This window comes from Hydrogenobaculum sp. Y04AAS1, assembly GCF_000020785.1.
GTDB lineage: Bacteria > Aquificota > Aquificia > Aquificales > Aquificaceae > Hydrogenobaculum.
Genome location: NC_011126.1, coordinates 392,674 through 449,438, shown reverse-complemented (window position 1 = coordinate 449,438; position 56,765 = coordinate 392,674). Strand labels below are relative to the sequence as shown.

Annotated in this window: 60 protein-coding genes, 1 tRNA gene, 1 other RNA gene and 2 pseudogenes (2 of these 64 only partly in view); 36 read left to right on the top strand and 28 right to left on the bottom strand. The window is 34.2% G+C overall.

The features are described 5' to 3' along the window. The 3 genes in view from fabF to fabG are tightly spaced (at most 30 nt apart) and all read right to left on the bottom strand, a layout consistent with a single transcriptional unit that may run on beyond the window. Positions 1-777 carry the 5' portion of a beta-ketoacyl-ACP synthase II gene (gene fabF / locus HY04AAS1_RS02585; RefSeq protein ID WP_012513554.1) on the bottom strand. The gene continues 465 nt to the left of window position 1, outside the view, so only the first 777 of its 1,242 coding nucleotides appear in the window; it begins with the start codon at positions 775-777; the stop codon falls past the left edge of the window. Continuing rightward, entirely contained in the window at positions 774-1,007 is a 234-nt protein-coding gene (acpP, locus tag HY04AAS1_RS02580) for an acyl carrier protein (RefSeq protein WP_012513553.1), read from the bottom strand. Before acpP ends, fabF begins: the two co-directional genes overlap by 4 nt. Before the next feature lie 30 nt (positions 1,008-1,037). Beyond that, the gene (gene fabG, locus HY04AAS1_RS02575) at positions 1,038-1,775 is read right to left on the bottom strand and encodes a 3-oxoacyl-[acyl-carrier-protein] reductase (protein ID WP_012513552.1); all 738 of its coding nucleotides are present in this window, start codon (positions 1,773-1,775) and stop codon (positions 1,038-1,040) included. A 70-nt stretch (positions 1,776-1,845) separates the two neighbouring features. Here fabG and thyX point away from each other — a divergent pair, with 70 nt between their 5' ends. Together thyX and HY04AAS1_RS02565 are read left to right on the top strand one after the other, a co-directional pair. Next, positions 1,846-2,715, top strand: a complete 870-nt coding sequence (thyX, locus tag HY04AAS1_RS02570; protein ID WP_012513551.1) for an FAD-dependent thymidylate synthase — start codon at positions 1,846-1,848, stop codon at positions 2,713-2,715. A gap of 65 nt (positions 2,716-2,780) precedes the next feature. Continuing rightward, positions 2,781-3,407 carry a prepilin-type N-terminal cleavage/methylation domain-containing protein gene (locus HY04AAS1_RS02565; RefSeq protein WP_012513550.1) on the top strand — a complete coding sequence of 209 codons (627 nt, stop codon included), beginning with the start codon at positions 2,781-2,783 and terminating at the stop codon, positions 3,405-3,407. 53 nt (positions 3,408-3,460) lie between these two features. On the opposite strand, the gene queA is transcribed toward HY04AAS1_RS02565, so the two are convergent. From queA to HY04AAS1_RS02550, 3 genes are read right to left on the bottom strand one after another with little or no spacing between them, the layout of a single operon-like run. Beyond that, entirely contained in the window at positions 3,461-4,492 is a 1,032-nt protein-coding gene (gene queA / locus HY04AAS1_RS02560) for a tRNA preQ1(34) S-adenosylmethionine ribosyltransferase-isomerase QueA (RefSeq protein ID WP_012513549.1), read from the bottom strand. Beyond that, the gene (gene ribD / locus HY04AAS1_RS02555; RefSeq protein WP_012513548.1) at positions 4,473-5,546 is read right to left on the bottom strand and encodes a bifunctional diaminohydroxyphosphoribosylaminopyrimidine deaminase/5-amino-6-(5-phosphoribosylamino)uracil reductase RibD; all 1,074 of its coding nucleotides are present in this window, start codon (positions 5,544-5,546) and stop codon (positions 4,473-4,475) included. Before ribD ends, queA begins: the two co-directional genes overlap by 20 nt. Next, complete coding sequence (locus HY04AAS1_RS02550; RefSeq protein WP_012513547.1) at positions 5,543-5,977, bottom strand: hypothetical protein; 435 nt, start codon at positions 5,975-5,977, stop codon at positions 5,543-5,545. The genes ribD and HY04AAS1_RS02550 overlap by 4 nt, the downstream gene beginning before the upstream one ends. Positions 5,978-6,017: 40 nt before the next feature. Here HY04AAS1_RS02550 and ffs point away from each other — a divergent pair. From ffs to HY04AAS1_RS02520, 7 genes are all read left to right on the top strand, one after another. Further along, positions 6,018-6,114, top strand: an RNA gene (ffs, locus tag HY04AAS1_RS08285) — signal recognition particle sRNA small type. Continuing rightward, positions 6,108-6,698: a 7-cyano-7-deazaguanine synthase gene (locus HY04AAS1_RS02545; RefSeq protein ID WP_012513546.1), complete on the top strand. Its 591-nt coding sequence runs from the start codon at positions 6,108-6,110 to the stop codon at positions 6,696-6,698. The genes ffs and HY04AAS1_RS02545 overlap by 7 nt, the downstream gene beginning before the upstream one ends. A 46-nt stretch (positions 6,699-6,744) precedes the next feature. Beyond that, positions 6,745-7,329: a DeoR family transcriptional regulator gene (locus tag HY04AAS1_RS02540; RefSeq protein ID WP_012513545.1), complete on the top strand. Its 585-nt coding sequence runs from the start codon at positions 6,745-6,747 to the stop codon at positions 7,327-7,329. 11 nt (positions 7,330-7,340) lie between these two features. Then, entirely contained in the window at positions 7,341-8,090 is a 750-nt protein-coding gene (locus tag HY04AAS1_RS02535; RefSeq protein ID WP_012513544.1) for a YebC/PmpR family DNA-binding transcriptional regulator, read from the top strand. 15 nt (positions 8,091-8,105) lie between these two features. After that, positions 8,106-9,428: a UDP-glucose/GDP-mannose dehydrogenase family protein gene (locus HY04AAS1_RS02530; RefSeq protein WP_012513543.1), complete on the top strand. Its 1,323-nt coding sequence runs from the start codon at positions 8,106-8,108 to the stop codon at positions 9,426-9,428. 11 nt (positions 9,429-9,439) lie between these two features. Next, the gene (gene glyA / locus HY04AAS1_RS02525; RefSeq protein ID WP_012513542.1) at positions 9,440-10,693 is read left to right on the top strand and encodes a serine hydroxymethyltransferase; all 1,254 of its coding nucleotides are present in this window, start codon (positions 9,440-9,442) and stop codon (positions 10,691-10,693) included. Continuing rightward, the gene (locus HY04AAS1_RS02520) at positions 10,677-11,027 is read left to right on the top strand and encodes a DUF2250 domain-containing protein (RefSeq protein ID WP_012513541.1); all 351 of its coding nucleotides are present in this window, start codon (positions 10,677-10,679) and stop codon (positions 11,025-11,027) included. The genes glyA and HY04AAS1_RS02520 overlap by 17 nt, the downstream gene beginning before the upstream one ends. On the opposite strand, the gene HY04AAS1_RS02515 is transcribed toward HY04AAS1_RS02520, so the two are convergent. Genes HY04AAS1_RS02515 through fumC form a run of 4 tightly spaced genes read right to left on the bottom strand, consistent with a single transcriptional unit; the run spans position 11,015 to position 14,691 of the window. Further along, positions 11,015-11,581 carry a DUF996 domain-containing protein gene (locus tag HY04AAS1_RS02515; protein WP_012513540.1) on the bottom strand — a complete coding sequence of 189 codons (567 nt, stop codon included), beginning with the start codon at positions 11,579-11,581 and terminating at the stop codon, positions 11,015-11,017. The genes HY04AAS1_RS02520 and HY04AAS1_RS02515 overlap by 13 nt on opposite strands. After that, a complete protein-coding gene (locus HY04AAS1_RS02510; RefSeq protein WP_012513539.1) occupies positions 11,578-11,976 on the bottom strand; it encodes an EVE domain-containing protein in 399 nt (132 codons plus the stop codon). Before HY04AAS1_RS02510 ends, HY04AAS1_RS02515 begins: the two co-directional genes overlap by 4 nt. After that, entirely contained in the window at positions 11,973-13,307 is a 1,335-nt protein-coding gene (gene bioA, locus HY04AAS1_RS02505) for an adenosylmethionine--8-amino-7-oxononanoate transaminase (RefSeq protein WP_012513538.1), read from the bottom strand. The genes HY04AAS1_RS02510 and bioA overlap by 4 nt, the downstream gene beginning before the upstream one ends. After that, a complete protein-coding gene (gene fumC / locus HY04AAS1_RS02500) occupies positions 13,297-14,691 on the bottom strand; it encodes a class II fumarate hydratase (RefSeq protein WP_012513537.1) in 1,395 nt (464 codons plus the stop codon). Before fumC ends, bioA begins: the two co-directional genes overlap by 11 nt. 123 nt (positions 14,692-14,814) lie before the next feature. Between fumC and HY04AAS1_RS02495 the strand changes: the two genes are divergently transcribed. From HY04AAS1_RS02495 to def, 3 genes are all read left to right on the top strand, one after another. Further along, positions 14,815-14,889: transfer RNA gene (locus HY04AAS1_RS02495), tRNA-Gly, on the top strand. A gap of 6 nt (positions 14,890-14,895) precedes the next feature. Further along, positions 14,896-15,393: an ACT domain-containing protein gene (locus HY04AAS1_RS02490; RefSeq protein ID WP_012513536.1), complete on the top strand. Its 498-nt coding sequence runs from the start codon at positions 14,896-14,898 to the stop codon at positions 15,391-15,393. Further along, positions 15,390-15,884, top strand: a complete 495-nt coding sequence (gene def / locus HY04AAS1_RS02485) for a peptide deformylase (protein WP_012513535.1) — start codon at positions 15,390-15,392, stop codon at positions 15,882-15,884. The genes HY04AAS1_RS02490 and def overlap by 4 nt, the downstream gene beginning before the upstream one ends. Here def and argJ read toward each other — a convergent pair. The 7 genes from argJ to HY04AAS1_RS02455 all read right to left on the bottom strand — a co-directional run bounded on the left by argJ (position 15,881) and on the right by HY04AAS1_RS02455 (position 22,537). Continuing rightward, the gene (gene argJ, locus HY04AAS1_RS02480; protein WP_012513534.1) at positions 15,881-17,011 is read right to left on the bottom strand and encodes a bifunctional glutamate N-acetyltransferase/amino-acid acetyltransferase ArgJ; all 1,131 of its coding nucleotides are present in this window, start codon (positions 17,009-17,011) and stop codon (positions 15,881-15,883) included. The two genes, def and argJ, sit on opposite strands and share 4 nt — an antisense overlap. Before the next feature lie 3 nt (positions 17,012-17,014). Continuing rightward, a complete protein-coding gene (der, locus tag HY04AAS1_RS02475) occupies positions 17,015-18,304 on the bottom strand; it encodes a ribosome biogenesis GTPase Der (RefSeq protein ID WP_012513533.1) in 1,290 nt (429 codons plus the stop codon). A 12-nt stretch (positions 18,305-18,316) separates the two neighbouring features. After that, a complete protein-coding gene (locus tag HY04AAS1_RS02470; RefSeq protein ID WP_012513532.1) occupies positions 18,317-19,594 on the bottom strand; it encodes an FAD-binding oxidoreductase in 1,278 nt (425 codons plus the stop codon). Beyond that, entirely contained in the window at positions 19,572-19,757 is a 186-nt protein-coding gene (locus HY04AAS1_RS02465; RefSeq protein ID WP_012513531.1) for a Trm112 family protein, read from the bottom strand. The genes HY04AAS1_RS02470 and HY04AAS1_RS02465 overlap by 23 nt, the downstream gene beginning before the upstream one ends. Further along, the gene (locus HY04AAS1_RS02460; protein ID WP_012513530.1) at positions 19,754-20,917 is read right to left on the bottom strand and encodes an LL-diaminopimelate aminotransferase; all 1,164 of its coding nucleotides are present in this window, start codon (positions 20,915-20,917) and stop codon (positions 19,754-19,756) included. Before HY04AAS1_RS02460 ends, HY04AAS1_RS02465 begins: the two co-directional genes overlap by 4 nt. Positions 20,918-21,000: 83 nt before the next feature. Then, complete coding sequence (locus tag HY04AAS1_RS08525) at positions 21,001-21,279, bottom strand: PD-(D/E)XK nuclease domain-containing protein (RefSeq protein ID WP_337954100.1); 279 nt, start codon at positions 21,277-21,279, stop codon at positions 21,001-21,003. A gap of 112 nt (positions 21,280-21,391) precedes the next feature. Then, positions 21,392-22,537, bottom strand: coding sequence for an AAA family ATPase (locus HY04AAS1_RS02455; RefSeq protein ID WP_337954084.1), 1,146 nt, complete (start codon positions 22,535-22,537; stop codon positions 21,392-21,394). Positions 22,538-22,694: 157 nt separating this feature from the next. On the opposite strand from HY04AAS1_RS02455, the gene HY04AAS1_RS02450 reads away from it, so the two are divergent. The 10 genes from HY04AAS1_RS02450 to HY04AAS1_RS02405 are packed head-to-tail and all read left to right on the top strand — an operon-like array spanning position 22,695 to position 32,897. Next, complete coding sequence (locus HY04AAS1_RS02450; protein ID WP_012513529.1) at positions 22,695-23,903, top strand: argininosuccinate synthase; 1,209 nt, start codon at positions 22,695-22,697, stop codon at positions 23,901-23,903. 1 nt (position 23,904) lies between these two features. Further along, positions 23,905-27,351, top strand: coding sequence for a chromosome segregation protein SMC (smc, locus tag HY04AAS1_RS02445; RefSeq protein ID WP_012513528.1), 3,447 nt, complete (start codon positions 23,905-23,907; stop codon positions 27,349-27,351). Positions 27,352-27,374: 23 nt separating this feature from the next. Next, positions 27,375-28,055: a fumarylacetoacetate hydrolase family protein gene (locus HY04AAS1_RS02440; protein WP_012513527.1), complete on the top strand. Its 681-nt coding sequence runs from the start codon at positions 27,375-27,377 to the stop codon at positions 28,053-28,055. Next, positions 28,042-28,995, top strand: coding sequence for an ABC transporter permease (locus HY04AAS1_RS02435; RefSeq protein ID WP_012513526.1), 954 nt, complete (start codon positions 28,042-28,044; stop codon positions 28,993-28,995). The genes HY04AAS1_RS02440 and HY04AAS1_RS02435 overlap by 14 nt, the downstream gene beginning before the upstream one ends. Next, the gene (locus HY04AAS1_RS02430) at positions 28,992-29,891 is read left to right on the top strand and encodes a DUF58 domain-containing protein (protein WP_012513525.1); all 900 of its coding nucleotides are present in this window, start codon (positions 28,992-28,994) and stop codon (positions 29,889-29,891) included. Before HY04AAS1_RS02435 ends, HY04AAS1_RS02430 begins: the two co-directional genes overlap by 4 nt. A gap of 30 nt (positions 29,892-29,921) precedes the next feature. Next, positions 29,922-30,161 carry a hypothetical protein gene (locus HY04AAS1_RS02425; protein ID WP_012513524.1) on the top strand — a complete coding sequence of 80 codons (240 nt, stop codon included), beginning with the start codon at positions 29,922-29,924 and terminating at the stop codon, positions 30,159-30,161. Beyond that, positions 30,118-30,756: an MBL fold metallo-hydrolase gene (locus HY04AAS1_RS02420; protein WP_012513523.1), complete on the top strand. Its 639-nt coding sequence runs from the start codon at positions 30,118-30,120 to the stop codon at positions 30,754-30,756. The genes HY04AAS1_RS02425 and HY04AAS1_RS02420 overlap by 44 nt, the downstream gene beginning before the upstream one ends. After that, positions 30,750-31,139: a hypothetical protein gene (locus tag HY04AAS1_RS02415; RefSeq protein ID WP_012513522.1), complete on the top strand. Its 390-nt coding sequence runs from the start codon at positions 30,750-30,752 to the stop codon at positions 31,137-31,139. The genes HY04AAS1_RS02420 and HY04AAS1_RS02415 overlap by 7 nt, the downstream gene beginning before the upstream one ends. Continuing rightward, positions 31,136-32,056, top strand: coding sequence for a thiamine-phosphate kinase (thiL, locus tag HY04AAS1_RS02410; protein WP_012513521.1), 921 nt, complete (start codon positions 31,136-31,138; stop codon positions 32,054-32,056). The genes HY04AAS1_RS02415 and thiL overlap by 4 nt, the downstream gene beginning before the upstream one ends. Continuing rightward, positions 32,007-32,897, top strand: a complete 891-nt coding sequence (locus HY04AAS1_RS02405; RefSeq protein ID WP_012513520.1) for an MnmC family methyltransferase — start codon at positions 32,007-32,009, stop codon at positions 32,895-32,897. Before thiL ends, HY04AAS1_RS02405 begins: the two co-directional genes overlap by 50 nt. On the opposite strand, the gene HY04AAS1_RS02400 is transcribed toward HY04AAS1_RS02405, so the two are convergent. The 3 genes and pseudogenes from HY04AAS1_RS02400 to HY04AAS1_RS02390 all read right to left on the bottom strand — a co-directional run bounded on the left by HY04AAS1_RS02400 (position 32,876) and on the right by HY04AAS1_RS02390 (position 35,985). Next, the gene (locus HY04AAS1_RS02400; RefSeq protein ID WP_012513519.1) at positions 32,876-33,172 is read right to left on the bottom strand and encodes a hypothetical protein; all 297 of its coding nucleotides are present in this window, start codon (positions 33,170-33,172) and stop codon (positions 32,876-32,878) included. The two genes, HY04AAS1_RS02405 and HY04AAS1_RS02400, sit on opposite strands and share 22 nt — an antisense overlap. Before the next feature lie 253 nt (positions 33,173-33,425). Further along, positions 33,426-34,372 (bottom strand): annotated as a pseudogene (locus HY04AAS1_RS02395) (Rpn family recombination-promoting nuclease/putative transposase). 76 nt (positions 34,373-34,448) lie between these two features. After that, positions 34,449-35,985, bottom strand: a pseudogene (locus tag HY04AAS1_RS02390) (AAA family ATPase). Positions 35,986-36,456: 471 nt separating this feature from the next. Between HY04AAS1_RS02390 and HY04AAS1_RS02385 the strand changes: the two are divergent. Genes HY04AAS1_RS02385 through obgE form a run of 4 tightly spaced genes read left to right on the top strand, consistent with a single transcriptional unit; the run spans position 36,457 to position 39,514 of the window. After that, a complete protein-coding gene (locus tag HY04AAS1_RS02385) occupies positions 36,457-36,804 on the top strand; it encodes a histidine triad nucleotide-binding protein (RefSeq protein WP_198002734.1) in 348 nt (115 codons plus the stop codon). After that, complete coding sequence (locus tag HY04AAS1_RS02380) at positions 36,804-37,484, top strand: DUF554 domain-containing protein (protein ID WP_012513517.1); 681 nt, start codon at positions 36,804-36,806, stop codon at positions 37,482-37,484. Before HY04AAS1_RS02385 ends, HY04AAS1_RS02380 begins: the two co-directional genes overlap by 1 nt. Positions 37,485-37,518: 34 nt before the next feature. Then, positions 37,519-38,523, top strand: coding sequence for a type I glyceraldehyde-3-phosphate dehydrogenase (gap, locus tag HY04AAS1_RS02375; protein WP_012513516.1), 1,005 nt, complete (start codon positions 37,519-37,521; stop codon positions 38,521-38,523). A 7-nt stretch (positions 38,524-38,530) separates the two neighbouring features. Next, positions 38,531-39,514 (top strand): GTPase ObgE, encoded by a 984-nt coding sequence (gene obgE / locus HY04AAS1_RS02370; RefSeq protein WP_012513515.1) that lies wholly within the window; start codon positions 38,531-38,533, stop codon positions 39,512-39,514. 162 nt (positions 39,515-39,676) lie between these two features. On the opposite strand, the gene cydB is transcribed toward obgE, so the two are convergent. From cydB to HY04AAS1_RS02350, 4 genes are all read right to left on the bottom strand, one after another. Next, positions 39,677-40,717 (bottom strand): cytochrome d ubiquinol oxidase subunit II, encoded by a 1,041-nt coding sequence (gene cydB, locus HY04AAS1_RS02365; RefSeq protein ID WP_012513514.1) that lies wholly within the window; start codon positions 40,715-40,717, stop codon positions 39,677-39,679. A gap of 13 nt (positions 40,718-40,730) precedes the next feature. Beyond that, entirely contained in the window at positions 40,731-42,275 is a 1,545-nt protein-coding gene (locus HY04AAS1_RS02360; RefSeq protein WP_012513513.1) for a cytochrome ubiquinol oxidase subunit I, read from the bottom strand. 30 nt (positions 42,276-42,305) lie between these two features. Further along, the gene (gene petA, locus HY04AAS1_RS02355) at positions 42,306-42,857 is read right to left on the bottom strand and encodes a ubiquinol-cytochrome c reductase iron-sulfur subunit (protein WP_012513512.1); all 552 of its coding nucleotides are present in this window, start codon (positions 42,855-42,857) and stop codon (positions 42,306-42,308) included. 250 nt (positions 42,858-43,107) lie between these two features. Then, a complete protein-coding gene (locus HY04AAS1_RS02350) occupies positions 43,108-43,548 on the bottom strand; it encodes a hypothetical protein (protein WP_012513511.1) in 441 nt (146 codons plus the stop codon). Between the two features lie 66 nt (positions 43,549-43,614). On the opposite strand from HY04AAS1_RS02350, the gene aspS reads away from it, so the two are divergent. From aspS to HY04AAS1_RS02315, 7 genes are read left to right on the top strand one after another with little or no spacing between them, the layout of a single operon-like run. Continuing rightward, positions 43,615-45,399, top strand: a complete 1,785-nt coding sequence (aspS, locus tag HY04AAS1_RS02345) for an aspartate--tRNA ligase (protein WP_012513510.1) — start codon at positions 43,615-43,617, stop codon at positions 45,397-45,399. Then, a complete protein-coding gene (locus tag HY04AAS1_RS02340; RefSeq protein ID WP_012513509.1) occupies positions 45,399-47,591 on the top strand; it encodes an ATP-dependent DNA helicase in 2,193 nt (730 codons plus the stop codon). Before aspS ends, HY04AAS1_RS02340 begins: the two co-directional genes overlap by 1 nt. A gap of 29 nt (positions 47,592-47,620) precedes the next feature. Further along, positions 47,621-48,136 carry a translation initiation factor IF-3 gene (gene infC, locus HY04AAS1_RS02335; RefSeq protein WP_012513508.1) on the top strand — a complete coding sequence of 172 codons (516 nt, stop codon included), beginning with the start codon at positions 47,621-47,623 and terminating at the stop codon, positions 48,134-48,136. Positions 48,137-48,174: 38 nt separating this feature from the next. Beyond that, positions 48,175-48,378, top strand: coding sequence for a 50S ribosomal protein L35 (rpmI, locus tag HY04AAS1_RS02330; RefSeq protein ID WP_012513507.1), 204 nt, complete (start codon positions 48,175-48,177; stop codon positions 48,376-48,378). 8 nt (positions 48,379-48,386) lie between these two features. After that, positions 48,387-49,418 (top strand): glutamate 5-kinase, encoded by a 1,032-nt coding sequence (proB, locus tag HY04AAS1_RS02325; protein WP_012513506.1) that lies wholly within the window; start codon positions 48,387-48,389, stop codon positions 49,416-49,418. A gap of 46 nt (positions 49,419-49,464) precedes the next feature. Next, a complete protein-coding gene (locus HY04AAS1_RS02320) occupies positions 49,465-49,758 on the top strand; it encodes a hypothetical protein (RefSeq protein WP_012513505.1) in 294 nt (97 codons plus the stop codon). Then, a complete protein-coding gene (locus HY04AAS1_RS02315) occupies positions 49,759-51,060 on the top strand; it encodes an arsenic transporter (RefSeq protein ID WP_041307991.1) in 1,302 nt (433 codons plus the stop codon). It begins immediately after the preceding gene. A gap of 44 nt (positions 51,061-51,104) precedes the next feature. Here HY04AAS1_RS02315 and HY04AAS1_RS02310 read toward each other — a convergent pair whose 3' ends face one another. Further along, positions 51,105-51,485 (bottom strand): rhodanese-like domain-containing protein, encoded by a 381-nt coding sequence (locus HY04AAS1_RS02310; RefSeq protein WP_012513503.1) that lies wholly within the window; start codon positions 51,483-51,485, stop codon positions 51,105-51,107. Positions 51,486-51,689: 204 nt separating this feature from the next. Here HY04AAS1_RS02310 and HY04AAS1_RS02305 point away from each other — a divergent pair, with 204 nt between their 5' ends. Continuing rightward, positions 51,690-53,078: an outer membrane protein transport protein gene (locus HY04AAS1_RS02305; RefSeq protein ID WP_012513502.1), complete on the top strand. Its 1,389-nt coding sequence runs from the start codon at positions 51,690-51,692 to the stop codon at positions 53,076-53,078. A 34-nt stretch (positions 53,079-53,112) separates the two neighbouring features. Here the strand turns inward: HY04AAS1_RS02305 and HY04AAS1_RS02300 are convergent, their stop codons facing one another. From HY04AAS1_RS02300 to HY04AAS1_RS02290, 3 genes are all read right to left on the bottom strand, one after another. After that, a complete protein-coding gene (locus HY04AAS1_RS02300) occupies positions 53,113-53,745 on the bottom strand; it encodes an ABC transporter ATP-binding protein (protein ID WP_012513501.1) in 633 nt (210 codons plus the stop codon). Then, the gene (locus HY04AAS1_RS02295; RefSeq protein ID WP_012513500.1) at positions 53,738-54,940 is read right to left on the bottom strand and encodes an FtsX-like permease family protein; all 1,203 of its coding nucleotides are present in this window, start codon (positions 54,938-54,940) and stop codon (positions 53,738-53,740) included. Before HY04AAS1_RS02295 ends, HY04AAS1_RS02300 begins: the two co-directional genes overlap by 8 nt. Positions 54,941-55,020: 80 nt before the next feature. Further along, positions 55,021-55,431, bottom strand: coding sequence for a PIN domain-containing protein (locus HY04AAS1_RS02290; protein ID WP_012513499.1), 411 nt, complete (start codon positions 55,429-55,431; stop codon positions 55,021-55,023). Positions 55,432-55,984: 553 nt separating this feature from the next. Here HY04AAS1_RS02290 and rpsF point away from each other — a divergent pair. Both rpsF and ssb read left to right on the top strand, forming a co-directional pair. Further along, positions 55,985-56,323 (top strand): 30S ribosomal protein S6, encoded by a 339-nt coding sequence (gene rpsF, locus HY04AAS1_RS02280; protein WP_012513497.1) that lies wholly within the window; start codon positions 55,985-55,987, stop codon positions 56,321-56,323. A gap of 12 nt (positions 56,324-56,335) precedes the next feature. Beyond that, positions 56,336-56,765: the 5' portion of a single-stranded DNA-binding protein gene (ssb, locus tag HY04AAS1_RS02275; RefSeq protein ID WP_012513496.1), read on the top strand. 29 nt of this gene lie beyond the right edge of the window; only the first 430 of its 459 coding nucleotides appear in the window; it begins with the start codon at positions 56,336-56,338; its stop codon lies off the right edge, out of view.

The following is a 56,765-nucleotide window of genomic DNA, read 5'->3' as shown; positions in this document are numbered from 1 at the left end:
TTTTATCTCAGCATATATCTTTGCTCCTCTTTTCTTAGCGTGTTCGTACTCCTCTAATATCAATATCCCAGCTCCTTCTCCCATTACAAAGCCATCTCTTTGACTATCAAAAGGCCTTGAGGCTTTTTGAGGTTCATCGTTTCTAGTGGACAGGGCTTTTAGCGAAGCAAAACCAGCTATACCGAGTGGGGTTATGGCACTTTCTGTACCGCCAGCTATCATGATATCGGCATCACCTCTTTGTATAATCCTGAAAGCATCTCCTATAGAATGATTACCAGTGGCGCAAGCAGATACTACGCAATAGTTTGGTCCTCTAAATCCATATTTTATGGCTATGACCCCAGATGCCATATTTGCTATGCCGTAAGGTATGAAGAAGGGAGAAACCCTTCTTGCACCCTTTTCGTTTAAAGTCTCATTTTGTTCTTCTATATCTTTTAATCCACCTATACCTGTACCTACTATCACACCAACTCTATCTTTATCTATATTGGCATTTTCAAGACTGGCATCTTTCATAGCTTCCATTGCGGCTGCGTAAGCAAACTTTATAAAATCGGAAAGTTTTTGGGCATCTTTTTTATCAAAATAATCTTCTGGGTTGAAGTTTTTCACTTCGGCAGCTATTTTAACTGTCAAACCATATTTGTCTGGATCAAAAGAAGAGATGGTATCTATGCCGCTTTTCCCAGCCACAAGGTTTTGCCAAAAATCATTTACGTTGTTTCCTATAGGTGATACAACACCTATACCTGTTATAACCACTCTTCTCATTTTAACTTTTCATTTAGATAGTTTATAACATCACCGACAGTCTTTATCTTTTCAGCGTCTTCGTCTGGTATTTCTATGTTAAACTCTTCTTCAAAGCTCATAATAAGCTCTACAACGTCAAGGGAATCAGCACCCAAATCTTCTACAAATTTCGCGTCTGGAGTAAGTTTATCAACTTCTACTCCCAGCTGATCCGCTATTATTTCTTTGATTCTTTGCTCTCTGTCCATAAATGCCTCCTTTAGATAAAATATTTAATTTTACAACATACCACCGTTTACGTTGATTACTTCACCTGTTATGTAAGATGCTTTTTCAGAAGCTAAGAACAACACAGCATTTGCAACATCTTCTGGTGAGCCAAACCTTCCCAAAGGAATTTGCTTTTTATAAGCTTCTTTTATATCATCTGGCAAGCCTTGAGTCATAGGAGTATCTATAAAACCAGGAGCCACTGCATTTACCGTAACACCCCTAGAACCAATCTCTTTCGCTAAAGACTTTGTAAAACCTATGATAGCTGCTTTTGTGGCGGAATAGTTTGTCTGACCTGAGTTACCCATTATGCCCACCACTGATGATATGTTTATAACACGCCCCCAACGCTTTTTAATCATTTGCTTAACAATGGGTTGTGTTATATAAAATATAGATGTAAAGTTTACTTTTATCACATCTTCCCATTCTTCTTTTTTCATCCTTATAAAAAGATTGTCTTTAGTTATACCTGCATTGTTTACAAGTATATCCACTGTTGTTATTTTTTCTATTTCTTTTATAGTATCTTCTATAGAATTTATATCTAATAGATCTAACTCAAAAGCGTAAGTTCTGACGTTGTATCTTTCTTTTATCTCATTTGCCGCTAATTCTGCATCGCTTTTGATAGGGGCTGTTATTATAATGCCTGCTCCATTTTCTGCAAGCTTTTGAGCGATGGCTTTTCCAATACCTCTGTTAGAGCCTGTTATCAAAGCAGTTTTACCAGCCAATTCCATATCTTAATATTATATCAAAAATATAAAATTTTTTCATTAGTTGAAATATTACTAGTTTATAATAGATTTAATGAGGATTAAAGATATAGCATCGCCAGATGATTTTGCAAATATAGCTTGGTTGTGTGCTCTTGGTGCAAGGGTTTGTTATACAAAGAAAACTTTGGAAGAACTCCTTCAAGAGTCTAAAATAACACAGAAAAAAGAAACAAAAGAGTTTCTTTTAAGACTTTGTTCTTACAAGCACTTTTCTGTGTTTTCTCATGCTTTTACATATAAAAAGTTAGACAAAGAAAAGGCTATCTATCTGGCGGCAAAATATTTCAAAACCTACTGGAACGAAGCGACACCGGATATAATAGGTTTTAGTTTAAGGCACTATTTAGAAGATTTAACAGAAGAAGAAAGAGATAAAGCTATAGAAGAAATATTAACACTAAATAAAGACTCTACGATTTCCAATATAGTTGATAGAGATGTCAACGTAACTCTTGTTTATATATCAAGAGAATATTATGGATATGCGGTATTTTATCTTGAAAACATATCAAGGGTAATGACACACCAGCTAGTAAGACACACTTTTTTAAATTTCTCTCAGCGTTCTCAAAGATACGTTTTACAGTTTCCTAAGAAAAAAGAGTTACCTCGTCAAGATATGATGATAATCCCACCTACTATTAAAAATAACCAGCAAGCTTTGGATACTTTTCTAAAAGCCACAAAACAATCTGAAGATGTTTACATAGACCTTGTAAACATGGGAATACCAGCAGAGGATGCAAGATTTATCTTACCTCATGGTCAAAAGACAAATATAGTTGTATCTGGTCCTATACCTCATATCATGGATTTTATAAGTAAAAGGATAGAAAAAGGGGCTCAGTGGGAGATAAGAGATACAGCTATTAAGATGAAGAAGCTACTGGAGAGAAACTGATCATCATTGACAAATAAGATATTATTATAGTATAGTAAAATTAATCTTATTAGGAGGTGTGTTTTATGGAAAGCGTAAAAGGACCAGCATGGGGGTCCAAAAAAAGCAAGTCAAATAGGGGTTTCTCAATTATTGAGTTTCTTTTGGTTTTAACGGCCTTCGTAATTTTCTTAGGAGCCGCCTTTATAGGCTACAGGACGTTAAAAGCCAATGGCGAAGAAACTCAGATAGCCAACAGGTTTAAGCTTTTTGCCACAGGTCTCAATAACTATTCAAAAGATTTTTACAACTCTTATCCTTATGTATCATGTTCTACCGTAAGTAGTTGGATGAATGGCACAGCATCGTCCAACAACATTGCTTCATGCTCAGCTTTAGAGCAGTACATCGGCAGTTTTGTGACAGTAGGTCCAACCTCATCAAACATATGGACATACACTGGCTACACTGGGAATACTTTAGGCAGTGCACCTGCTACTAATAGCGTCGGTTCAAATGTATCAGCAACCCAAGGCTTTTACACATTTACAACTGCTCCTATAGACAATGCTTATGTTCAATCTATACTCAACCAAGCTAACGCTTACGGATTAAATTGTTCAACCTCATCTTACAACAGTGCCTCTAGTGCAATTAGCTGTACATCTCAACCTGTTTTGGTATCTGGTTCTAACACTGTAAATTATTTCTAATCAAAACTTATAGCCGGGAGGGTTTCCCGGCAGTTTACCATAAAATTAAGTTTCTAAAGTATAAGCATGCCATCTCCGTATGAGTAAAATCTATATTTGTGTTTTACAGCCTCTTTGTAGGATTTTAATATAAACTCTCTACCGTCTAAGTTTTCTTCATTACAAAAAGCGCTTACAAGTATAAGAAGTGATGATTTTGGAAGATGAAAGTTTGTAATAAACCCATCTAGGACTTTAAATTTAAATCCAGGTTTTATATAAAGATCTGTAAAACCAAAATATGGTTTATCGATAGCGGTTTCTAATGCCCTTGTAACTGTAGTGCCAACCGCTATTACCCTTTTACACATTTTTTTTGTTTTTTTAATATTTTTTATAAGGGATTCTGAGACTTCTATATACTCTTCATCTACTTTGTGCTCTTCTATGTTTTGCACAGTTACTGGTTTAAAAGTTCCGTATGATACGTGGAGTGTTACAAAATCTATATTTACTTTTTTCTTTAGTTTTTCCAAAAGCTCATTAGAAAAGTGAAGCGATGCCGTTGGGGCTGCCACAGAAAATTCTTTTTTTGCAAATACTGTTTGATAAAATTCTTTATCTATTGGCTCTTCATCTCTTCCTAAATATGGTGGTATTGGTATTTTGCCGTATTTGTTTATTGCCTCAATTTGATTTTGGTTTTTAGCTTTTAAAAGCACCAAAAACTTAGATTTTTCTATTTGAGACTCTACTATTGCTTCAAAATCATAAGATATTTCTATCACGAGCCCTGGTTTTATATTTTTACCCCCCACAAGAGCTTCCCATTTTTCATTTTCTAAGTGTCTTAAAAGAAGTATTTCTACATTTGAGTTTTCTATCCCCTTTTTCTTTCCTAAAAGTCTTGCCGGTAATACCTTGGTGTCGTTGAATATCAATAAATCCCCTTCTTCCAAAAACTCATCTATATGCCAAAACGTTGAGTGAGTTATATTGGAGCTTTTTCTATCTAAAACCATCAGCTTAGCGCTATGTCTTGGATTTACCGGGTATTTGGCAATGAGCTCTTCTGGTAAATCGTAATCAAACAGTGATATATCCATTGTAAATTTCCAACAAATCTGTGGTATCGTCGATAATTTGAAGACTTCCTTTGTATATCTTTGAAAAATCACTATAAAAATCAAGACCTATACCTTTTCCTATAAATTTATAACCTCTAAATATAAGCATCTTATCCCACATATTTTCTTCTAAAAATCTTGATATTGTATAAGCTCCTCCTTCTACAAAAATGTGCATTATATCTATCTCGTATAGAGCTTTTAATATAGATTTTATATCAAAACTTTCTAATTCTAAAAGCCTAACACCAAGGGATTTAAGGTATTCTTTCTTTTTATCATCGGTTTTTGTAGAAACTATAATAATGATGTTTTCATATCCTTTTTTAAATATGTTTGCATCGTAGGGAATGTCTAAGTTTGGGTCTATCACAACGCTGTAGGGCTGATATTCATTTCCTTCAAGCCTTACGGTAAGTTTTGGGTTATCTTTTAAGATGGTGTTTATGCCCACTAATATTGCGCTTGAGTACTTTCTATATATATGAGATATTTTCCTTGCTTTTTCTGAGCTAATCCATTTGCTATCTTTGTTTTCTTTAGCAAGTTTTCCGTCCAAAGACATAGCGCATTTTAGGGTTATAAAAGGTCTTTTTTGGGTTATATAAACAAAAAAATCCTCATTTAACTTATCACATTCTTCTTTTAATACACCTACTTCTACTTCAATACCAGCAGATTTTAGCCACTCTATGCCTTTTCCAGAGACTTTTGGATTTGGGTCCACTGAGCCTATAACAACTTTTTTTATACCGCTTGAGATTATAGCAGGACAGCATGGGGGTGTTTTACCATGAAATGAGCAAGGCTCTAAAGTTACATACATCGTAGCTCCTTTTACATCTTCTTGGGCATTTTTTAAAGCTACGATCTCAGCGTGATCAGTACCTGCTTTTTTATGGGCCCCTATTGATAAAATCTTGTCGTCTTTTACTATAAGTACTCCTACTGCAGGGTTTGGATGGGTTTGGCCCTTGTATTTGTATGCTTCTTCCAAAGCTAGTTTCATGTAATATTTATCTTTATTTATCATTTCAACAAGTCTTCAATTATCATATCCTTTATTCTATCCATAGCATCTTCCAAAGCTTGTCTTTTTGGTAAATCTCCTTCTCCACCGGTAGGTAAAGCGTAATAAGAGCTTTGAAAGTAAGTATATTTTTTGTTAGCTATATTAAGCTCTATGCTTAAGTTTAAAATATAGTTGTTTGCCCTTTGATATATAGAATATCCTATTGGCATATCAGATAAATTTGTGACTTTTAAGAACACAGTTTTATAGCTTTTAGAGTTACAATCTAAGGGTTTTTTTGCTTCTATAAAAGCCTCTTCCACAGACTTTATCACATACTCTTTTATATAAGGATCTTCTATAAAAGCTCCAGATTTTTCTTTTATACAAAAACTTTGAGCGTATGATAAAGCTACAAGAAAAAGATATAAAGGGATTATAAGTTTCTTCATACGAAATAATATGATATCATAAAAAATATTTATGCTATAATATTAATAACCTTGCAACGGGACAGGGTGAACCCCGCCAGGTCCGGAAGGAAGCAACGGTAAGCCTGCCGTCTCGGGTGCAAGGTTTTTTATGAAAGTAGTTAGTCTGGTAAGCTCTGGTTTTGATAGTATCTCGCTTTTAAACTATTATATAAATAAAAACTATGAAATATATCCAATATATGTAAAAAGCGGATTTAAATGGGAAGAGGAAGAGCTAAAACATCTAAAAGATATAATAGATCATATATCTAAAAGCTATAAACTCATAAAACCTTTAAAAGTAAGCCATGCTCCTAATGATTTTTTTGAGGACTTCAACGAAAGAGCATTTATAAATGATGAAGATGTAGAGATTCCTTTTAGAAACCTAGATCTTTTGATAAGTGCCTTAAAATATGCTTACGCTGTTGATGCAAACCTTATAGCCATAGGTATCATGGGTCTTGTGGCTTTTAAAGATAATTCTTATAATTTCATAAAAACCATAAACGATCTATTTTCTATGTATGGAGATTACAAGGTAGATACACCGTTTCTTGGTATGTCTAAAAAAGATGTATTCGATAGATACTTTATAAAAGAACTATTTGATAAAGCCTTTTGTTGCATGAACCCAACAGATGGTAAAGAATGTGGTGTTTGTTCAAAGTGCAAGGAAAAAGAAAGTTTGATTTTATAAATCTTATATCTTGCTTTTAAGACAAAAACAAATTATAATAATATAAGTGGATAGAAAAAGAGAAATTTTAAAGCTCATAAAAGAAGGCGAACAAAATACGAAAAAGTTGGCAGAGAGATTTGGCGTTTCTTTGATGAGTATATATAGAGATTTAAAGGAGCTTGAGAAAGAAGGCCTAATTGTAAGAAAGTATGGAAAGTTAGAAGTAGCAACTAGAAACATCAAAGAATCTCAAGAAAAGCAAAAAGATACATGTGCTTTTTGTAATAAAGAAAATGACGATAGATTGAGGTTTACATTCCATCTAGAAAACGGCAAACAGATACACACTTGCTGTCCTCACTGTGGGCTTCTTTTATACAAAAGCATATTAGATCCTATAGAAGCAATAACCACTAAAGATTTTATTACCTGCAACCTTTTAAGCGGTACTTCTGCTTACTATGTACTTGGTTCTGCGGCAGTGCCTTGTTGTTCTCCTTCTGCTTTGGCTTTTGCAAGAAAAGAAGATGCTATTATGTTTAAAACAGGATTTGGAGGGGAAGTTTTTGAATTTGAAGAAGCTACAAAGGTGATATGGGATCTTATGAAATACGGCAGTATTCTTAAAATCGGAAAACTTAATAAATAGGAGTTTAAAATATGGCAGGACACAGTCATTGGGCGCAAATCAAGCATAAAAAAGCTAAAGTTGATGCACAAAAAGGAAAACTTTTTGGTAAGCTTATAAGAGAAATAACAGTAGCTACAAAGTTAGGCGGGCCAGATCCAAACGCAAACCCAAGGCTTAGAATTGCTATAGAAGCAGCAAGAAAAGTAAGTATGCCCATGGATACCATAGAAAAAGCTATAAAAAGAGGGACTGGCAACGATAAAGAAGGAGCTTTGGAAGAAATAGTTTACGAAGGATACGGCCCTGGTGGTACAGCTATTATGGTAGTAGTAGCCACTGACAATAGGAATAAAGCTACATCGGAAGTAAGACACGCTTTTTCAAAACATGGCGGAAACCTAGGTTCTTCTGGATGCGTGTCTTATTTGTTTGAGCAAAAAGGTGTAATAGAGATTCCGAAAGAAGCTACAGACGAAGAAAAGCTTATGGAAGCTGCTTTAGAAGCAGGGGCTGACGATGTTGAATCCACTGAAGATATGTTTATCGTTTACACAAATCCTAAAGATGTATACACGATAAAAGATATTTTAGCCAGCAAGGGCTTTACAATAGAAAGTGCTAAGACAAGCCTTATTCCTACAACAACTGTAGAGATAAAAGATGTAGATACTGCTAAAAAGCTTCTAAACTTGCTAGAACACCTTGATGAGCTTGATGAAGTCCAAGAAGTTATATCAAACTTTGAAATAGACAAAGATATATTAGCAGCTTTAGGTTAATGATATAATAAAAGCATGAAACTATCGATAGTAGGCACTGGATACGTAGGACTAGTTACAGGTACTTGCTTTGCCGAAATGGGCAATGAAGTTTATTGTGTTGATATAGACAAAGAGAAAATAGAAAAGTTAAAACAAGGCATCATACCCATTTATGAACCAGGCTTAGAAGAACTTGTAAAAAGAAACACATCTCAAGGAAGGCTATTTTTTACCACAGACATAAAATACGCTGTTGAAAATACAGATATTATCTTTATAGCTGTGGGTACACCTATGGGAGAAGATGGTAGTGCAGATTTAAAACATGTGTTAAGTGTGGCAAGAGACATAGGAAAATACATGAATAGACATAAGTATGTTATAAACAAGTCCACGGTACCCGTTGGCACAGCTATAAAAGTTAGAGAAGTTATCCAAGAAGAGTTAGACAAGCGTGGTGTAAATATAAGCTTTGACGTTATATCAAACCCAGAGTTTTTAAAAGAAGGTGCAGCTGTGGAAGATTTTATGAAACCAGATAGAGTAATAGTGGGGGCCGATTCAAAAGAGGCGATGGAGCTAATGAAAGAACTTTATGCTCCTTTTACCAGAAACCATGAAAGATTTATAGCTATGGATGTAAAATCTGCAGAAATGACAAAATACGCTGCCAATGCTATGCTTGCCACCAAGATAAGCTTTATGAACGAAATAGCAAACATATGCGAAAGAGTGGGAGCAGATGTAAATAAAGTTAGGGTAGGTATAGGTTCTGATCCAAGAATAGGATATCATTTTATATATCCAGGGTGTGGGTATGGGGGAAGCTGTTTCCCTAAGGATGTAAACGCCCTTATAAAAATAGCCCAAAATGTGGATTATGAGCCAAAGATTTTAAAAGCTGTGGAAGATGTAAACGCAAAACAAAAAAAAGTACTAGTAGAAAAAGCAGTAAAACGTTTTGGAGAAGATTTAAAAGATAAAACCTTTGCGGTATGGGGACTTAGTTTTAAACCAGAAACCGACGATATGAGGGAAGCAAGTTCTTTGGTTATAATAGATGAGCTGACAAAAAGAGGTGCCAAGGTCAAAGCTTACGACCCGGTAGCGATGGAGCAAGCAAAAAACTTTTATCTAAAAGACAACCCAAATGTATCTTATTTTAAGAGTAAGTACGATGCTCTTAACAACGCCGATGCTCTATTTCTTATAACAGAATGGAAAGAGTTTAGAAGTCCAGATTTTGAAGAGATGAAAAAAAGGCTTAAAAATCCAATAATATTTGATGGTAGAAACCAGTATAACAAAGAAAAGCTTGAAAGTTTAGGCTTTGAGTATTATCAAATAGGCGTTTAAGGAGGTTTTTTATGCTTTTAAAAGCCAAAGACAAAGAAGTATACGATGCTATAGCATCAGAGCTAAATAGACAAAATTCTTACCTTGAGATGATAGCATCGGAAAATTTTACATCTCTTGAAATTATGGAAGCCCAAGGTTCGGTGCTTACAAATAAGTACGCAGAAGGATTACCCCATAAACGTTATTATGGTGGTTGTGAGTACGTAGATATAGTAGAGGATCTTGCAATCCAAAGAGCTAAAGAGTTGTTTAAAGCAGAACACGCCAACGTTCAACCTCACTCTGGTTCTCAAGCTAACATGGCAGTTTATATGGCTGTGTTAAAGCCAGGTGATACAATACTCGGTATGAGCTTAGCCCATGGAGGACACCTAACACATGGTGCTACAGTAAATTTTTCTGGCAAGATATATAACGCAGTTTATTATGGTGTTAGGGAAAGCGATTATCTTATAGATTACGATCAAATGTATAAACTTGCCAAAGAGCATAAACCCAAAATGATAATAGGTGGAGCCTCCGCTTACCCAAGAGTGATAGACTGGGCTAAGATGAGAGAAATAGCTGATTCTGTAGGAGCATACTTGATGGTAGATATGGCTCATTATGCTGGTTTGATAGCTGGTGGGGTGTATCCTAGTCCAGTGGAAGTGTCTCATTTTGTAACTTCTACCACTCATAAAACCCTCAGAGGACCAAGGAGCGGATTTATTTTATCAAAACAAGAATTTGCAAAAGACATAGATAAAAGCGTATTTCCAGGCACCCAAGGTGGACCTTTGATGCATGTTATAGCGGCAAAAGCTGTTTGTTTCAAGGAGGCCATGAGCGACGAATTTAAACAATACGCTCAACAAGTGGTGGAAAATGCAAGAGTGCTGGCAGAAGAGCTTTTAAAAGAAGGAATAAACGTACTTACCGGCGGGACAGATTCCCACATGGTGCTTGTGGATCTTAGAAACATAGGTATCACCGGAAAAGAAGCGGAAAATAGACTTGGAGAAGCTGGTATTACAGTAAACAAAAACGCAGTGCCCTTCGATCCATTGCCACCTACGAAAACAAGCGGTATCAGAATAGGAACGCCTGCTCTTACCACCAGAGGCATGAAAGAAGATCAAATGAAGATTATAGCAAAGATAATAGCTAAGGTGCTAAAGAACTATTCCGAAGATACACTGCAAAAAGCAAGAGAGCAAGTAAAAGATCTTTGTGAAGCGTTTCCCCTTTACAAAGAATTAAAAGATGAAATTTGTGTTTGAAGGGCATGAGTACGAACTATCGGACTTAGAGCTAAAAATCCTAAAATACCACAAAACAATGGGACCAGATTACTCAAAGCTCATCTCCCATAGATTTCATATAAGCCTTCAAGAGGCTTTTGATATACATAAAAAACTTTTAGATATGGGGCTGCTCCAAAAAGTGACAGCCCCCATTATAAACTACCATTCAAAAGATAAAAGATTAAAATCTCTAAAACATAGAAACCATACATACTACGATTTATCAAGAACTGGCAAACTCTTACTAAGAGAGTATGAAAGACAAGTAAAAGAAATAGAATTAGAACTAGAGTTTCCTTACAAAAGATGATTGAGTTTGTTTGGTAGTTTTATAAAAGCTATCAAAAGCAATATATAAGAGATATAGACTATAAGTATACCCACAAAGAATATTACCAGCGTAGAACCAAAAAACATCAACTTTCCAACAGTTTCAAAAAGCTTGTGGTTTGTGGCTTTTGAAAGCTCATGAAAAGCCTTTTTATAATTGTAAGATATAAACATGCCAACCAGATAAACCCCTACAAAAATCATAAGACTAACCAAAAAGAAAAACGCCCCTTCGTTAAAACCTGTTTTATAAACTTTTGATAAAACAAATCCAAAACCAAACATAAGCTCAAAGATGAGCACCGCAAAACCAAGTATTATACTCGGCACAAAAGCTTGTAAGAATTTACTAAATAACTTATCGTTGTCAAAGACCTTACTAAATCTATTGAAAGCCATCAAAATCAAAGACATCCCAGCAAAAAAAGCAAACACACCCAAAAAAGGTATAAAAAAAAGACAAAGAAACAAACTGCCCATTATACCAAGCTTTTTAGCAGAGGAAATATCTATCTCTTTAGTCATAGTACTCATAACGATTGCTCTAAATTTTCAATAACTTTTACAAGATGCTCAGGCACTTCCATCACAGAAAGCCTTGGCATCTTAACCAAATAAAAATCTTTAAAAGCCTCTATGGATTTTATCTCTGAAAGGCTTATCTTTCTTTTTAATCTTCTTATGGGTACTATATCAAAAACAAACAAACCAGAAGAATCTTGATAGGGTGAAGATACTATCTTTGCCAAACCTACAATAGCCTTTTCATCACCTGTGTGATATATGTATGCCATATCTTCTGGTTTTGCGCTTTTAATAAACTTTTGAGCTAAGGGATTTTTAACCCCGTCCCAAACGGTTTTACCTTCTTTTTCAAGCATATCGTAAGAATAAGAGCTTGGTTCTGTTTTTAAAAGAAAATATTTCATAGGCTCTCCGTTACAACTTTTATGGACTCATGCAAAACATCTAAAACCTTATCCATCTCTTCAAAGCCTATAGAAAGGGGCATCACAAGTATCATGTTGTTTCCAAGAGGTCTTAAAAATACACCTTTTTTCTTAGCGTAATTTGCCACTTTAAAACCTATTCGTTCTTTTAGTTCATAGGGCTTTTTCTTGTCTTTGGCTAGTTCAATGGCAGCCATAAATCCAAGCTGTCTTGTCTCTTTAACGTGTTTTAAAGATTCAAACTCTTTTAGACGTTTTTCAAGATATTCTATTTTTTCTTTTAAAAGCCCCAATACGTTTTCTTCTTCAAAGATCTCTATATTCTTAAGAGCCACTGCGCATGCTAGATTGTTGCCAGTGTATGTATGGCCATGGAAAAAGTGTTTTAGTTCTTCATACTCACCTAAAAAAGCATCGTATATTTCTTTTGTGGTAAGTGTGGCTGCCAAAGGCATATAACCACCGGTTATACCTTTACCAAGAGCCATAAAATCTGGACATATATCCTCTTGTTCTACATAAAACATGCTACCGGTCCTACCAAAACCAGTGGCCACTTCATCGGCTATAAAAAGAACACCGTAATGCTTAGCCATTTCATAAACGCTTTTCATAAAACCCTTAGGATACACTAAGAATCCAGAAGCTGCTTGCATACCAGATTCCATAACTATAGCTGAGGTTTTATCATGTATATCCTTTAAAAGCTTTTCAAGCATATCAAGAAGCTCTTCAGTGCTACTAGTTTTTGTAAAATGATATGGAGATGGGAGTTTGTAGGTTTTAAAAAGTAAAGGCTTATAAGTATCGTGAAACAAAGAAACACTACCAACACTTACACTTCCTATGGTATCACCGTGATAAGCCCCTTCAAAACTTATAAAATAAGGTCTTTCTTGGTCTAAGTTTTTAAAGTAATGATAACTAAGCTTAATAGCTATTTCCATAGCCTCAGCGCCGTCTTCAGAGTAAAAAACCCTTTCAAGGCAAGAAGGTGTTATGTCCACAAGTTTTTTAGCCAACATAATAGCCGGTACGTTGGAGTTTCCAAGTGTTGTGGTATGAGCCACTTTGTTGAGCTGGTTTATAAGGGCTTGGTTTAGTTTTGGGTGATTGTGTCCGTGGATATTGCACCACAAAGAGGATATAGCATCTATATATTTGTTTCCATAAATATCGTATAGATAAACTCCTTCCCCTTTTTCAAATATAATGCCCCCTTCTTCTTCATAAACCTTCATTTGGGTAAATGGATGCCAAAAATATGTTCTGTCTGTTGATTCTAAAAACATCAAAGATTCAATCTTCATGGGGTTTTGCCATCTTCTCCGGTCTTACGTATTTATCAAACTCCTCTTCTGTAAGTATGCCAAGCTCTATTGCAGCTTGCTTTAAAGATATATCTTTTTCATAGGCAGTTTTGGCTATTTTTGCAGCGTTATCATAACCAATGTAAGGATTAAGTGCTGTCACAAGCATAAGAGACTCTTGCACATAAGAGTTTATTTTCTTTAGGTTTGGTTTTATACCCTTTACCATGTGATCGGCAAATGATCTCATAGCATCAGATAGAAGTTTTGCAGAGTTTAAAAAGTTAAATATAATCACTGGATTAAACACGTTTAGTTCAAAATTACCTTGGGAGTCGGCAAAGCCTATAACCGTATCGTTTCCCATCACCTGCACACAAACCATCGTCATAGCTTCTGATTGTGTGGGATTAACCTTCCCTGGCATTATTGAAGAACCAGGTTCATTGGCTGGGAGTATGAGTTCTCCTATGCCAGCTCTTGGACCAGAGCCAAGCCATCTTATATCGTTGGCTATCTTCATCAAAGCCGCCGCTAAAGATTTCATAGCACCGCTTGCCATCACAAAAGGATCGTGAGAACTTAAAAACGCAAACTTGTTTCTAGACAATTTAAAATCTATACCGGTAAGCTCTGATAAAACCTCTACCATCCTTTTATCAAAACCTTTTGTAGCGTTTAGACCTGTGCCTACTGCTGTTGCACCTATACCTATTTCTTTTAACTCCGGTAACACCAACTTTATACGCTCAAGGGCAGTGTCTAACTGATGCACATACCCACCAAATTCTTGTCCAAGGGTCATTGGTACAGCATCTTGAAGATGAGTCCTTCCTATTTTTACAATATCCTTAAATTCTTCGGCTTTTTCCTTTAAAGCATCTCTTAGATACTCTATAGATGGTATGAGCTTATCTTGAAGGATTTGTACTGCAGATATATGCATAGCAGTTGGGAATGTATCGTTGGAAGACTGAGACATGTTAACATGATCGTTTGGATGTATTGGGTCTTTAGAGCCTAAGGGTTTACCCGCTAGCTCAGCCGCTCTATTTGCTATTACCTCATTTACATTCATATTGCTTTGGGTTCCAGAACCAGTTTGCCATACTTTTAAAGGAAAATGTTCATCTAGTTTGCCTTCTAATATCTCATCTACTACTCTTACAATGAGATCTTTTCTATAATCATCTAGTTTTCCAAGTTCGTTGTTTACAATAGCTGCTGCTTTTTTGATGAGAGCCAAAGCCTTTATTGTTTCAATAGGCATTATATCGTTTGAAATGTTAAAATACATTAAAGATCTTTGAGTTTGAGCTCCCCAGTACTTATCGGCTGGGACTTTTACTTCGCCCATGGTATCTCTTTCAATCCTATACTCCATACTACACTCCTATAAAGCTTTTTAATATTATATATCAAAAGCCATATACAAAGTATCTTTCATATAAATTGATACATATCATGTTGCATAAACGATATAGATGTGATATAATGGAAATTCTAAGCGAGCGTAGCTCAATGGTAGAGCACCACGTTGCCAACGTGGTTGTTGCGGGTTCGAGTCCCGTCGCTCGCTCCATTTAATATGAAAAAATATATACTGACAGCTTTTGGAAAAGATAAACCTGGGATTGTAGCCTCTATTACAGAGATTTTGTACAAGATGGGTGCCAACATAGAAGACTCATCTATGAGCAGATTATCTGGTCAGTTTGTTATTATGCTTCTTTTTACTTCTAAAAACCCCATACAAAAAGAAGATTTTGACCTAGAGGATATAGAAGTAGACATAAAACCAGTAGAAGACAAAGAACCCCAAGAAGAGTCAAATTGCAACGCTATTATATCCATATATGGAGCGGATAAAGCCGGCATAGTTTACAGCGTTTCAAAGCTTTTAGCATCAAAAAATATAAACATAACCGATCTTAGGACTCACAAGGTGAAAAATATATATATAATGCTTATGGAAGTAGAGCTTAAAGACGTTAGTTTATCATCTTTAGAAAAAGCTTTAAAGGATTTGTCAAAAGAGCTAAACGTAGATATATCTTTGCAGGAGGTTTGCAAAGAGGTCCTTTGATATACGAAATCCTTGTTTATCCAAATCCTTTACTCAAAGAAAAATCAAAAGATGTTAATAAAATAGACGACAATATTATTAAACATATAGAAAACCTTAAAGAAACTATGTATTCAAAAGATTTTTGTACCGGTATAGCCTCTTCTCAAGTGGGTGTCTTACAAAATATAGTAGTAATGGACGCTTCCCGCTTTAGAAAACCGCCTAAAAACCACCATGGCCTTATCACACTTATCAACCCTGTCATAATAAAATCTGAAGACAGCATAATTTTTAGAGAAGGGTGTCTTAGCGTACCAGAATATACCGCCAACATCCAAAGGTATAAACACGTATCTGTAAAAGCCTTAGACGAAAAAGAAAATGAAATAATACTAGATTTAGAAGGTCCAGAAGCTGTTTTATTTCAACATGAGCTAGACCATTTAAACGGTATATTGTTCCTTGATAGACTCACATCTTTAGATAATCTTTTTAAAAGAAAAACCTAAGTAGTATATTCAGCGTTTATCTTAATATATTCGTATCCAAGATCAGAAAATCTATAGCTAAAATGTTCTTTACCCTCCTTCAAATCCAAAACAATCTCTACTTCTTGAGATTCTCTCATCTTTTGACTTAGTTTCTCTTCGTTAAAATGAAGAGGCTCTTTGTCGTATACTTTGGTACCCATTATAGATAAACTTATTTTCAGTGGATCTATAGGAAAGACAGTAGAACCAGCGGCAGCCAATATACGCCCCCAATTGGGGTCGGCTCCAAACATTGCAGTTTTTACAAGGTTAGAAGTGGCTACAGCGTTTGCTATAACTTTTGCTTTTGTTTTAATACTAGCGTGTTTAACTTCTATAGTTATTATCTTGGTAGCTCCTTCCCCGTCCTTTACTATCATATCAGACACTTCTTTGCAAACTTTGTATACACAGCTGTATACATCGTTAGAATAATCTAAGTCTCCGTAAGATATAACGCCAAAAGAATCGTTGGTACTTTGACACCCATCTACATCTATAGAGTTAAACGTTTTCTCTAAAATATCGTCAAAATGTTTTCTTGGCATAAGTTTTGAATTTGCAAAACAAAAAGCAAGCATGGTAGCCATATCAGGATGAATCATACCGGCTCCTTTACCAAAACAAAAAGCCTCATAGTCATCTTTTTTGCAAAAAGCGTACTTTGGAAATCTATCGGTGGTGGATATTGTCTTAGCAGCCATTTCAAGGTCTAAAACCTCTAAATGATTTACAGCATATTCTATACCTTCTAATACATTTATTATGGGAAGTGGTTTTCCTATAATACCTGTAGAAAAGACAAGTACCTCTTCTTTTGGTATATCAAAAAGCTCTGCTACTTTTTCTCCCATCATCTTTGCATGTTCATAACCCTCTATACCAGTACCGCAATTGGCATTTCCACTGTTTATAACCATAGCGCTCACCCTGTTACCAGAAGCCTCAAGCATGTTCTTAGAATATAGCACCGGTGCTGCTGCAAAATGATTTGTGGTAAATACAAAGTGAGATTCGCAGGCAAAGGGAAGCTTTATCACAAGCAAATCTTCTTTTCCAGATTCTTTTATACCAGCTTTTGCAATCCCCATTAAAACGTTGTTCATAATCTATACCTCTTTCTTTTGATGCTCTTTTAATATTATATTTAAAGGTGCATAGTTTATATTTAGTTTCTCTCTTAACTTTTTCTCAAAAAATCTAAGATAATCCTCTCTCCAAAAATCTTTGTTGTTGGTATGAAGCACAATGGTTGGAGGCTTTGGCGAAAATACTGTATAATAAACTTTTATAGATTTTGTTGAGTTTTGTGGATACTCTTCTAAAATTTTTTCTACAACTCTATTTACATAGGAAGTCTTAATAGGCTTTGAATATTCTTCGTAAATATCTATAGCTTTTTGCAGTATAGAAAAAACATTTATACCTTCTTTTGCGGATACGTAAACTCTTGGAGCAAAATAAACAAACTCTAACTTTTTATCTACGTGTTTTTTAAGAGCCTCGATGTCTTTTATCAAATCTATTTTGTTTAATACCACTATAAGCCCCTTACCTTTCCTATTCACAAGACTAGCAAGCCTCATGTCTTGCCTTGAAACTCCTTCTGTAGCATCTATCACAAGAGCACAAACATCTGATTTTTCTATAGCTTCTAAACTTCTATTTACCGCAAAAAACTCTACACCATAATCTATATTTGAAGGCCTTCTTATACCAGCAGTATCCACCAAGATAAAATCTTTACCTTCATAGCTAAACTCTACATCAACAGCGTCTCTTGTAGTGCCAGCTATGTTTGAAACTATCACTCTATCTTGCTTTAAAATAGAGTTTAGCAAAGAAGATTTACCACTATTTGGCTTTCCAACAAAGCTTAGTTTTATAAAATCAGCCTTTTCTTCTAGCTCTTCCATAGCTTTTAAATCTTTTGTTATCTCTTCTAAAAGCTCAAAAACACCGGTACCATGAGTGGCTGAAATCTCAAATACGTTATCAAACCCAAGCTCATAAAACTCTGAAGCACTGGCTTTTTTACTATCTGTTTTGTTTACCGCCACATAAACTTTTTCTTTATAAGGGTAAAGAAGCTTAGCAATATCTTTATCTTCTGGCATAAGCCCGGTCTTGCCATCCACTACAAATATTATCTTATAAGCTTCTTTGTAAAGTTTAAGCACTTTATCCCTTATAGCTTGAGATATCTCTTCTTTAGAATCTGTCAAACCACCGGTATCCACCAGCTTAAAAACCTTATCTTGAAAAACAGCTTTAGACTCTATCACATCTCTTGTGATCCCTGGTATATTTTCTACTATCGATATCCTTCTTTTGGAAATCTTGTTAAATAGTGTAGATTTACCAACGTTTGCTCTTCCGGTTATAACGATTTTCTCCATTTATTAATTATCTCACAAAAGCCGTTCTGACATCAAAGACTTTAGTATAAAATTCTCATCGTATTTGGCTTTTAAAGATAATAAAGCTTTTATTTGGTCTTTGTATATATGCTGAAACACGTCTTTAGGAAGCCTTGAATCCTTTGCCATGTATATAAGTCCGTTATAACGCACAACGACATCGTCAAATTTATGAAGCATCTTAAGGACATCGTCTTTCACTGGAAAATCTAAGGCCAGCGTAAAGCCCTCTTTCGCAAAAGAAAACACTCTATTTGAAGCGTTTTTCATTCTTTTTAACACCACTAGATATGGATATATCTTATGAGATTTTATAATATCAAAAACTTCAAAACAAGCCTCTTTTGGTCCTACAAACTGATATTGCAAAAACCCTCTTTTGCCGTAAAATCTGTTCCAATTTTTTATATTGTCCAAAGGAAAGAAAAAATCAAAATAATGTACCAAAGATTCGCCTTTTGGCATCTTGGTAAAATAATAAACATTGTAAGCTCTTATATCCATATCGTTTAAGATAAAGTTTGGCATCACAAAAGGTATATCTATTGTTTTTTTGCTTTTAAAAGCCTTAAAACTAAATTTTAAATCAAGAGGAAGCTTTTCATAATACTCATAATCTCCAAACATTACCAAAGCATTTTCGGTAAAAGCGTCTATCCAACATACTGAAAATTCGTAATTTTTGTCAAATGTTTCCAATAACTCTATAGCCTTGTCTATGCCTTTGGTAGGTATGATATTTTGTCTTATATACTGGCTTGCCTTTACTATCTTTAGTTTAGCTTTTGTGATAATTCCAAGAAGGCCCATTGACCCTATAGCACCCCAAAAAAGCTCACTGTTTTTTTCTTTAGAGCACTGATAAACACCTCTTGGTGTTATTATTTCAAAACCCTCTATAAAATCTCCAAAAACCCCCTTTGAGCTTTTGCCGTGTATATCGTTTGCTATAGCACCACCTACACTTATAAGAGAAGTACCAGGAACTATCGGCAAAGCGTATCCTCTTGGTAATAAAAACTCCAATAATTTTTGAAGTTGTATACCAGATTGAACTTCTATGTATTCTTTTTCAAAATCTACATTTAAAAATAGATTTAAACCCGTTGTATCGTATATATTTTTATACAAAGCTTCATCGCCGTAACTTCTACCGTAAGCTCTTGGTATAAAGCTTTTAGAAAAATCTACTTTATCTAAAACATTTGCTTCTATGCAAGGAAATCTACCCCACCCACAGAGAAAACTAAGGTTTTTTGATGTATTCATCAAGAGGTTTTGCTTGTTCTACAAGAAGAATTGGTATATCTTCTTCAATCTCGTAAACGAGTTTACAATTACCACAAATTAATATATCCTTCTTTTCGTTGTAAAGAAGCCCGCCCTTACACTTAGGACAAGCTATGATATCTAATAGTTCTTTGTTTATCATAAAGTGAGCGTTTTTATCCTATCGGCAGCTTCTTTTAGTCTATTTGTATCTACGGTAAGAGATATCCTAAAATAACCTTCTCCCGCTTCACCAAAACCACTACCCGGTGTTACCACTATGGCAAGTTTATCTAACAAAAGCTCTGCAAAACCAGCAGAGGTAAAACCTTTTGGCACTTTAATCCAAAGGTAAAATGTGGCATCTGATTCGAATACGTCAAGGTTTATGGCTTTTAAAGCCTCTGTCATAACTTTTCTTCTTTCTTTATATATATCTCTAAGATTTTGAACTACGCTATCGTCTAAGCTAAGGGCCTTTATACCTGCTTCTTGTATGGCTTGAAACTGTCCTGAATCTACGTTTGTCTTGATCTTGCCAAGACCAGCTATAAGACTTGGATTACCAACTGCCATACCAATACGCCAACCAGTCATGTTGTAAGTTTTGGATAAAGAGTGAAACTCTATAGCCACATCTTTAGCTCCTTCAAATTCAAGAATAGAGCGAGGCGGTTCTGATGCGTATATCTCAGAATAAGCCAAATCAGAGGCTATTATAATACCGTATTTATGAGCAAACTCTATAAGCTTTTTATAAAAAGAATCTGGCGCTTTTGCAGAGGTGGGATTGTTTGGATAGTTTACCCATATTATTTTGGCTTTTTGTAAAACATTTTGAGGTATAGAATCTATATCTGGCAAGAAGCCATTTTCTTCTTTTAGGGGCAACATGTAAGGAATGCCACCAGCAAAGATAGTGGATATCTTGTAAACCGGATAACCAGGATCTGGACAAAGCACGTAATCTCCAGGATTTACAAAAGCAAGTGGAAAATGAGCTATCCCTTCTTTAGAACCTATAAGTGTCACAATTTCTTTATCTGGATCTAGCAGTACGCCAAAACGCTTTTTATACCAATCTGCCACAGCTTTCCTAAAAGCATACATACCTTCGTAAGAAGGATACCTATGATGCTCTGGTTTTTCTAAAGCCGCTTTTCCAGCTTCCACTATAGGCTTTGGAGTTGGAAGGTCTGGATCGCCTATACCTAAGTCTATTATGTCTGCTCCTTGAGCAGCCTTTTCCCTTTTTTTCTTATCAATAGCCGCAAACAAATACGGTGGTAAAACCTTTAGCCTTTCAGAAAACTCAAATTCCATAGGAATATTATAAAATATTTTTGAAAATTTTACATATTATCTTATTGGTAAGCTTATATTTTTTGTATAAGCTAAGATTAACGCTATATCTTCTCCCACTCAAAACCTACAATATTTTTATCTTTCTTGCTAAACTCTATGCCTATTAGGCATATATCATTATATTTGCCTTTGTACTTTTCATAATACCTTTTATCTTTTATCTGTTTTAAAGCAACACCCTCTTCTTTGTCTTCTACTACCTTAAACTCTATGATATAAATGCTGTTATCACTTAGTACACTTAGATCTATCTGGCCTTTGTTGGTGTTGTCTTCTGCTACTACATTTAGCCCTGCTCCGTTAAAAAGTGCATATACAATAGATGCATAAAAACCCTCATAAGAGTCTATATCGTTTTTTCTATACCAATCATGTGGGATGCTTGCAAATAATGTGTATATAGCATCTTTTAGTTTGCTTACATTTTTCTCTTTAAAATTTGAAAATTTGTTTTATATTAAGTTCTGTTTTTGTTATATTACTAGTGCCAAAATCTAAATAAAAAAGAAAGGCGTTGTTTAAACTTTTCCTTACTTCTAAGTTTGGGTAAGATAGGATATACACTCCATCTTCTTCTAAAAACTCTTTTATCGTAAGATATCCTAATTGAAACAAAAGATTTTCTACCCTTATGTTGTCTACATCAAGATTTGATAAGATCTCATCTCCTACTTCCAGGTTATCAAGCTTTGGGATGTAGTATCTGTTTTTCATAAACATCTTTATCAAAAATGTAGGTGTTGCTGTTTCAAACCAAAAGGCTCTAAACCTTTTTTCTGAAAAAAGAAGGAGTATATCAAAAGGATTGTAAACACTTTCCCCAAGCCAACTATAGCCGTTGTACCACTGTTTTATCTTCTCTTTATCAAAATCCTTTAGCCTATCATGAAATACACTTTCAAGTTCAGATTGTGTATATCCACAAACAGTGGCAAAACTTGGGTCTATGGTTATATCGTTTAGCTGATTTAGTCCACTAAATATAGATACTTTTGAAAACCTTGACACCCCTGTAAGAAATACAAGTTTAAGATAAGGATCAGAGGGTTTTAGTATCTCAAAAAACTTTTTTAGTATATCTCTATTTCTTCTTGCTTTTTCTATATCTTCTATTACATCAAGTATAGGCTTATCGTATTCATCTATAAGCACTACTACTTTTTGATTGTATTTTTCATACAGTTTTTGGATGAGCTCTTTAAATTTTAGGCCTAATATCTCTTCTTCTAAGGTTATCTGATGCTCTTTTGCTACAGCTTTTAGGAAAGAATCTAATGATTTTATAAGATTTTCTTCTGTATCAGGATAAGCTTGACTTAAATCAAATTTTATAATAGGATATTTTTTATCCCAACCCCAGTTCTCATATAGATACAAGCCTTTAAACAGTTCTTTGTTGCCAGAAAACGCTTCTTTTAGTGTATCAAGAAAAAGAGATTTGCCAAACCTTCTTGGGCGGGATAAAAAATAATATCCACCGTTTTCTAATTTTTTAACAAACATTGTTTTATCTACATAATAATAGTTGCTATTTCTTATTTTTTCAAATGTTTGTATACCTATTGGTAAAAGCTTCATATTGTGATTATAACATAGTTAACCATGAGATTAATGAGCCAAGGTAGATTATAAATTTAATTAAAAGAGTTTTAGAAGAATCTTATTACATAGACACCAAAACCAACTTACAATGTGTTGAACTTATAAACTTTTGTTTTTGAAGTATAATAATATAATGGCAAAAAGAGTGATACTTGCTTATTCTGGTGGTTTGGATACGTCTATCATAGTAAGATGGCTTACGGAAAGAGGTTTCGAGGTGATGACCTACACAGCAGATGTAGGACAAAAAGAAGAACTTTCAGAAATACCAGAAAAAGCTAGAAAAGCCGGGGCTGTAGAGGCCATAGTAGAAGACATAAGAGAGGAGTTTGTCAAAGATTTTTGTCTTCCAACCCTTAGGGCTTTGGCTTTGTATGAGGGTAAATATCCTCTTACAGCTTCTTTATCAAGACCTCTTATATCTAAAAAACTTATAGAATACGCCAAAAAAAGAAATGCAGATTACATAGCCCATGGGTCCACCGGTAAAGGAAACGACCAAGTGAGATTTGAAGTATCAGCTTGGGCTTTAAACCCAGATATAGAAGTATTAGCACCTGTAAGAGAATGGGAATTTAAATCAAGAGAGCAAGAGATAGAATATGCTTTAAAATACAACATTCCTGTAAAAGCTACAAAAGAAAACCCATACTCCATAGATAGAAATCTCTGGGGTGTATCTATAGAATGTGGTATCTTAGAAGACCCTTATCAAGAGCCACCAAAAGATGCCTATCAAATCACAAAAGATCCAGAAGAAGCACCAAATACTCCAGAATATGTAGATATTACCTTTGAAGAAGGAACTCCTGTAGCTATAAACGGTAAAAGCTTTGATACTCTTTATAAGCTTATAGAACATCTAAACGATATAGCAGCTCCTCACGGCGTAGGACGCATAGACATGGTAGAAAATAGACTGGTAGGCATAAAAAGTAGAGAGATTTACGAAGCTCCTGGGGCTATGTGTTTATACAAAGCTTACAACGACTTAGCATCTTTGACTTTGGACAAATACACTTATCAGTATCTAATAGGACATGTATCAAACACCTACGCAAATTTAGTATATGAAGGGCTTTGGTTTTCTCCTTTAAGGGAAGCCTTGGACGCTTTTAACAACAACATATCAAAATATATAAACGGTACAGTAAGGCTAAAGCTATACAAAGGAAATATAGATGTGGTGGGAAGAAAATCTCCAAACGCTCTATATATTGAAGAGCTTTCCACATACACAGAGAAAGATGCTTTCGATCATAAAGCTGGTGCTATGTTTACAAAGGTTTACGGCTTGCCTTTAAAAGTTTTAGGTCGCGTAAAAGCTAAAAACCAAAAATAAGATGGAAAATGCCTACATAGAAAAAATTGTAGTTACAAACTTTAAATCCTATGGCACAGAAAAACTAGAAATACCAATAGGAGAGGGCTTTATAGGGATAGTGGGGCCAAACGGAGCTGGAAAATCAAACATAGGTGATGCTATATCCTTTGGTCTTGGGCTTTCCACATCAAAAACCATGCGGGCTAAAAACCTCACACACCTTATATATTCAAAACAAGGTCAAAGAGAAGATTTTGCACAGGTGGATATACACTTTTCAAACCCACAAATATTTGGATACGATGAGTTTGTAGTTACAAGGATTATCTATAAAGATGGTAAAAGCGTATATAAACTAAACGGCAAAATTATAAGAGAAAAAGATTTGCATCTAATACTTGCAAGAGGTGGCATATACAAAGAAGGCTACAACATAGTATTACAAGGAGATATAGTAAAATTTGTAAAAATAACACCTTTAGAGCGAAGAAAAATCATAGAGGATGTAGCAGGTATAAGCGAATACGAGCAAAAAAGACAGTTTGCTTTAGAAGAACTAGGAGAGGCTGATATAAAAATAAGAGAGTTAAAACCACTTGTAGAAGAATTAGAGGCAAATTTAGAAAAATTTGAGAAAGAAAAAGAAAGGCTTCATCAATACAAAGCTTTGATGGAGAAAAAACATATACTTGAGTGTGTTTTGCTTTTAAAAGAAAAACAAAGCCTTCTAAAGGACTTGCAAAAAACTTCCGAGGAAAAAGAAGCTTTAGAGACTAAAAGCTCAAAACTTTTAGAAACCATAGATATTAAAACCAAAGAACTAAAGGATGTAGAACAAAAAATCACAAACTTACAAGAAACCCTTCTTCCTTACAGAGAATCTTCTGGTAAGCTATCGGCAAAGATAGAATACATAAAAGAGCAAAAAGCCTCGAAAGAGCAAGAACTAAAAAAAGAGCTATCCCATAAAGAAGATATTGAAAAAAAGATTGATTTTCTTGAAAAAGATTTGCTTAGTTTAGAAAAAGAGCTTTTAGGGATAGAACAAGAAAAATTATCAAAAGAAAAAGAGTTTTATAGCATAGAAGAGCTTATAAAAGAAAAAGAAAAAGAACTAAAATCCACCGAAGAAAAGCTAAATCTATCACCAGAGGAGATAGAACAGATAGAGAAAAAAGAAAAAGAGTTAAAGTCCATTTTAGAACAAAAGAAAAAACAATACCAGCAATATATAGACCAAATCCAAGATATATCCCAAAAACAAAATAGATACAAAGACGACATACAAAGACTAAAAGCCGATTTACAAGCGTTAGAACAAAAAGATTTTGTTGAAGAAAAACTAAAAACATTCCAAAAAAATATAGAAGAGGCAAGGCTTTCTATAGAAGCGATACAGCAAACTATAGCCAAATATACAAGTTCCTTGACAGAAACAAAGAAAGAAATAGAGCAAATCATATCAGAAAAAGCAAGAATAGAGTCTCAGCTTAGATACAATGAGGATGATACTTATATATTCCAAAATATAAAAGGCGTTTATGGTAAAGTAGAAGATCTTATAAGCTTAAAAGATGAAGAATACAAAACAGCTATAGAAGCTGCGGCTGGGGCTAGGCTTTCTTATGTGGTTGTGGAATCTGAGGAAATAGCAAAAACTTGTATTGAGCTTTTAAAAAAGAACTCTGATAAAAGAGTAAGCTTTATACCGCTAAACCGTATAAAAACCCAAAGTTTACCACCTTATCCAAGACAGCGCGGATATATAGACTTTGCAGTAAAGCTTGTTGATTACGATAAAGCGTTAGAGCCTGCCATAAGCTTTGTTTTTGGCGATACTCTTGTGGTAGAGAGCTTTGATGTGGCTAAAAGCCTACAAAACTATAGATGTGTAACATTAGAAGGAGAAGTATTTGAAAAATCTGGTGTTATAACAGGGGGAAAAGCAAAACAACACTCAAACATCGGCAAAAAAGCCCTTTTAGAAAAACTAGAATTTTTAAACGAAAAATATAACCTCTTAAAAGCAAAAGAACAACAGCTAGACCAAAATATCGGTAAAGCAAAGTCTTCGCTCATAGAAAAAGAAGGTGTAATAGCAATAAATACAAAGTATATCAAAGATTTGGAAAATCAAAAAAAAGATACGCTCTTACAAAAATCAAATATATTAGAGCGTATAAAATCTGGTGAAGAATACATAGAGCACTTAGAAAACAAGAAAAAAGAGCTATTAGAGATGTTAGAACCTTTGAAAGAGGAGATAAAATATATAGAAGAAAAGCTTACAAACCTAGAACTTAGAAAAAAAGATATACTTTCATACTATACTAGCAAAGAGATAAAAGAGCTTAAAGATACTATAGAATATTACAAAAAGCTTCATTTAGACAAAACAAAAGAACTAAACACCATAGAACTAAAGAAAAATGACATCTCAAAAAATATAGAATATGTAAAATCCTCTGTAGACCAAAAAAAGCAAGAACTTATTGGAGCTCATTCTCAAATAAAGAGTTTAGAACAAGAGCTAACGTCTTTAGATCTTGAACTAAAAAGCGCAGAAGAAGAGTTGAAAGAATCAAATGCAATGTTTTATAAGCTTTACGAAGAGAAAGAGCTTTTAGAGAAAGAGCAAAAAAATTTACAATCAGAACTAGGTGGTCTTAAGCTAGAGCACGAGAGACTTTTGGAGGAGATTGGCTCTTTATCAAACGACATCACAAGAATTCAAACAAAGATAGAATCTATAAACGAAGCTCTAAAAGAAAAGGAGTACGACGGTACCATCTACGAAGAGCAAAACCAAAGCGCTTCAAAATTAAAAGAAGAACTAGAACGTACCAAAAAACTTTTGGAGAGTATGAGCGATATAAATCTAAAAGCCGAAGAAGAATACGAAGAAACCCTAAACAGATTAAAAGACTACAAAGAAAAATTAGATCAACTCATAAAAGACAAGCAAGCGATAAAGGCTATGATAGAGGAGATAGATAGAAAAAAGTACAGCGCTTTTATGGAGGCTTTTAACAACATAAGAAAAAATTTCAAAGAAATATACGCTAAAGTATCTTATCAAGGAAAAGCGGATTTATCTTTGGACAACGAAGAGGACCCATTTTCTGGTGGTGTTTCTATATTTGTAAAACCAAGAGGAAAAGATGTGCAGTACGTAGAGGCGATGTCTGGTGGAGAGCAAACGCTGGCGGCAATGTCTTTGATCTTTGCCATACAAGAGTATAAACCATCGGTGTTTTATTACTTTGATGAGATAGATGCTCATTTAGACGAGGCAAATGCCTATCTTCTTGGTCAGATGATAAAAGAAAAATCAAAAAATGTGCAGTTTATAGTGGTAACCCTCAGAGAAAACCTGGCAAACTTTGCAGATAAGCTTATAGGAGTAACCAACAAAGACGGTATTTCAAAAACCCTTACCTTCAAATCTTTAAAAGAGGTATCTTAAAGTCTATGCTATAATTAGATTTCATGTATAGATTTCAAAGAAAAAACGATAGTATCTGGCTTTTAGGAAAAAACAAAGAAGTAAAGTTTAAACCCACAAAGGTTGTATGCGTTGGGTTAAACTATAAAGCCCATGCCAAAGAGCTCAATATGGATATACCAAAAGAACCACTTTTGTTTTTAAAACCCACAAGCAGTATAATTTTAGATCAAGAAGATATAATATATCCAAGAGCCTCTACAAGAGTTGATTACGAAGGAGAGCTCGCTATCGTTATATCTAAAACATCCAAAAAACTCTCTTACAAAGATGCAAAAGATGCAATCTTGGGATTTTGTATAGCAAACGATGTCACAGCAAGAGATTTGCAGAAAAAAGATATACAGTTCACAAGATCAAAGTCCTTTGATACATTTTGCCCTGTAGGACCAGCAATAGTAAAAGATGTAGATCCATTTGATCTAAATATAAAAACGTATCTAAACAACCAATTGAAGCAGCAGGGCAACACTTCAGATATGATATTTGATGTATATGAGATTGTAAGCTTTGTATCGCATATTATGAGTCTTTATCCACACGATATAATTATCACAGGTACACCACCGGGTGTTGGCCCTATGCAAATAGGGGACAAAGTAAGCATAGAGATAGAAGGAATAGGTATTTTAACAAACATCGTTAAAGAAGATGTGGAAAACTAAGTTTGCACTTAGTATAATTGTGTTCTTAACAATCCTTGCTGTAGGTGCAGATTTTATAGCCCCTTACTCATATAAAAAGCAATTTAGAGAGTATGTCTTTGCCCCGCCTACTCCTCTACATTTATCCTTACATGGGCTTTATATATACAAATTAAAACCTGTTCAATCTCTAACCAGGACCTATATAGAGGATAAAAATAAAATCTGTTATATAGATTTTTTCGTAAAATCAAAAAACGATTTTAAGCTTTTTAGACCAAACTGTGGGCATATATTTTTACTTGGTACAGATGCTCTTGGAAGAGATGAATTTTCTAGACTTTTATACGCTTTAAGGGTATCCCTTGCAATATCTATAATAGGTGCTATTACCACAATTACAATAGGTACTTTGATAGGTAGTTTAGCTGGATATGTAGGTGGTATTTTAGACAACATAGTGATGAGATTTGTAGAAGTTATGATGGCTATGCCTACATTTTATCTTATGCTATCTATAAGAGCGCTTTTTCCCCTTGATATATCTGGGGTTTATGTGTTTGGAATGATCGTTTTTATATTGTCGTTTTTTGGTTTTGCACCCTTTTCAAGGATTATAAGGGGAATGGTTTTATCAATAAGAGAATACGATTATGTAAATGTTGCAAAATTTTACGGAGCAAACCCTTTTTATATCATCTTTAAGCATATTCTACCAAATATAAAAAGCTACATCGTGATAAGCACAGTTTTATCTATACCTGCTTACATAGTAGCTGAAGGTTCTCTTAGCTTTTTAGGACTTGGTATAGAAGAACCATATCCATCTTTAGGAAACATGCTACCAAAAAGCATATACATTATACTGCTCTATCCTTGGACGCTATCCTCAGCTATTGTGATATTTTTACTTATAGTGGCGTTAAACCTCTTAGGAGACGGATTATCAGAGCAAGGATGAATGTAAAGATAACCCCACTTGGTATATTTTATATAATTATAATGCTTCTTTTTGGCTTTGCCGCCATAAACACCACCAACAATCTCCTTTATATGATCACATCTTTTATGATGGCTTTTATGATAATAAGTGGTATTATATCCTACTACAATATTAAATTTTTAGAACTTACATTTATAAAAGCCTATGATTTTTTTGCAAATGAACCAGGAAAAGTGATCATATCTATAAGAAATAAAAAAAGCTGGCCCTCTTTTCTTATAAATGTATTTGTGGCAAAAGATTTAAATAAAGATGTAAAAAGATTTTTTAAAACATACAAAACCCTTGAAATAGTCTATGAAAAATCTATTTTTATGCTAAAAGCCAAAGAAGAAAAACAGATAGAGCTTATATTAAGTTTTGAAAAAAGAGGCAATTACAAAGAGCTTGAGGTTTATATATCCTCTGATTTTCCTTTTGGTTTTGCATATAGAGAGATAAAATATGTAGTCCCAGCAGATATATACGTATATCCAAATCCCAAACAATACAAAATAAATACAGCTAACTACAGATCAGAAAAAGGTTTTATAAAGACAAACGAGGGACAAGAGCTTTATCAAATAAGAGAATATAATAGCGAACATCCAAAGTATATAAACTGGAAAGCTTCAGCCAAGGTGCAAAAGTTGATGGTAAACGATTTTTCAGATTTTATAAGCAAAGAAATAATACTAAGACCAGAGGATTTTGATATGGATTTAGAACAAAAACTATCTTGTATGAGTTTTATAGTGTTAGAAGCCTCAAAACAAAATGCAAAAGTAGGGCTTGATTGGAATGGTTTTGTTATCCCGCCAAGCGATTCTATGTTTCATTATATAAAGATTTTAAGATTCTTGGCTACAGCGTAAAAATTGGCAACATGTTATAATTTATAGCAAATGGATTATTTAAAGCATCTTTTTAGTAGTGATTTTGTATTAGTGGCTGGGGTATTTGGCATTTTATTTTACTTTCTATACGATGCCATAAGAAGAAAAAAATGGGGATGGGCTGTTTTCATAGCTATTTTACCCCTTGGCTTTATTAGTGTTCCGTTATATATTTTATTTGGGTTTAACGATGGAGCAAAAACCAATGGAAAAACTGAAAATAGAAACGATACCGACCAAACCGATTGATGAAAACTGTATTGTTATAAAAAACGAAGATACAAAAGAAGCTATAGTGATAGACCCAGGCTCAGATATACAGGCTATATTAGAAACTATAGGTGATTTCAAATTAGTAGCTATACTAGCCACCCACGGGCACTATGATCACATAGGACAAGTGGCTACGTTAAAAGAACGCTACAACGTACCTTTTTACATGCATAAAGAAGATGAGTTTTTATTAAACGATGAGCTATTTCCTGGGTTTTCAATCTATCTAAACGCAAAAACACCACCAAAACCAGATTTTTATATAAAAGATGGTGATAAGCTCAGTATTGCCAGTGTAGATATAGAGATTATCCACACACCAGGTCATACCCCCGGCGGGTGTTGTTTTTATCTACCATCTCAAAATACACTTATAGCTGGGGATACGCTTTTTAAAGGTGGTGTTGGAAGGACAGATCTACCCGGTGGTTCTTGGGAAGATTTATCAAAGTCTTTAAAAAAGATTTTTTCTATACTTCCAAAAGATACCCATGTTATATGTGGACACTACCAAGATACAAGCTTAGAGCATGAGTTAAAATTCAATCCATTTCTAAGAGGTTTATGGTAAAGCTTTTAGTGGGTTTATACGCCGGTGAGATATTTTCAATAGTTTTTATAGTCTCTTATGTGCTTTTTAAAAAGCTAGATTCAAAGAACTTAGCCGGTAGGATATATGGTCAAATCCTTTGGAGATTTTACAAGATAGCACTTTTAGAGCTTCTTTTGGTGTTTATTTTAAACATAAGCTTTTATACGTTTTTTATGCTTTTGGGTCTTTTGGCAAACATATATTTATCTTATTATACCAAAAGCCTAAAACAAAGCTTAGGAGATATAGATAAGATAGATATAAACGATCCAAGAAGGATAAAATTTAGAAAGGTTTCTAAAACATCCTCGTTTTTATTAGTTTTTAATATGATATTAGCTATTTTTTATATCTTAAGATGATAGGTGAGTTTGAGCTTATAAAAAAATTAACTTCAATAATTGGAGAAAATACTATAGGAGACGATACAGCTTATATAAAGATTGGAGAGACTGGGCTCAATATCACCTGCGATGCTTTTTTAGAAGATGTTCATTTTTTAAGACACTATCCACCAGAAGCCATTGGCTTTAAAGCCATATCTATAAATGTATCAGATGTTGTGGCAAATGGAGGCAAACCTCTTTATGGTCTTATCTCTCTTATGATACCAGAGGATATAGATGAAAGATTTATAGAACGTATATACGAAGGTGTAAAATCTGCCTGTGATTTTTATAAACTTAGGATAGTAGGGGGTAATGTATCAAAAGCTTCAAAGCTTGGTATAGATGTATTTTTAATAGGTGAAATAGATAGGTTTGTTTCAAGAGCTGGTGCAAACGTGGGTGATGATGTGGTAGTAAGTGGAACCCTTGGGGATTCGTACACTGGTTTTAGGCTTTTAACAACAAAAAAAGAGTATGAGGACTATGAATTAAGACTCATAGAAAGGCATTTAAGACCCACTGCCAGGATAGACTATATAAATCATATAAGAAAATACGCCAGTGCTTGCATGGATATATCCGATGGACTATCTTCTGATTTATGGCATATTGCAGAGCGCTCAAACGTTGTAATAGAAATAGATTTAAATAAAATACCTATTTCTCGGGAACTAAGACTTTACGCTTCAAAAGAAAATCTAAACCCTTACGATATAGCTTTGTCTGGAGGAGAGGATTATCAGCTTTTATTTTGCCAAAAAAAAGAACACTTTAATCCATTTTTAGATAACACAGTGATAGGACGTGTGATAGAACAGGGCAAAGCGTTGGTACTTGTAAATGGGAAAGAGCTTGAAAGAACGGGTTTTGATCACTTTAAAAAACGATAAAAGATTTTATATTTTAAGCGAGCGATATCAAGAGATACTTTTAAAAGAGCTTTCAAACATATATAAGGAAAACACCCAAATACTTCACATAGATCAAACCAATTTATACGATGAATACTACAACGAGTTTTACCACAGCATTACCACAGGACCTTTAGAAGAAGCATACAGCAAGTTTGTAAACCCTGTTTTTGGGCTTTTAAGAGAAAAAACCATTATAAATGTATTGGATATAGGTTCTGGTATGTTTGTAAATTCTGGAGTTTTGGCTTATGAGCTTTTAAAACTGGGCAAATCTGTAAATATAATAAGTATAGATAAAAAAATACCTCCTTTTATAGCTTTAAATCACGATTCAGACGAAATAAGGTATATGCTTTATAAAAACAACTTTTATATAAATAGCAACAACTTAACGTGGCAAGTGGTTTTAGAAGATGCAAGAGCCCTTAAAACAAATATGATGTTTGATATCATACTACACGACGGGTTTTCACCGTATAGAAACCCATCTTTATGGACACTGGATTTTTTATATTTGCTTTATAAAAACCTAAAAGAAGAAGGTATTTGGATAAGCTATACATCAAACAAAAGCGTTCAATCTTCTCTTAGTTTTTTAAACTTCAAAATAGATTTTATAGCACCTGTAGGACGAAAAAAGCCCTCTATAATAGCTTTAAAAACACCTAAACATAAATCAAACATAGACTTTCAAAACCCTTACTCTATACCTATGAGAGATATTACTCTTAATACCGATGAGGGAAAAATAATATCTGATTATTTCATAAGAGTTTATCTCTTAAAATCCAAATACTATTCACCTTCAAAAGATTGAAGTTCTTCCATCAAGGATTTTACTTGATGCATGATAGCTCCAAGGAGTAATTCTACAGAAGAGTTCCAATAAGATTCAGTGAAGACCACCTTTTTAGAAGGTCCATCACCATCGTCTCCTAAGTAAGAAACCAAAACACAGGGGTATTCTTCTTTCTCTTCACATTCGGCTTCTTCAATACCAGGAAAACATATAGCCAAATCTATCTCTGGACTTATAGCCATACTTTTGATGCACCTTGCTAATTCTTTAAATTTTTCCTTAGGGTATTCCATGCTTAGAAAATATAAAATTTGTATAAAAGCTTTCCATAATAAAATGCATAAAATATAATGGTGTATGGGTTTAGATAGATATGAATAGAGTGCTCTAACCACGTTTCAAATACCCGTCTTCTTAAAAGGCACCTATTATACGATGTAAGAAATGCTCACAGCACACTATACAAACTTGCTTCTTTCCTCTCAAAAATCAAAAACTTAAATTAGATTATATAAAAAGCTTAGTCGATGGGAGTGGGTTTTTAGCTCACAAAATCTCTTCAATCTTACCAGCTAGTATAACCTTTTTAAACATATCATCTAAGATCTGCATATCATTTGTGCTTTCTATCTTCTCTTCAAGCTCTTTTGGCAGTACTCCAAACTTGATGAGAATGGCACTCTTAATGTCATCTTTTTTGGCTTTAATTAATCCTTCTTGTAGTCCTTCTTGTTTACCTTTTTCTAATCCTTCCATAATCCATTTTTCTATCAGTGTCATAGCTTTCTTATCACCTCCTATAAGTTCTTTCAAGGCATTTTCTGCCTCTTTGGTATCACCTTTCACATATGAAATATAGTTAAATGAGAAAAATAAACAATGATATCCTTCTTCATCTTCATGAATTTGAACGTATTCCACCAGTGGTCTAAACACAGCTTTAATCTTTTCTATGTTGTCATGTACATACTTCATTGCAATAACAGCAGATGTAAAGCAAAAATCTATGTAGGCTTCATTTATTAGCTCATTGTCTGATACTTTGTTTAGATCTATAAGTATATAATTTAGCTTAGATACATATTTTTCTAAGTTCTGGTCTTCTAATACTGGTAAAGATGTAGGTATGTTCCAATATCCTTTTCCATGGTAAAAAACAATATTGATAATAGGAGGGTAATACTCTTTTTCTTTTATAGTCTCTTCCCAAATAGCACTGTTATAGTAAGAAAGCTGAATAGGTAGTTCTTTATCAAGATAAGATTTGTGTTCAAGTACAATCCTTAATAAGCATCTTGATCTTTTACCTTGCAGCTAAAAAGTAAATCAAGCATAAACTTTTGAGATTTTGAAGAAAACTTTTCTGTATTTACTAAGCTTATAGAGCTTATACTTTTAGATACATCTTTAGCAAAGATATCAAGAAGCGTCTTTACTCTCCTAGGATCAGAAAATATCTGCTTAAAAAATGAATCATGTGGTTGTATATCCATAGATTTATTTTACTACAAATCAAAAGCATTTGGCAGACTATGCTGATATTGGAATCTAAACGATTCAGATGAAATACTATACCTTTTCCCACTCAAAGCCCACAACGTTCTTATCTTTTTTACTAAACTCTATACCTATTAGATAGATCTCTTGGTACTTGCCTATATACTTTTCATAATATTTTTTCTCTTTTATCTGTTTTAAAGCGATACCCTCTTCTTTGTCTTCTACTACCTTAAACTCTATAATATAAACGCTGTCTTGGTTAAAGACACTAAGATCTATCTGACCTTTGTTTGTGTTGTCTTCTGCTATCACATTTAGCCCTGCTCCGTTAAAAAGCGCATATACAATAGATGCGTAAAAACCTTCATAGGAGTCTATGCCGTTTTTCTATACCGATCATGTGAGATGCTGGCAAATAATGTGTATATAGCATCTTTTAGTTTGTTTATATTTTTCTCTTTAAGAATTTGAAAATTTGTTTTATATTAAGTTCTGTTTTTGTTATATTACTAGTGCCAAAATCTAAATAAAAAAGAAAGGCGTTGTTTAAACTTTTCCTTACTTCTAAGTTTGGATAAGATAGGATATACACTCCATCTTCTTCTAAAAACTCTTTTATCGTAAGATATCCTAATTGAAACAAAAGATTTTCTACCATTATGTTGTCTACATCAAGATTAGATAAAATCTCTTCTCCTACTTCAAGGTTTTCAAGCTCTGGTAGGTAGTATTGATTTTCCACAATCATCTTTATCAAAAATGTAGGTGTTTCTGCCTCAAACCAGTATGGTTTAAAAATTTTCTTATCAAACAACAGCAGTATATCAAAAGGATTGTAAACACTCTCTCCAAGCCAACTATAACCGTTGTACCACTGTTTTACCTTCTCTTTATCAAAATCTTTTAGTCTATCGGAAAATACACTTTCAAGCTCAGATTGGGTATAACCGCATACAGTTGAAAACTCTTCATTTAAAGTGATATCTTGAAGTTGATTCAGTCCACTAAAGATAGATACCTTAGAAAACCTTGATACCCCTGTAAGAAAGACAAGCTTTAGGTATGGGTCAGAGGGCTTTAATATCTCAAAAAACTTTTTTAGTATCTCTCTATTTTGCTTTGCCTTTTCTACATCTTCTATTACATCAAGAATAGGCTTATCGTATTCATCTATAAGCACTACTACTTTTTGATTGTATTTTTCGTATAATTTTTGGATGAGCTCTTGGAATTTTAGGCCTATGATCTCTTCTTCTAAGGGTATTCCATGCTCATTTGATATTTTTCTCAAAAAAGAATTGATAGATTTTTGAAGATTTTCCTCTGTATCTGGATAAGCTTGGCTTAAATCAAGCCTTATCACTGGATACTTTTTCTCCCAATTCCAATTATCGTATAGATAAAGTCCTTTAAAAAGCTCTTTGTTGCCAGAAAATGCTTCTTTTAGTGTATCAAGAAAAAGAGATTTTCCAAACCTTCTTGGGCGGGATAAAAAATAATATCCACCGTTTTCTAATTTTTTAACAAACATTGTTTTATCTACATAATAATAGTTGCTATTTCTTATTTTTTCAAATGTTTGTATACCTATTGGTAAAAGCTTCATATTGTGATTATACCACAAAGTAGTTTTATAAGTTCAGATAGATTATATGAACAAATACCTTCTTAGAATCTTGTCAATAGTTTTGTATCTCATGATGTAATCTCCTGTTGAATATTTGCAAAACTTCATATGATAACCTTTTAAATGTAGAAACTGGTTTACTCTACTTATTATTCTTTAAAATATCTCTCTGAACAAGGATATATTATTTCAAGAATCTAAACAGAGCGATAACATCGCATTTTAATTCTAATAAACAAAACAGTCACTCAGAAACTATGAGAAATGCCTTTAGCACACTAGAGCGCTATCGGGGCGTGGCATACTTGTGAAGCGTGGTATACTTGTAGCGCATTTCAGAGCTAAAGAACAGACAAGTCTAACATGGTTTACAAGTATGCCACAGTTTATGTGTTCACGATGTAGTGAACTTATACACACTATTAGTATTATTAAGCAAAATATGCTAAAATAAAAATTATGGAATGTATTTTTTGTAAGATAGCAAATAAGGAGATTGGGTCGGATATAGTTTACGAAGATGAGCTTTTTGCGGCTTTTAAAGATATAAAACCTGTGGCTCCAACGCATGTACTTATAATACCAAAAAAGCATATAGAAGGGATACAAGCTCTGACCGAGAAAGATGAAGCTCTGGTGGGCAAGATGATACTAAAGGCTAAAGATATAGCCAATACGCTAAACTTAAAAGAAGGCTATAGACTTGTTTTCAACGTAGGAGAGTATGGAGGTCAAACGGTTTTTCATATACACCTACACATAATAGGCGGAAGACCGATGATGTGGCCTCCGGGTTGATGCCAGAGTATTTTATAGGCGAAGGCACCCTTGTAAACGCTTTATTGGTATTTGTTGGTGGATACTTTGGGAGTTTGTTTGGAAAATATATTCCACATTCTATAAAAGAAGCCACTCTAAAAGCTTTTGGATTATTTTCTTTTGGTATGGCTTATCATCTTTTTACCGAGGGCTCAAAAGCAAATATTATAGAGGTATTGGCTTTTCTTATAATAGGGGGCGTAATAGGACACTACTTTGATTTTGAGTCAAACTTAGATAAGATTTTTTTAAAAGCATTTAAAAACATAGGTTCACCAGAGGGGTTTAATACAGCCACAATAATGTTTTGCGTAGGACCTATAACCATACTTGGTTGTATCACGGAAGGAGCAAAAGCTCAAAATAGCCTTATTTTGTCAAAAGCTATAATGGATGGTATAAGTGCAGTACTTCTTTCTTCTTCGATGGGTAGGTCTGTGGTGTTTTCATCGTTTTCAATACTCCTTTATCAGGGTTCTCTTACTTATGTAGCTTACTTTTTTAAAAGCTCAATAAGCAGTAGTTCTTTAGAAAATGTAGCTTTTATTGGAGCTTGTCTTATAGTGGGTTTGGCTTTGAAGCTTTTAGGAATAGCCAAAGATCTAAAGCTTTTAAATTTTATTCTTTCTCCTATAATAGCTATTTTTATAAAATCTTAACACTAAAATAATAAAAATATCTTATAATAAAAATATGAGTGTAAAAATAGGTATAAATGGTTTTGGACGTATTGGTAGAGCTTTTTTTAAAATAGCCTTTGAAAGAGGCTTAGATATAGTAGCTATTAACGATTTAACAGATACAAAAACCTTAGCACATCTTCTAAAATATGACTCTGTGCACAAAATATGGAAAAAAGATATATCATACACAGAAGATTCTATAATAGTAAACGGTAAAAGTATAAAAGTATTTGCAAAGAAAGACCCAGCAGAACTTCCTTGGAAAGACCTTGGGGTAGATATAGTAATTGAGTCTACGGGGCTTTTTAGAGACAGAGAAAATGCCTCTAAACATTTGTCAGCAGGAGCTAAAAAAGTGCTTATCTCAGCTCCAGGGAAAAATCCAGACATTACGATCGTTCTTGGAGTAAATCAAGATAGTTATAATCCAGCCCAGCATCACATAATATCAAACGCATCTTGTACTACAAACTGTATGGCACCTGTATGCTATGTGCTTGATAAAGAATTTGGTATAAAAAATGGTTATATGGTAACGGTACATTCTTACACAAACGACCAAAGAATACTAGATCTTCCCCACAAAGATTTAAGAAGAGCAAGAGCCGCAGCAGTAAACATAATACCAACCACCACAGGTGCAGCCAAAGCCGTTACTGAAGTTTTACCCCATCTTAAAGGTAAACTTGGAAGCACATCAAGAAGAGTACCAGTATCAGATGGTTCTATTATAGAATTAACAGCTATATTGGAAAATCCTCCTCAGGATGTGGCTGCCTTAAACGAAGTTTTCAAAAAAACCAGCGAAACATACCTAAAGGGTATACTAGAATACACTGAAGAACCCTTGGTATCCTCTGATATAGTTGGTAATCCTCATTCAGCAATATTTGACGCAGAGCTTTCTTTTGTAAACGGTGATTTGGTGCATGTGGTGGCCTGGTACGATAACGAATGGGGATACTCTACACGTCTTGTGGATTTGGCAGAGTTTGTAATAAACAAAGGCATATAAAACAAAATTGAATTTTATAGATATAGCCCAAATAAAGGTAAAAGCTGGAGATGGTGGAAACGGAGGAGTTTATTTTTTAAGAGAAAAGTATAGACCTTATGGGGGGCCTGCAGGTGGAGATGGAGGAAAAGGCGGTTCTGTTATATTACAAGCGGATTCTTCAAAAACAACGTTTTTGGATTTTAAATATAAAAGGCATTTTGTAGCTCAAAACGGAGAGCATGGAAAACCAAAAAATCAGCATGGTAAAAACGGTAAAGACATTGTAATAAAAGTGCCAGTAGGAACTATAGTAATAGATAAAAAAACCAACGATGTTCTATGTGACCTTGTAAAACATGGTCAAAGTTGTGTAGTGGCAAAAGGCGGAGATGGTGGTCTTGGCAACGCTCACTTTGCAACACCTACAAATCAAACTCCAAGAAAGTTTACACATGGCAAAAAAGGAGAAGAAAAAGAGCTTATTCTTATATTAAAAACAATAGCCGACATAGCCATAGTAGGCTTACCAAACGTTGGCAAATCAACACTTTTATTGGTTTTAACCAATGCACATCCAAAAATCGCCGATTATCCTTTTACTACGCTTTATCCAGAGTTAGGGGTTATTAAAACCGATGATAAATCTTTTACCATCGCTGATATACCAGGAATTATAGAAAACGCTCACAAAGGAGCTGGGCTTGGGCTTGATTTTTTAAAGCACATAGAACGTTCAAAATATTTGGTTCTTGCTATCGATTTGTCTAGCGAAAACCCTGTTAAAGATTTTGAAATCCTAATCACTGAAATTTATCTTTACGATAAAAGCTTAATACAAAAAGTTAAAACCATTGTAGGTACAAAGCTTGATATAGCAAAGAAAGAAAATTTAGAGCTTTTAGAAAAATTAGCCAAAGAAAAATCCCTTGATTTTATACCGGTTTCTTCTACCACAGGACAAAATATAGAATACTTAAAAGAATACATAACAAACTTAATGAACCATTAAAAGCATAAAAAATCAGTTTCATCAGATATTTATAGATATATATAATATGTATCATAGTGATAAATTATTTCTAATGATAAGTTAACTATATATTTAGAAAGCCCCCTCAAAAGAGGGGTAAAAGAAGGATAGGAATGGTTGCATCAAGACGCTTCAAGAAAATTAATAATAACTCTTTTCTCCACTTACTTTTCCACTAAATACCTTATACGCATACCTAGTATAATATATAACTATAGGCATAAATATAACCGTTACAATAAGCATCACTGTTAGAGTGAGGGTAGAAGAAGAAGCGTTAAACACTGTTAGACTGTAATCTGGATTTATACTTGAGCGCATCAAAACTGGGAAAGAAGCACAAGCTACATTTAAAACAGTGAAAGCATTAACAAGCCCAGATGCATAAACCATTTTTTCGTATTTACCAGATTTTAGTAAGCTTACATAGAGTACAACACCTACAAACATCATCAAAGGTATTGCAAAAAGTATTGGATAAGTAAAATAGTTTTTATACAAAAATGGGGCTTCTTGCATTGCCAATGCGTTTGTTAATATTACAGATATTACATATCCTATAACACTTATGCTAGCGTACTTTTTAGCCATCTCGAAAACAGAACCTTCGGTTTTAAGCAACAAGTATGCAGCTCCATGCATAGCAAACATGAAAAAGCTTACCAATCCCATTGCAAGAGGTACTGGTCTTAAAAGCGTGAAAAATGTACCATGGTATACAGCGTCTTGATCTATAGGTACGCCTACTACAGCATTCCCTACGGCAACTCCAAAAAGAATAGCAGGTAAAACATTGCCAAGCCAGTATATAAAATCAAATGTATGCCTCCAAGCCATGGATTCTCTTTTGTTGCGGTATTCAAAAGCCACAGCCCTTCCTATAAGAGCCCATAAGACAAGAAGTATCGCTAAATAAAAGCCAGAAAACGAAGCAGCGTAAACTGTAGGAAAAGCAGCAAACAGTAAGCCGCCACCAGCTATAAGCCAAACTTCGTTTCCATCCCATACTGGCGCTACAGAATTATAAAGAGCTATTCTGTCATATTCTTTTTTCATAAATATCATAGGAAAAGCACTACCCAAATCAAATCCATCAGTTATTGAGTAGCCAATTAAAAATACACCTGCTATCAAAAACCACAAACCTTGTAAGGTAAAAAGTCCATCTGGTAATATACCCATAGTATTCACCTCCTTAAGAAATCCTGTTATCGTTGTTCAAATCTGTCTTAGAAGCTTGCAAAGCTGTACTCGTCGAGCCCATAGCTGGAGCTGTAGAAGGAGCCTCGGTGTCTTCGTACTCTTTTACTTTCTTTATCATAGTGGTTACATATACGTAGAATAGTAGTATGTATATTGTCACGAAAGTAAGCACAGAGAACATTACATTTGAAGTAGAATTAAAAGATACAGCATCGGCAGTTTTAAGCACGCCAGTAACTATCCAAGGTTGACGACCTATTTCAGCGGTCATCCAGCCAAGCTCAGAAGCTATAAATGGAAGGGGAATTGAATATAAAACGGTCTTTAAGAAAGCTTTGTTGGTATAAAGAGTACCTTTTTTATAGAGATATAGACCCCACAAAGTTACAAATGCAAAGAAAAATCCAAGACCAACCATTATATGAAATGGCATGAAGACAAGATTTATAGGTGGTAGATCTTTTAAAGAAATGTTGTAAGCTTTGGCATAAGCTTTATCGGCCACTATCTTGTCTTTCAAAGCTGGGTTTGGATTAGAAGCGTATTGGGCTTCTAATGTTTTTTCTTCGTTTGCATAGTTTTGGGCTTTTTGATCGTACATAGTTATCAAATCGTTTATACCGTATACTTTGGCATCAAAGTTATGATAAGACAAGAAAGATAACAAACCAGGGATTTGTATAAAAGGATAAGTCTTTTGGGCACTTTGGTCTACATAACCAAAAACATCTAAAGAAGCTGGTTGCTCGGTGTTCCATTTACCTTCCATCATAGCAAGTTTAAGGGGTTGATATTCTGCCACTAAGTGTCCAGCCGTGTCCCCTATTATAATTTCAGATACGGATACTATGACAGTAAAAATAAGAGCTACTTTTAAACCAGCTTTGGCCATGTCGATATTTTTGTTTCTTAATAAGAAATAAGCCATTACACCCATTACAAAAAAACCAGCGGTAATTTGACCTGCTGTTACAGTATGCAAAAGCCTTATGACAGTAGTATGGTTTATAACAGCTTCCCAAAAGTTTGTAAGCTCGGCTCTTATACCTTGTGGAGTTTGGACTATTTTGTATCCAGCAGGGGTTTGCATCCACGAATTTGCTATTAAAATCCAAAGAGCGGATAGGTTGCTACCAAGAGCTACCATCCAAGCGGAAAACGTGTGCATACCATCAGATATTCTATCTTTTCCAAATAAGAATACACCTATAAAAGTTGACTCTAAGAAGAAAGCCATAAGACCTTCAATGGCAAGCGGTGCTCCAAAGATGTCACCTACAAACTTTGAATAGGTAAACCAATTTGTACCAAACTCAAACTCCATAGTAAGACCTGTAGCCACACCAGCAGCAAAGTTTACTGCAAAAAGCTTCATCAAAAACATAGCCAATTTGTCATACTTAGGATCTTTGGTTTTGTAAGCTATAGTCTTTACTATGGCTATGAACACAGAGAGCCCCAACGTAAGAGGCACAAAAATAAAGTGGACGATCGCCGTAAAGGCAAACTGAAACCTGGACAAGTCAAGCAAGTCCATAATCTATACCTCCTTTTAAAAGATTATTAATCAAGTATAAGGATCCCAGAACTTCTTAACAAAACCAGGAGTACCTATCTCAAGGATATTGCCGTTTAAAGCTTGCGGTGGTATACCAAGAGGTAAAGGTGCTGGACCAGATATGTTATCTCCCCAAGGAGTATATAAACTACCGTGACAAGGACAATGAAATATGGGAGTATTTGGAAGATGTACCCCTGGATCTCCATCTAGTTTCCACAAAGGAATACAACCAAGATGAGTACATACACCTATGATAGCGTATACGTTATGATTACCCAATATGTCTTTATTATGATTTTTATACTTGTTATCTCTTTCTGGTCCATTCCAATCAAAAGGCGTTGGTAGTTTCATAACAAAAGTAGGAAAACCTCTCCATGATGTAACTCTTAGCTCTAAAGGTTTAAATTGAGATATATCATAAGATACTTTTGACTGTAAACTGGTAGCTGCGTTTGGACCTAAACTTTTTAATACTGGATATAGCACTCCTACCGCTGCCATAACGCCAAATGCACCAACTGTATATTCCAAAAAATCACGTCTTGACGCTTCCATACGCAAAACCTCCTTTGGTTGATTAGCGTCAACCAACCTACATAAGTTTAATTTAACTGAAAAATTATCTTATTACAATGTAATATATCATATGATAATAGTAAAATAAAAATAACTCATAATATATAAGCGTTGTGAAATATACGTGTAAAACTATTTTTTAATAAAAAGTATATATATACTAACTAAAAATGAAATTTCAAAAAAAATTACTATATAGCAAGTAAATCAAGTTTAGATCAAGTTTTCACTATTTGAAACGAGCGTTTAGAGCTACACCAAAATCCAGCTGGGGATCGTTTTTATAAAGTTGAACAAGTTCATTGCCTTTGTTGGTAGGTCTTATATATGTATTTTTGGTAATAATATCTTTTTCGTAATAATCAGCATGTCTCCTTATATCAGAGGTGTATATCTCTGGGGGTGGTTCTTGATAAGTTTTTGATAAATTAAGAGACCTGATATTATCCACTATAGCGCTTACAGAAGGAAGCCTGTTGAAAAAGAATGAAAATCCCACACTTTGCTTCTCATCTCTTGGCAAAGGGGATGATATACTTGTGTATGTATGATAGTTAGTTTTAAAATTTACATCCTTACATGGTATTTTTATATCAAGTTTTAGCGGTTTAGAAAAAGACAAATGTCCAAATAGAAAAAACCCTAAAACAACCACTCCCCGCTTTAACATAAAATTTATTATATACCTATCAAATAAAATTTCAATGATATAAGATTTTTAGTATATAATATAAGCATGTTAAGAGACACATATATAGGCTTAGTAGACGATAGCTTTATAGGAAAACACGTTAAATTGGCAGGATGGATAGATTCCATAAGAGATCACGGCGGTGTTTTGTTTATTGATTTAAGAGATAAAGAAGGTAAACTTCAGGCGGTTTTAGAAGAATCGGGCAATAAAGAACTTTATGATATAGCAAAGCATTTTAAAGAAGAAAGCGTTGTATTGGTAGAAGGTTTGGTAAGAAGAAGACCATCCGGTACGGAAAATCCAAAAATAAAATCTGGCAACGTAGAACTTTTAATAGAGCGTATTGAGCTTTTAAACGCATCGGAGACATTGCCGTTTCCCATAGATGATAATGTAGATATTTCAGAGGAACTAAGATTAAAATATAGATATCTTGATTTAAGAAGACCAAAGTTTCAAAAAGCTATAAAAACAAGAAGTAAAGCCCTTAAGATAACAAGGGATTTTTTTGAAGAAAACGGCTTTTACGAGATAGAGACACCTTTTTTAATAAAATCAACACCAGAAGGAGCAAGAGATTTCTTGGTGCCATCAAGGCTTCACCCTGGCAAATTCTATGCTCTTCCTCAATCCCCACAGCTTTTCAAACAAATACTTATGATATCTGGCTTTGATAGATACTTTCAAATAGCAAGATGCTTTAGAGATGAAGATCTAAGGTCTGACAGACAACCAGAATTTACCCAGATAGATTTTGAAATGTCATTCGTAGAAGAACAAGATATCATGGAAATATCAGAAAAACTTCTTTCTAAACTATTTTTAGAGCTTTTAGACATAGAGCTGAGTACACCCTTTAAAAGAATCACCTACAAAGAAGCGATGGAACGATATGGCTCTGATAAACCAGATACAAGGTTTGGCTTAGAGCTTGTAGACCTTAGTGATATCTTCAAAAATACCAACTTCAACGTATTTAAAAGCGCTATAGAGCAAAAAGGTATTATAAAAGCTATAAAAATAAACAAAATTTTATCAAGAAAAGAGATAGACAATCTTACAGAATATGTAAAAGGATTAGGTGCAAAAGGACTTGCTTGGGGAAAAATTGAAAATGGTGAGTTTAGCTCCCCCATAGCCAAATTCCTTACAGAAGAAGAGATAAAAGCGATGCTTTCAAGGCTTGAGGCCAAAGATCAAGATATGATATTTTTCTCAGCAGACAAGCCTAAAAACGTATATAAAATACTTGGAAATTTAAGATTGCAACTTGGTAAGATGCTAAATCTTATAGATGAATCCAAATTTGCGTTTCTATGGGTAGTGGATTTTCCAATGTTTGAATACAATGAAGAGGAAGGAAGGCTTGAGGCTATGCACCATCCTTTCACATCTCCAAAAACAGAGGATTTAGATAAGATAAAATATATTGTTGACAAGTCCGATAAAGAAGATATAATTAATATTGGTGAAAACATTGGTGCAAGGGCTTACGATATTGTGCTAAACGGTGTTGAGATAGGAGGAGGTTCTATAAGAATACACAAGCAAGATATACAGAAGCTTGTATTTAAGATTTTAAATATAACGGATGAAGAAGCAGCTATGAAGTTTGGATTTTTATTGGAAGCTCTAAAATACGGAGCACCACCACATGGAGGGCTGGCCTTTGGTTTTGATAGACTTATGGCTATGATGCTTGGTTTTGACTCTATAAGAGATGTTATAGCTTTCCCCAAAACCCAGAAAGGTACTTGCTTGCTTACCGGTGCTCCAGATGTAGTTTCAGATAAGCAACTTAAAGAACTGCATATAAAAATCACTTGATGGAACTTTACAAAACGCTGTTAAACCTTGGCTACGAAAGAAGAAAAAGCCAAGAGAAAATGTTTAGCATAGTAGAAGAATGTATAAATAAAGAAGACTTTGATGATGAGGAGCAAAACGTCGTTTTAATAGAAGCTCCCACTGGAGTTGGCAAAAGCTTTGGATATTTACTGCCTATCATAGAGCATGGTAAACAAGCAATAATATCCACCAAGACAAAAATCCTACAAGAACAACTAAGAAGGGACCTTGAACACCTATCTTCTATAAGAAAAAACTATTTTGGTAAAGGTATAAATTATCTTATATTAAAAGGAAAAGCAAACTACCTTTGTCTTGATAGATTTTACGATAAAGAAAACGAATTAAAACAAACCACAATATTTGGAAAAGTAAGCCTCGCAAATACTATAAGAGAACTTATAGAATCCTCAGGATGGGACGGAGATATAGAATTTACCAACATACCCTTAGAGGTATGGACTGATATAAATATAGACGAAAATTACTGTGATTCCAATTATAGAAAATCTTGCCCTTATCTAAAAGATTGTTTTTACTATAAAAAGCTAAAAGACAAAGAAAAACTAGCGGATATTTTGGTAATAAACCATAGCCTTTTGGTTTTAAAAAACTTTGACGATACAGAAGAGAAAATCCTTGTAATAGATGAGGCGCATGAACTTGATGAAGCTTTGGTAAAATCCCTTACTTCTGGATTTTCTGTAATCAGTCTAATGAGACTTGTAGCATCTATAAGAGATATGCTTCCAAACGATAATAAAAATATGCTTGATAATGTTGATATACTTGAAATAGAGCGATGGAATCGTGTTTCAGAGCTAAGGAGTGTCAATGGCATGTCATCGTTCCAAGAAATGCTAAGCACACTATTTAAACGTTTATTTGAAGGTATCTTTGAAAATAAAAAACAAAAACCAACTAATAAGTCTACCATAGGTAAAGCTCCAAGCTCAATACCTTTGGATAAACCTTTTTTTGTAGAACCATTAATTAGTATGGTATATGAACCTTTAAACCAAGCTGTAAACGTCATAAAAAATTATGTCATAAACATCGTCAAAGAAAGGCTTGAATACAAAAATACCATAAGCAGAAAGTTTAAGGCTTTTTTGGAAAGCTCCTTGTTATTTGAAAATGAATTTTTAAATAGATTTAGCATAGATACAAGCGAACTTCAAGATGATTTTGCAGATGGATCAGCAGATAGGTTAGAACGTGAAATTATGAGGCTTATAGCAAAATTCAAATCTATCTCAAACCGCGTATCAAACATTTACAACACTCTAAAATACATGGAAGATGAAGAAAATAAAGATATTATAGGTTTTGTGGTAAGTAGGGAATTTTCTAAAAAGCTTGGGGATTTTAACTACAAAATAGAGGCTTTTCCAATATTCCCAAGAGATGCTATAGATCTATCTAATTACAAATATGTAATACTAACATCTGCAACTCTTGACAAAGACCTCATAGAGCTTACCACAGGCATAAGCGGTGAATATCACTCTTTAGAGCATGTATTCAATTATGAAGATGTTAGTTTTATCATAAAAAATATAGTGCCAAAAAATAAAGATTTATGGAAAGAAGAGCTAATAAATAGTCTAAGATATTTAAGAACATTCTATAGCAAAGTTTTGGTGCTTTTAACAAGCTATGAACAAATGGAATATATACCAAAAGATGAGGATATTATATTCCAAAATACAACAACCTTAAGAAAAGCCATAGAAATGGTAGAAAATGGAGATAAAAACGTATTGGTAGGGGTGGATTCTGTATGGACAGGTATAGATTTGAAAGGAGATAAGGGGCTTTTGATGGCAAAGCTTCCTTTTGACTCTCCTGAAGATCCCATAAACTACCATAGGATGAGGTATTTCAAAAAACATAACAAAGCGACGACATCACATTTTGGATCTATGGAACAGGCAATGGCACACAGTAGCTCAGAAAAATGCTTAAAGCACACTATGGATGGTTTTATTTATATGAGGAAAAAGGCGTTTTTGCAATTTAAACAAGGATTTGGAAGACTTGTAAGAAGCAAAAAAGACAAAGGCACCATCATAATATGCGATTCTAGGATATGGAGATATGAAGAGTTTATAAATTTTATTAAAAGCTTAAGAGTTAAAATATATTATCGCCAGCAAAGAGGCGACTAAAAATATCTTTGCAATAAGAAGAGGTAAGCTTGCAAGAGTATAGAGTAAACGAAAAGATCACAGCAAGAGAGGTAAGGCTAATAGACGAGAACGGAAATCAAATAGGCATAGTACCAATAGGAGAAGCTCTTGAAGCTGCAAACAGAAAAGGCCTTGACCTTGTGGAAATAGCACCGCAGGCAAATCCACCGGTATGTAAGATTTTAAACTACAGCAAGTTTAAGTATGAGATTCAAAAAAAAGAAAAAGAAGCTAAGAAAAAACAAAAAGAATCTGCTATAAATGTAAAAGATATAAACCTTAAAGTGATGATAGACAATCACGATTTAGCTATCAAAATTAAACAGATGAGAGAGTTTTTAGAAGATGGAGACAAAGTAAGAGTGCGTATAAGGTTTAGAGGAAGAGAAAACATATACCCAGAGCTTGGTAACAAGCTTGTGGATAAAATTATAAACGAGTTAGCGGATGTTGGTGTTTTGGAAAAGCCTCCTCTAAAAGAAAACGCATTCTTGACCTTTACATTGCTTCCTAAGAAAAAATAAGTTATAATAATAAGCTTAAACTAAGTTTGGAGGTTTTTATGAAGGTAAAGATGAAGACGAATAGAACTATGGCAAAAAGGTTTAAACTCACCGCCAACGGCCACATCAAAAGGGCCAAAGCAAACGGAAGCCACTACAACACCAGAAAACCAAAAGACAGAAAAAGAAGACTAAGAAAGAAAACCCTTATTACAAATCCAAAAGTAGAAAGGAAGCTAAAACCACTTTTACAAAATATATGACATAGATAATGATCTTTGTTATCAAAATTGGTTCAAACGTCTTATCTACAGAGGGAGGGGATTTTGACATAAGCTTTATCTCCTCCATCGCCGAGGATATAAAAACTCTACAAAAAGAACATATTAAGTTTCTTATAGTATCCTCCGGAGCCGTTATGGCTGGAAAAAAAATCCTAAATATAAAAGGGGATTCCATCCTTTCAAGACAAATACTTGCCTCCGTTGGCCAATCGAGGCTTATGTCTTTGTACGACAACATATTTTCAAATTATAACCTTACTATAAGCCAAATACTTATAACCTCTGATATTTTTACAAATCAAAACATGTTTTCAAACGCCCAGAGGACGATAGAAGGACTCTTAGATCACAACATCATACCCATTATAAACGAAAACGACGCTATAGCCACCGAAGAGCTTATATTTGGAGATAACGATTTTTTAAGCGTTTACGTATCTTATATATCAAAAGCCTCAAAACTTGTTATATTCTCAACTGCCGGCGGGCTTTATACAAAAGATGGCAAAACCCTCATAAAAGAAGTGTCAAATTTTGAAGAGGCTTTCAAAGAGGTAAACCCCTCCAAAAGCACCTTTGGAAGCGGTGGCATGCTTAGCAAACTACAAGCTTCCATGATGGCATCAAACATCGGTATAGAGGTTTTTATAACCTCTAAAAGCCAAAGACTTATAGATATATACACTGACAAAGCTATAGGCACCAAAATACCACCAAAACAAAACTCAAAACTAAAACCAAAAGATCTTATCAAATTGGCCCAGTATTCAAGAGGCATCATATATATAGATGAAGGGGCTAAAAAAGCACTTTTAAGCAGAAAAGCACTCCTTGCCATAGGTATAAAAGGTTTTGACGGAGTTTTCAAAAAAGGGGATCTGGTAAGTATATCAGATGAACAAGGTATTATGATAGGTAAAGGAAAAGTCCAGTACGATTCCAAAGAACTAAAAAATATAATAGGCAAAAAAAACAAAGAGGTCATAAAAACAGACGATATCTATATCATACACATATAAAAAATTTTTTATATATTAGTTTCTATCTTGAAAGGAGGTTTTATTTATGGAAAGCAAAAGCCTAAAGGATATAGCTAAGATAAAGGAGTTCGCCGACGGCGTAAATATAGAGATAACAGAACATGTAGATGAAAACAAGATAGAAAACATGCTAAACGCTTGCAAAACAGGGCAATGTGATTGCATGAGCACTGATATGAAAAACAAGATCACATCTATGTATCTTAAAAAAGAAAATGGCAAACTAAATATCGTAATAGTTGGTAACGTATCAAAAGAAGATATAAAAGCTTCTATGGAAAGATGTGAGTGTTATGAAAATACCGAGTGTTCAAAATAAGTGCTAAAAGAGATAGAAAGCGTCATCATTTTTCTTCTTACGATGTTTCTTGTTATAAAACAACCAAAAAATATACCCATTGGTATATCTGTTGTTGTTGGAGGGGTTTTGAGCTTTTTGCTTGGGATAGTAAATATAAACGATATATATGAGGTTATAAAACTCGTATGGGATGCAAGCTTGGCTTTTATAGGCATTATCTTCATATCGGTGGTGCTTGACAACATAGGGTTTTTTGAGTGGATTTCGCTAAAAGCCATAGACAAAGCCAACGAAGATGGCATCAAGCTATATGTTTATATGCTTCTAATAGGAGCTTTGATATCTATATTTTTAGCCAACGACGGCGCTGCTTTGATGCTAACTCCTATCGTTTATTCTAAGATAAAGCATTTAAACCTTCAAGATGAACAAGCAAGAGCTTACATGGTAGGAGGAGGTTTTATATCTGATACTGCAAGTATTGGGCTTGTAATATCAAATTTAACAAACATTATCACAGCGGATTTTTTTCACATAAGCTTTTTAGAATATGCCAAATCTATGCTTCTTGTAAATATTGTATCTATCGTAAGTTCCATAGCGGTTTTACTTATTTATTATAAAAATCATCTTCCTAAAAGCTACAAAAAAGAGATTTTAGAAGACAAAAACCCAGAGGAAGCCATAAAAGATAGATTTTTATTTTATTTGGCTTGGCCAATAGGTGCTTTGGCTATAGGGCTTTTGATGGTATCCCACATATACAACATCCCAACATCTTTTATCATCATATTTGCCGGGATTTTGATATCTATAGGAAGTTTAAAAAACAAAAAAGTAAATCTAAAACATATCATTTTCAAAGAAACCCCTTGGCAAATACTCATATTTTCAATAGGTATGTACGTGGTGGTGTTTGGTCTTCAAAAAGCGTTTTTGTATCAGATAATGCCCGGTGTAATAAGATTTTTTATAGATGGTGGTAAATTTGTGGCAATTATGGGCGTAGGTGTGTTATCAGGGGTTTTATCGGCTCTTATCAACAACCTTCCCACCGTTATGCTTATAAATTTAAACATCAAACTTGCAAACCCGGCTGATCACATGAGCCATATTTTAGCTTTGGCAAATCTAATAGGTACAGATATAGGTCCAAAGATGACACCCATTGGTTCTTTGGCAACACTTTTATGGCTTCACGTATTAAACAAAAAAGGTTTAAACATATCTTATGCTTATTATATAAAAGTTGGTATCATCCTTACGATACCGGTTTTGATACTTACGCTTCTTAGTCTTTATGTTTTTAGTTTAGCTTAAAAGCTTATAAAACAACCCCCAAAATGGGGGTGTAAATAAATTTATCAGTTTGAAAGTGCTGCTATTAAATCTGGCGTAGAACCATCAAATACATATACGTTTGTATAGCCAAGAGCTTCCAGATAACCCATAGCTCTATTGGCAAATTTTACAAGCTTACAAGTGGTTATAATTGGTGCTTCCTTATCCTTTGGAAGCTTATCAAGGTGCTTTGTAATCTCTGTAATTGGTATGTAGTAAGCATTTTTGATACCTGCTTCTTCTACATTTTTACCTTCTACCTTACCCACAGGTCTTACATCCAATATGAGGGCTCCGTTTTGGTACAGCTCTTTTACCTTTTCAATGTCTATAAGCCCTAAGTTTGGCTTTTTCTTGTCTTGCTCAATGGCTTTTTCAATCTTGTCCACAAGCATTCCGAACATAAATGCACCTCCTTTTAGAGTTAGTTTTAATTAACAAAATATATTAATTTAGAATTATTTGAAAATGATATTTTATAGTTTAAAAATGAATATTAGAATATTCTTATATAACAATTACTACGAAGTATTATAAGAAAATAAAAAACTAAAATCACAAACATTTCACTATAATGATAGTCAAGTATTTTAAAGGAGGTTTTTTTCATGAAAAAGAGGCTTCTTGCTTTGGCGGTGTTTACAGGTTTAATTGGAGTGTGGCAAACAGGTGCTTTTGCCACAAATGGCGATGATCTTATAGGCGTTACACCAAACTCAGAGGCAATGGGTGGCATAGGTGTTGGTATGCCTGTGGGTTCTGTGGACTCTATCTTTAGAAACCCAGCTTGGATGAGCGTAGCAAGATCAAACAAAGTCCAGTTTGGCGGTATGCTTTTTATGCCAAGCGTAAAAGCTGAAAGCAATAATGCATTTATAGGCACTTCTGGTGCACCATCATCTGCTTCTGCTGATAGCGACGCAAACCTCTTTTTAGTGCCAGAGATAGGTATAGTGGACAAGATAAACGATAAACTTGTATTTGGTATAGGTGCTTTTGGTGTATCTGGTATGGGTACAGATTACAACGGTAAGGGTCCGCAGCAGATTATAGGGCAAAACGCTCAAGGCCCAGTTACAATTCCAGCTTTTTACAACATGAGAACAACGCTTCAGTTTATGCGTATAATACCAGCCTTATCTTACCAGATAAACCCAATGATAAGCGTAGGTGCCGGTATAGATTTTGCCTACGGATCACTTGATATGAACGCTACTATGCCAAATGAATGTACACCTTTAATGCAACCTCCTTATCTCTATTGTACCAGCAAAGCATCTTACGGTGGGGGTCAAAGTTCGGCACTTGGTATAGGTGGTCAGCTTGGTGTAGCCTTTAACTTCGGGAATTTTGTATACGCTGGTTTAAACTATCAAACACCTATATCTATGACATATAGACATGTGTTTGATTTTCAAGGAGCATCCCATTATAATTTTACTGGAAGTTTCCAAGATCTTAAACTTGAACAACCTCAAGAGCTTGCTTTTGGTGTAGGTATAGCACCCACTAACAAATGGAACGTAGGTGCTGATGTTAGATGGATAAACTGGTCAAATGCCGATGGTTACAAAGACTTTGGCTGGAAAGACCAATGGGTATTTGCTCTTGGTACATCTTACAAGCTAACACCAAAACTCACATTAAGAGCTGGTTTTAACTATGCAAGAAGCCCTATAAGAAGCAACAATTTTGGATCAAACATGAGTCAAACGCCAGCCGCCTCTATAAGCGGAGCCCAGTTTAATCAATATGCTATAGACTTCTTTAACCTATACGGATTCCCAGCTATTACAGAAGAAGCTATAACGCTTGGTGGAAGCTATCAGTTTACAAACACCTTTGGTGTATCGCTTGCTTATGAGCATGATTTCCAACATAGCGTAACGGATAGTGGATATTGTTATGATGGTTTAAATAACACTAATAATCCATGCTCTATAGGTGCAAAAAACGCAGAAGATGCCATAAACGTAGCTCTTGAATGGAGATTTTGATATAAACTTTAAAGGAGGCCTTTGGCCTTCCTTTTTATCCAAGATATATAACTCTATCAAAAAATGGTTTTAGTTCTTCGTTGTGAGTAGCTACAATTATAGTTATATTTGATTCTTTGTTTAGGGATTTTAATAAAGAAAAAATCTTATGAGATTCTTTGTGATCAAGGTTTCCAGTGGGCTCATCGGCTATGAGGATTTGAGGTTCTCTTACAAGGGCTCTTGCTATAGCTACCCTTTGCTGTTCACCGCCGGAGAGTTCGTAAGGTTTGTAGTTTAGCCTGTGGTCCAATCTAAGAAAGCTAAGAAGCTCTATGGCTTTTTTCTTATCTCCAAACAAAGATACATTTTCAAGCACATCAAAATCTTCTAAAAGATAATAAAATTGAAATATAAAAGAAATGTATTTTTTCCTAAGCTTAGATACAGCTTTTTCGTTTAGTACTTTTCCGTCTTTTGCATACCAAACACCAAGTATATTTACATCACCAGAAGAAGGGGTTTCTATACCACCTATTATATGAAGGGTTGTAGATTTACCAGAACCAGAGGGCCCCATTATACCTACAAACTCACCTTTTTTTATAGAAAGGCTTAAACCTTCAACTACAGGCTTATCTTTGTATATTTTTGATACGTTTTTTAGTTCTATCATACCGTCAGTCATTTCTTAGTATCCTTACTATGTTTTCTTTTACAGCGTAATAAGAGGGTATAAAAGCTGCCACAAGGCTTAAAAATATCACCAACAAAAAGACCTCCATCACATCTTTAAAAGATATAGAAACTGGCACATAAGACATAAGGTATATGCTTTTTTGGACATGTATTAGTTTAAATTTGTTTATAAAAAACTCCAAAACAAAAGACGTCAAAACACCCACCAAAAACCCACTAAGGCTAAGTAAAAGCCCTTGTATAAGTATTATAGCCATGATAAAAGATTTTGGTTCTCCGTAAACTCTAAATATGGCTATATCTCTTAGCTTTTCTTTTACTTTTATAAAAAGAAGGCTTGTAATATTAAAAGATGCCACTACTATCATGAGAGTAAGTACAAAAAATATACCTCTTTCTTCGGTTTGAAGAGCTTCAAAAAGCGGTTTATTCATATCTATCCAAGTGGTTATTATAAATTTTTCTCCTATCATAGGTTTTAGGCTTTTAGCAAAAGAAGGAGCATAAAATGGATTTTTTAAATTTATCTCAACGACTCTTGTGGGCGGATTATTTACAAAAAGCTTGTCTGCAACACTGTTATCCATAAGCACGGTAGAATAATCTATATCAAATATACCACTGTTAAGAGTACCCACCACAGGCAAGTTTTGAACCTTTGGCATATAACCAAAAGGCGTTTGTACACCCACAGGCGATATGATACTAACATAATCACCTTTTGACACCCCAAGCATAGCAGCCAAATCTTTACCAAGAATAACACCTTTTTTATCCAAAGAACCTTTTATCTTATTTGCAAAAAAACTCAAATTTTTAGTGTTGCCAAAATCCATAGCATCTACATTGACAGCACTTATATAAGAGCCCCTTTGAATAGCCCCGTGATATATCTTGAAATAGGAGAACATCTTTATATCTTTTTTGTTTTTTTCTAAAAGCCCCAAAACTTTAGGTATATCGGCCTTAGAATTATCTCCTACGTATGTCAGTATTAAATTTGGCATAGACCCCAAAAGCTTAATTCTAAGATTGTCTTGAAATCCTTCAAAAACGCCGTTTGTAAGAAGTATCCCAGCGGTGCTTATCACAATCCCAAAAAACGATATCAAGCTTATGATAAATGTACTTCCTTTAAAACTGAGCAAATATCTTATAGCTATCTTTAATGCCTTAAATCTCACAGCTTATATTATACTCATTCTAAATGAAAATATAATGTATAAGACACAAAAACCACTATTTTGGCTTTAAAAGCTTAGCGTCAATGATTGATTGTTTGTAAAATCTCTGTTGTTGTTCTCCTGCCTAATTTTGTTTTATCAAAATCTTTATCAAAACTAACAATGGTTAGTTTGTATTTTTCTGCTATTCTATATTGATAAGCATCATCAAAATCAAGATCAAACACTTTCATTATATTTATCAATCGTTTTAAGTCATAATAATGGTCTAGCGACAATATAGCTTTTAGAACAAGTCTAAGGTCTTCTATCAATTTATCAAATTTTTCAAGCTTGTTTCGTTTCTTAAGTATTACACCTATTGAATGAATCGAGAAATCAGATATAAAAAAATCAATTTTATCGTACTGTTCTAACAAATTTACACATTCTTGAGCTTTTTCTTGTTCCAATGCTATTTCCAATATTATGTTTGTGTCTAATAAAAGCACCAAATTTTATAATTCAATATCCCAAATCTTATGTTGTAACTCCACAGATGTATACTTATCCTTTAAATCAGATAAACAGCCCCTCCATTCAAAAGAAGGACGTGGCGCCATACTTGCTGATCGTGGTATACTTGTAGGTCGTGGTATACTTGTAGGTTTTCTTTTGATACCTTTCTTTGTTGATGGGGCATAAAAGCTTTTATGTGTCTTAGATTTATAATCATTCTTCATAACTAAAATCTCCTATATATAATTATAATCCTCAAACCCACTCACGTCAACTTACATGTACAAGTTCAATACATTGTAAGTACATAGACCGTGGCATACTTTTATTGCGTGGCATACTTGTGAACCGTGGCATACTTGTCGTGAGATTAATGTCTTTTAAAAAGACAGGTATCTGAAACGTGCTTATCCACTCTGTATTCATAGTGTATGAACTTATACAATATCATGAGAGTGCATAGTATAAGTTATAATATTAAAACAACAAATTATGGTAAAATATTTATTTAAAGTGTTAAACTTTGACTAATTTTAAGGAGGTAGTATGAGCTCAAAACATTATCGTGCACAGAGGATGTACGAAAGTGTGGTGGTGTTTAAACCCACACTTACCGAGGATGAGTACAATACAAAGCTAAATGAAGTGAAAGACTTCATAGCCAAAAAAGGTGGAAATATTGTCCATGAAGAAGATTGGGGTACTAAAAATTTGGCCTATAAAATAAGTGGATTTGGGCATGGAAGATACCACTTCTTCAAAATATTTTCTACAAATTCGCAACTGCCAAACGACCTTGACTTTTACTACAAAATAAATGAAGATATTATAAGATGGTTAAATATCTTATCCAAAGAAACCAGCGAGGAAAAAGTTTCGCAATAAATAGGGGATTTTATGATAAACAAAGTTATTTTGATAGGTAGATTGACAAAAGACCCAGAGCTAAGGATACTTCCATCTGGCAACAAGACAATTGATATATCTATAGCCTACAACAGAAACTACAGAGTAAACAACGAGTGGAAAGAAGAAGCGCACTATTTTGATGTAAAAGCCTATGGAGCATTGGCTGATAGACTATCTACACAAATATCAAAAGGTTATATGATACTTGTAGAAGGAAGGCTCGCTCAAGATAGGTGGACTTCTCAAGATGGTAAAAATATGTCTAAAGTAAGCATAGTAGCCGAAAGCATAAAGATAATCTCAAGACCACAAGGTACACAAAATAAAGCTTCCGCACAAGAAGATTTGTCTGAAGGCTTTTACAACGATGAAGATATAAACGGTATAGAAAATATTAAGTCTGATATAGAAAAAAGCT

Bases quoted from the DNA above. Each gene is read 5' to 3' on its own strand.
- acpP (WP_012513553.1), bottom strand. From the start codon at position 1,007: ATGGACAGAGAGCAAAGAATCAAAGAAATAATAGCGGATCAGCTGGGA.
- fabG (WP_012513552.1), bottom strand. From the start codon at position 1,775: ATGGAATTGGCTGGTAAAACTGCTTTGATAACAGGCTCTAACAGAGGT.
- thyX (WP_012513551.1), top strand. From the start codon at position 1,846: ATGAGGATTAAAGATATAGCATCGCCAGATGATTTTGCAAATATAGCT.
- HY04AAS1_RS02565 (WP_012513550.1), top strand. From the start codon at position 2,781: ATGGAAAGCGTAAAAGGACCAGCATGGGGGTCCAAAAAAAGCAAGTCA.
- queA (WP_012513549.1), bottom strand. From the start codon at position 4,492: ATGGATATATCACTGTTTGATTACGATTTACCAGAAGAGCTCATTGCC.
- ribD (WP_012513548.1), bottom strand. From the start codon at position 5,546: ATGATAAATAAAGATAAATATTACATGAAACTAGCTTTGGAAGAAGCA.
- HY04AAS1_RS02550 (WP_012513547.1), bottom strand. From the start codon at position 5,977: ATGAAGAAACTTATAATCCCTTTATATCTTTTTCTTGTAGCTTTATCA.
- HY04AAS1_RS02545 (WP_012513546.1), top strand. From the start codon at position 6,108: ATGAAAGTAGTTAGTCTGGTAAGCTCTGGTTTTGATAGTATCTCGCTT.
- HY04AAS1_RS02535 (WP_012513544.1), top strand. From the start codon at position 7,341: ATGGCAGGACACAGTCATTGGGCGCAAATCAAGCATAAAAAAGCTAAA.
- HY04AAS1_RS02530 (WP_012513543.1), top strand. From the start codon at position 8,106: ATGAAACTATCGATAGTAGGCACTGGATACGTAGGACTAGTTACAGGT.
- glyA (WP_012513542.1), top strand. From the start codon at position 9,440: ATGCTTTTAAAAGCCAAAGACAAAGAAGTATACGATGCTATAGCATCA.
- HY04AAS1_RS02520 (WP_012513541.1), top strand. From the start codon at position 10,677: ATGAAATTTGTGTTTGAAGGGCATGAGTACGAACTATCGGACTTAGAG.
- HY04AAS1_RS02515 (WP_012513540.1), bottom strand. From the start codon at position 11,581: ATGAGTACTATGACTAAAGAGATAGATATTTCCTCTGCTAAAAAGCTT.
- HY04AAS1_RS02510 (WP_012513539.1), bottom strand. From the start codon at position 11,976: ATGAAATATTTTCTTTTAAAAACAGAACCAAGCTCTTATTCTTACGAT.
- bioA (WP_012513538.1), bottom strand. From the start codon at position 13,307: ATGAAGATTGAATCTTTGATGTTTTTAGAATCAACAGACAGAACATAT.
- fumC (WP_012513537.1), bottom strand. From the start codon at position 14,691: ATGGAGTATAGGATTGAAAGAGATACCATGGGCGAAGTAAAAGTCCCA.
- HY04AAS1_RS02490 (WP_012513536.1), top strand. From the start codon at position 14,896: ATGAAAAAATATATACTGACAGCTTTTGGAAAAGATAAACCTGGGATT.
- argJ (WP_012513534.1), bottom strand. From the start codon at position 17,011: ATGAACAACGTTTTAATGGGGATTGCAAAAGCTGGTATAAAAGAATCT.
- der (WP_012513533.1), bottom strand. From the start codon at position 18,304: ATGGAGAAAATCGTTATAACCGGAAGAGCAAACGTTGGTAAATCTACA.
- HY04AAS1_RS02470 (WP_012513532.1), bottom strand. From the start codon at position 19,594: ATGAATACATCAAAAAACCTTAGTTTTCTCTGTGGGTGGGGTAGATTT.
- HY04AAS1_RS02465 (WP_012513531.1), bottom strand. From the start codon at position 19,757: ATGATAAACAAAGAACTATTAGATATCATAGCTTGTCCTAAGTGTAAG.
- HY04AAS1_RS02460 (WP_012513530.1), bottom strand. From the start codon at position 20,917: ATGGAATTTGAGTTTTCTGAAAGGCTAAAGGTTTTACCACCGTATTTG.
- HY04AAS1_RS02455 (WP_337954084.1), bottom strand. From the start codon at position 22,537: ATGAAGCTTTTACCAATAGGTATACAAACATTTGAAAAAATAAGAAAT.
- HY04AAS1_RS02450 (WP_012513529.1), top strand. From the start codon at position 22,695: ATGGCAAAAAGAGTGATACTTGCTTATTCTGGTGGTTTGGATACGTCT.
- smc (WP_012513528.1), top strand. From the start codon at position 23,905: ATGGAAAATGCCTACATAGAAAAAATTGTAGTTACAAACTTTAAATCC.
- HY04AAS1_RS02440 (WP_012513527.1), top strand. From the start codon at position 27,375: ATGTATAGATTTCAAAGAAAAAACGATAGTATCTGGCTTTTAGGAAAA.
- HY04AAS1_RS02435 (WP_012513526.1), top strand. From the start codon at position 28,042: ATGTGGAAAACTAAGTTTGCACTTAGTATAATTGTGTTCTTAACAATC.
- HY04AAS1_RS02430 (WP_012513525.1), top strand. From the start codon at position 28,992: ATGAATGTAAAGATAACCCCACTTGGTATATTTTATATAATTATAATG.
- HY04AAS1_RS02425 (WP_012513524.1), top strand. From the start codon at position 29,922: ATGGATTATTTAAAGCATCTTTTTAGTAGTGATTTTGTATTAGTGGCT.
- HY04AAS1_RS02420 (WP_012513523.1), top strand. From the start codon at position 30,118: ATGGAAAAACTGAAAATAGAAACGATACCGACCAAACCGATTGATGAA.
- HY04AAS1_RS02415 (WP_012513522.1), top strand. From the start codon at position 30,750: ATGGTAAAGCTTTTAGTGGGTTTATACGCCGGTGAGATATTTTCAATA.
- thiL (WP_012513521.1), top strand. From the start codon at position 31,136: ATGATAGGTGAGTTTGAGCTTATAAAAAAATTAACTTCAATAATTGGA.
- HY04AAS1_RS02405 (WP_012513520.1), top strand. From the start codon at position 32,007: ATGGGAAAGAGCTTGAAAGAACGGGTTTTGATCACTTTAAAAAACGAT.
- HY04AAS1_RS02400 (WP_012513519.1), bottom strand. From the start codon at position 33,172: ATGGAATACCCTAAGGAAAAATTTAAAGAATTAGCAAGGTGCATCAAA.
- HY04AAS1_RS02380 (WP_012513517.1), top strand. From the start codon at position 36,804: ATGCCAGAGTATTTTATAGGCGAAGGCACCCTTGTAAACGCTTTATTG.
- gap (WP_012513516.1), top strand. From the start codon at position 37,519: ATGAGTGTAAAAATAGGTATAAATGGTTTTGGACGTATTGGTAGAGCT.
- cydB (WP_012513514.1), bottom strand. From the start codon at position 40,717: ATGGGTATATTACCAGATGGACTTTTTACCTTACAAGGTTTGTGGTTT.
- HY04AAS1_RS02360 (WP_012513513.1), bottom strand. From the start codon at position 42,275: ATGGACTTGCTTGACTTGTCCAGGTTTCAGTTTGCCTTTACGGCGATC.
- petA (WP_012513512.1), bottom strand. From the start codon at position 42,857: ATGGAAGCGTCAAGACGTGATTTTTTGGAATATACAGTTGGTGCATTT.
- HY04AAS1_RS02350 (WP_012513511.1), bottom strand. From the start codon at position 43,548: ATGTTAAAGCGGGGAGTGGTTGTTTTAGGGTTTTTTCTATTTGGACAT.
- aspS (WP_012513510.1), top strand. From the start codon at position 43,615: ATGTTAAGAGACACATATATAGGCTTAGTAGACGATAGCTTTATAGGA.
- HY04AAS1_RS02340 (WP_012513509.1), top strand. From the start codon at position 45,399: ATGGAACTTTACAAAACGCTGTTAAACCTTGGCTACGAAAGAAGAAAA.
- rpmI (WP_012513507.1), top strand. From the start codon at position 48,175: ATGAAGGTAAAGATGAAGACGAATAGAACTATGGCAAAAAGGTTTAAA.
- proB (WP_012513506.1), top strand. From the start codon at position 48,387: ATGATCTTTGTTATCAAAATTGGTTCAAACGTCTTATCTACAGAGGGA.
- HY04AAS1_RS02320 (WP_012513505.1), top strand. From the start codon at position 49,465: ATGGAAAGCAAAAGCCTAAAGGATATAGCTAAGATAAAGGAGTTCGCC.
- HY04AAS1_RS02310 (WP_012513503.1), bottom strand. From the start codon at position 51,485: ATGTTCGGAATGCTTGTGGACAAGATTGAAAAAGCCATTGAGCAAGAC.
- HY04AAS1_RS02305 (WP_012513502.1), top strand. From the start codon at position 51,690: ATGAAAAAGAGGCTTCTTGCTTTGGCGGTGTTTACAGGTTTAATTGGA.
- HY04AAS1_RS02300 (WP_012513501.1), bottom strand. From the start codon at position 53,745: ATGACTGACGGTATGATAGAACTAAAAAACGTATCAAAAATATACAAA.
- rpsF (WP_012513497.1), top strand. From the start codon at position 55,985: ATGAGCTCAAAACATTATCGTGCACAGAGGATGTACGAAAGTGTGGTG.